The 45,576-nt window shown below is 57.6% G+C and carries 39 protein-coding genes and 1 pseudogene; 24 read left to right on the plus strand and 16 right to left on the minus strand.

What is annotated here, in order from left to right; all coding sequences use genetic code 11:
- The 3 genes from AC2FNU_RS09530 to AC2FNU_RS09540 all read left to right on the plus strand — a co-directional run.
- The coding region (locus tag AC2FNU_RS09530; RefSeq protein WP_496787616.1) for a hydantoinase B/oxoprolinase family protein at positions 1–1,008 on the plus strand (1,008 nt) is incomplete at its 5' end.
- On the plus strand, positions 1,005–2,072 hold the full coding sequence (locus tag AC2FNU_RS09535; protein ID WP_496787617.1) for a pyridoxal phosphate-dependent aminotransferase: 1,068 nt from the start codon (positions 1,005–1,007) through the stop codon (positions 2,070–2,072). The genes AC2FNU_RS09530 and AC2FNU_RS09535, both read left to right, overlap by 4 nt.
- Complete coding sequence (locus tag AC2FNU_RS09540; RefSeq protein ID WP_496787619.1) at positions 2,069–2,809, plus strand: maleate cis-trans isomerase family protein; 741 nt, start codon at positions 2,069–2,071, stop codon at positions 2,807–2,809. Before AC2FNU_RS09535 ends, AC2FNU_RS09540 begins: the two co-directional genes overlap by 4 nt.
- A 32-nt stretch (positions 2,810–2,841) precedes the next feature.
- Here the strand turns inward: AC2FNU_RS09540 and AC2FNU_RS09545 are convergent, their stop codons facing one another.
- Genes AC2FNU_RS09545 through AC2FNU_RS09555 form a run of 3 tightly spaced genes read right to left on the minus strand, consistent with a single transcriptional unit; the run spans position 2,842 to position 6,130 of the window.
- Positions 2,842–4,389 carry a trimethylamine methyltransferase family protein gene (locus AC2FNU_RS09545; protein ID WP_496787621.1) on the minus strand — a complete coding sequence of 516 codons (1,548 nt, stop codon included), beginning with the start codon at positions 4,387–4,389 and terminating at the stop codon, positions 2,842–2,844.
- Between the two features lies 1 nt (position 4,390).
- The gene (locus tag AC2FNU_RS09550) at positions 4,391–4,762 is read right to left on the minus strand and encodes an NAD(P)-dependent oxidoreductase (protein WP_496787624.1); all 372 of its coding nucleotides are present in this window, start codon (positions 4,760–4,762) and stop codon (positions 4,391–4,393) included.
- 15 nt (positions 4,763–4,777) lie between these two features.
- Positions 4,778–6,130, minus strand: a complete 1,353-nt coding sequence (locus AC2FNU_RS09555; protein WP_496787627.1) for an MmgE/PrpD family protein — start codon at positions 6,128–6,130, stop codon at positions 4,778–4,780.
- Positions 6,131–6,353: 223 nt separating this feature from the next.
- On the opposite strand from AC2FNU_RS09555, the gene AC2FNU_RS09560 reads away from it, so the two are divergent.
- The 3 genes and pseudogenes from AC2FNU_RS09560 to AC2FNU_RS09570 all read left to right on the plus strand — a co-directional run bounded on the left by AC2FNU_RS09560 (position 6,354) and on the right by AC2FNU_RS09570 (position 10,428).
- A complete protein-coding gene (locus tag AC2FNU_RS09560) occupies positions 6,354–7,250 on the plus strand; it encodes a LysR substrate-binding domain-containing protein (protein WP_496787630.1) in 897 nt (298 codons plus the stop codon).
- A gap of 180 nt (positions 7,251–7,430) precedes the next feature.
- Positions 7,431–7,979: pseudogene (locus tag AC2FNU_RS09565) on the plus strand (hypothetical protein); the annotation flags it as partial.
- Between the two features lie 31 nt (positions 7,980–8,010).
- Positions 8,011–10,428: a GcvT family protein gene (locus tag AC2FNU_RS09570; RefSeq protein ID WP_496787632.1), complete on the plus strand. Its 2,418-nt coding sequence runs from the start codon at positions 8,011–8,013 to the stop codon at positions 10,426–10,428.
- A 127-nt stretch (positions 10,429–10,555) separates the two neighbouring features.
- Here AC2FNU_RS09570 and AC2FNU_RS09575 read toward each other — a convergent pair whose 3' ends face one another.
- Positions 10,556–11,422, minus strand: coding sequence for a LysR family transcriptional regulator (locus AC2FNU_RS09575; protein ID WP_496787634.1), 867 nt, complete (start codon positions 11,420–11,422; stop codon positions 10,556–10,558).
- 108 nt (positions 11,423–11,530) lie between these two features.
- Between AC2FNU_RS09575 and AC2FNU_RS09580 the strand changes: the two genes are divergently transcribed.
- Genes AC2FNU_RS09580 through AC2FNU_RS09605 form a run of 6 tightly spaced genes read left to right on the plus strand, consistent with a single transcriptional unit; the run spans position 11,531 to position 22,218 of the window.
- Positions 11,531–13,075: a trimethylamine methyltransferase family protein gene (locus AC2FNU_RS09580; RefSeq protein WP_496787638.1), complete on the plus strand. Its 1,545-nt coding sequence runs from the start codon at positions 11,531–11,533 to the stop codon at positions 13,073–13,075.
- Entirely contained in the window at positions 13,072–14,364 is a 1,293-nt protein-coding gene (locus AC2FNU_RS09585; protein ID WP_496787639.1) for an aspartate aminotransferase family protein, read from the plus strand. Before AC2FNU_RS09580 ends, AC2FNU_RS09585 begins: the two co-directional genes overlap by 4 nt.
- Entirely contained in the window at positions 14,361–16,766 is a 2,406-nt protein-coding gene (locus AC2FNU_RS09590) for a GcvT family protein (protein ID WP_496787641.1), read from the plus strand. Before AC2FNU_RS09585 ends, AC2FNU_RS09590 begins: the two co-directional genes overlap by 4 nt.
- Complete coding sequence (locus AC2FNU_RS09595) at positions 16,763–19,174, plus strand: FAD-dependent oxidoreductase (RefSeq protein ID WP_496787642.1); 2,412 nt, start codon at positions 16,763–16,765, stop codon at positions 19,172–19,174. Before AC2FNU_RS09590 ends, AC2FNU_RS09595 begins: the two co-directional genes overlap by 4 nt.
- Before the next feature lie 3 nt (positions 19,175–19,177).
- Positions 19,178–20,545 (plus strand): amidase, encoded by a 1,368-nt coding sequence (locus AC2FNU_RS09600; protein ID WP_496787644.1) that lies wholly within the window; start codon positions 19,178–19,180, stop codon positions 20,543–20,545.
- 2 nt (positions 20,546–20,547) lie between these two features.
- Positions 20,548–22,218, plus strand: a complete 1,671-nt coding sequence (locus AC2FNU_RS09605; protein ID WP_496787645.1) for a thiamine pyrophosphate-binding protein — start codon at positions 20,548–20,550, stop codon at positions 22,216–22,218.
- Between the two features lie 189 nt (positions 22,219–22,407).
- Here the strand turns inward: AC2FNU_RS09605 and AC2FNU_RS09610 are convergent, their stop codons facing one another.
- From AC2FNU_RS09610 to AC2FNU_RS09635, 6 genes are all read right to left on the minus strand, one after another.
- Positions 22,408–23,349, minus strand: a complete 942-nt coding sequence (locus AC2FNU_RS09610) for a hypothetical protein (RefSeq protein ID WP_496787648.1) — start codon at positions 23,347–23,349, stop codon at positions 22,408–22,410.
- Positions 23,350–23,356: 7 nt separating this feature from the next.
- Positions 23,357–24,670, minus strand: coding sequence for a TRAP transporter large permease (locus tag AC2FNU_RS09615; protein WP_480799351.1), 1,314 nt, complete (start codon positions 24,668–24,670; stop codon positions 23,357–23,359).
- Positions 24,671–24,673: 3 nt separating this feature from the next.
- The gene (locus AC2FNU_RS09620) at positions 24,674–25,207 is read right to left on the minus strand and encodes a TRAP transporter small permease (protein ID WP_496787654.1); all 534 of its coding nucleotides are present in this window, start codon (positions 25,205–25,207) and stop codon (positions 24,674–24,676) included.
- Between the two features lie 69 nt (positions 25,208–25,276).
- Positions 25,277–26,254 carry a TRAP transporter substrate-binding protein gene (locus AC2FNU_RS09625; RefSeq protein ID WP_496787657.1) on the minus strand — a complete coding sequence of 326 codons (978 nt, stop codon included), beginning with the start codon at positions 26,252–26,254 and terminating at the stop codon, positions 25,277–25,279.
- A gap of 52 nt (positions 26,255–26,306) precedes the next feature.
- Positions 26,307–27,557 (minus strand): NAD(P)/FAD-dependent oxidoreductase, encoded by a 1,251-nt coding sequence (locus AC2FNU_RS09630; RefSeq protein ID WP_496787661.1) that lies wholly within the window; start codon positions 27,555–27,557, stop codon positions 26,307–26,309.
- Positions 27,554–28,687, minus strand: coding sequence for an enolase C-terminal domain-like protein (locus AC2FNU_RS09635; RefSeq protein ID WP_496787664.1), 1,134 nt, complete (start codon positions 28,685–28,687; stop codon positions 27,554–27,556). The genes AC2FNU_RS09630 and AC2FNU_RS09635 overlap by 4 nt, the downstream gene beginning before the upstream one ends.
- 97 nt (positions 28,688–28,784) lie before the next feature.
- On the opposite strand from AC2FNU_RS09635, the gene AC2FNU_RS09640 reads away from it, so the two are divergent.
- The gene (locus AC2FNU_RS09640) at positions 28,785–29,705 is read left to right on the plus strand and encodes a LysR family transcriptional regulator (RefSeq protein WP_496787668.1); all 921 of its coding nucleotides are present in this window, start codon (positions 28,785–28,787) and stop codon (positions 29,703–29,705) included.
- Here AC2FNU_RS09640 and AC2FNU_RS09645 read toward each other — a convergent pair.
- Complete coding sequence (locus tag AC2FNU_RS09645) at positions 29,666–31,360, minus strand: thiamine pyrophosphate-binding protein (protein WP_496787670.1); 1,695 nt, start codon at positions 31,358–31,360, stop codon at positions 29,666–29,668. The two genes, AC2FNU_RS09640 and AC2FNU_RS09645, sit on opposite strands and share 40 nt — an antisense overlap.
- A gap of 111 nt (positions 31,361–31,471) precedes the next feature.
- On the opposite strand from AC2FNU_RS09645, the gene AC2FNU_RS09650 reads away from it, so the two are divergent.
- Positions 31,472–32,176, plus strand: a complete 705-nt coding sequence (locus tag AC2FNU_RS09650) for a GntR family transcriptional regulator (protein WP_496787671.1) — start codon at positions 31,472–31,474, stop codon at positions 32,174–32,176.
- Positions 32,173–32,883 carry an aspartate/glutamate racemase family protein gene (locus AC2FNU_RS09655; protein WP_496787673.1) on the plus strand — a complete coding sequence of 237 codons (711 nt, stop codon included), beginning with the start codon at positions 32,173–32,175 and terminating at the stop codon, positions 32,881–32,883. The genes AC2FNU_RS09650 and AC2FNU_RS09655 overlap by 4 nt, the downstream gene beginning before the upstream one ends.
- Positions 32,884–32,983: 100 nt before the next feature.
- Here AC2FNU_RS09655 and AC2FNU_RS09660 read toward each other — a convergent pair whose 3' ends face one another.
- Positions 32,984–33,754, minus strand: coding sequence for a transporter substrate-binding domain-containing protein (locus tag AC2FNU_RS09660; protein ID WP_496787675.1), 771 nt, complete (start codon positions 33,752–33,754; stop codon positions 32,984–32,986).
- 121 nt (positions 33,755–33,875) lie between these two features.
- On the opposite strand from AC2FNU_RS09660, the gene AC2FNU_RS09665 reads away from it, so the two are divergent.
- From AC2FNU_RS09665 to AC2FNU_RS09675, 3 genes are read left to right on the plus strand one after another with little or no spacing between them, the layout of a single operon-like run.
- Positions 33,876–34,616, plus strand: coding sequence for an amino acid ABC transporter ATP-binding protein (locus AC2FNU_RS09665; protein ID WP_496787677.1), 741 nt, complete (start codon positions 33,876–33,878; stop codon positions 34,614–34,616).
- 9 nt (positions 34,617–34,625) lie between these two features.
- Complete coding sequence (locus tag AC2FNU_RS09670) at positions 34,626–35,384, plus strand: amino acid ABC transporter permease (RefSeq protein WP_496787681.1); 759 nt, start codon at positions 34,626–34,628, stop codon at positions 35,382–35,384.
- Between the two features lie 11 nt (positions 35,385–35,395).
- Positions 35,396–35,731: a carboxymuconolactone decarboxylase family protein gene (locus AC2FNU_RS09675; RefSeq protein ID WP_496787684.1), complete on the plus strand. Its 336-nt coding sequence runs from the start codon at positions 35,396–35,398 to the stop codon at positions 35,729–35,731.
- Positions 35,732–35,783: 52 nt separating this feature from the next.
- Here the strand turns inward: AC2FNU_RS09675 and AC2FNU_RS09680 are convergent, their stop codons facing one another.
- Positions 35,784–36,716 (minus strand): hydrogen peroxide-inducible genes activator, encoded by a 933-nt coding sequence (locus tag AC2FNU_RS09680; RefSeq protein WP_496787689.1) that lies wholly within the window; start codon positions 36,714–36,716, stop codon positions 35,784–35,786.
- Between the two features lie 107 nt (positions 36,717–36,823).
- Here AC2FNU_RS09680 and katG point away from each other — a divergent pair, with 107 nt between their 5' ends.
- Positions 36,824–39,004 (plus strand): catalase/peroxidase HPI, encoded by a 2,181-nt coding sequence (katG, locus tag AC2FNU_RS09685; RefSeq protein ID WP_496787693.1) that lies wholly within the window; start codon positions 36,824–36,826, stop codon positions 39,002–39,004.
- A 131-nt stretch (positions 39,005–39,135) separates the two neighbouring features.
- Here the strand turns inward: katG and AC2FNU_RS09690 are convergent, their stop codons facing one another.
- Complete coding sequence (locus AC2FNU_RS09690; protein WP_496787696.1) at positions 39,136–39,639, minus strand: FHA domain-containing protein; 504 nt, start codon at positions 39,637–39,639, stop codon at positions 39,136–39,138.
- Between the two features lie 3 nt (positions 39,640–39,642).
- On the opposite strand from AC2FNU_RS09690, the gene AC2FNU_RS09695 reads away from it, so the two are divergent.
- Positions 39,643–39,909: a hypothetical protein gene (locus AC2FNU_RS09695; protein WP_496787698.1), complete on the plus strand. Its 267-nt coding sequence runs from the start codon at positions 39,643–39,645 to the stop codon at positions 39,907–39,909.
- Positions 39,910–39,918: 9 nt separating this feature from the next.
- Complete coding sequence (locus AC2FNU_RS09700; protein ID WP_496787702.1) at positions 39,919–40,086, plus strand: hypothetical protein; 168 nt, start codon at positions 39,919–39,921, stop codon at positions 40,084–40,086.
- Between the two features lie 55 nt (positions 40,087–40,141).
- On the opposite strand, the gene AC2FNU_RS09705 is transcribed toward AC2FNU_RS09700, so the two are convergent.
- Both AC2FNU_RS09705 and AC2FNU_RS09710 read right to left on the minus strand, forming a co-directional pair.
- Positions 40,142–41,926: an ABC transporter ATP-binding protein gene (locus AC2FNU_RS09705; protein ID WP_496787704.1), complete on the minus strand. Its 1,785-nt coding sequence runs from the start codon at positions 41,924–41,926 to the stop codon at positions 40,142–40,144.
- A gap of 288 nt (positions 41,927–42,214) precedes the next feature.
- Positions 42,215–43,153 carry a c-type cytochrome gene (locus AC2FNU_RS09710; RefSeq protein WP_496787705.1) on the minus strand — a complete coding sequence of 313 codons (939 nt, stop codon included), beginning with the start codon at positions 43,151–43,153 and terminating at the stop codon, positions 42,215–42,217.
- Positions 43,154–43,171: 18 nt separating this feature from the next.
- Here AC2FNU_RS09710 and AC2FNU_RS09715 point away from each other — a divergent pair, with 18 nt between their 5' ends.
- From AC2FNU_RS09715 to AC2FNU_RS09725, 3 genes are all read left to right on the plus strand, one after another.
- Positions 43,172–43,774 carry an RNA polymerase sigma factor gene (locus tag AC2FNU_RS09715; RefSeq protein WP_496787706.1) on the plus strand — a complete coding sequence of 201 codons (603 nt, stop codon included), beginning with the start codon at positions 43,172–43,174 and terminating at the stop codon, positions 43,772–43,774.
- Positions 43,771–44,508, plus strand: a complete 738-nt coding sequence (locus AC2FNU_RS09720) for a hypothetical protein (protein WP_496787707.1) — start codon at positions 43,771–43,773, stop codon at positions 44,506–44,508. The genes AC2FNU_RS09715 and AC2FNU_RS09720 overlap by 4 nt, the downstream gene beginning before the upstream one ends.
- Positions 44,509–44,565: 57 nt before the next feature.
- Positions 44,566–45,576 (plus strand): helix-turn-helix domain-containing protein (locus AC2FNU_RS09725; protein WP_496787709.1); only part of this gene is annotated, 1,011 nt, incomplete at its 3' end.

Consider the following 45,576-nt stretch of genomic DNA (forward strand, 5'->3'; position numbering starts at 1 on the left):
ATTATCGACACGTCTCGCAAGGGTGCGCTGGAGGCCATCGCCGAGGTGCCGGAAGGCGTTTACAAGAACGTGCTGCGTATGGACGGATATGAGAATGAGCTGGAGCTGCACGCCACGCTGACCGTCACCAAGGACGGGATGCATGTGGATTTTACCGGCACATCGGGCTGTTCGAAGAAAGGTATCAACGTCCCGTTGAACTATGCAACGGCCTACACGGTGTTTGCGCTGCGCTGCATCGTCGGCCCGGACATTCCGAACAATGCAGGCTCGCTGGAGCCGTTCACGGTGGATGGCCCCAAGGGCTGTATCCTGAATGCGCAACGCCCTGTACCGGTCGCAATGCGCCACACGCTGGGGCAAGTGACCCCGGATCTGGTCTTGGGATGCCTGCATCAGGCACTGCCGGATCAGGTTCCGGCCGAGGGTGCGTCGTGCATGTTCGATCTTCCCATGCGCCATGCGCCGGAAGTTGCGGCCAATGGCGGGCGGGAATTTGCGATCGAACCTGTCCACAACGGTGGCACCGGCGCGCGACCCCACGCAGACGGGCTATCTGCCACGGCCTACCCTTCTGGTGTGTTCGGATCGCAAGTCGAGATCACTGAAAGCGTGGCCCCGGTCATCATGTGGCGGCGTGAGTTGTTACCGGATTCGGGCGGCCCCGGCCAGTATCGCGGTGGGTTGGGACAGCGGATCGAGATGACCTCATCCAATAACGCGCCTTTCATCGTTTTCCTCTCGGTCGAGCGCCTCAAGTTCCCAGCGTTGGGCCGAATGGGTGGGCAGCCCGGTGCCCCGGGTCGCATCCGGTTCCGCGATGGCAACGGCGACATTCCCGGCAAAGGAGAACTTCGGGTGGAGGGCGATGATTACCTGATCTTCGACACTCCGGGCGGTGGAGGCTTTGGTGATCCGTCAGAACGGGATCCAAAGGCCCTGGCACTGGACCTCAAACGTGGTCTAGTGACCGAAGCGGGCGCGAAAGCCTATGGAGGCACGTCATGATCCGCGCAGTCGAACATGTCCGCCAGATGGCCGCTTACGCTCTGGCGGATTTGGGTGGGCCCGAGGCAGTGTCCCTGGCCCAAAACGAAAGCGCCTTTCCGGCCAGTCCCGCGGCAGTTGCGGCAGGGCAGGCGGCGTTGGATCAAATGCCACTTTACCCCGACCCCGATTGGCCAGAGCTTCGCGCTGCAATTGCTGAAACCCATGGTGTCGCGGCCGGGAATATCCTGTGCGGTGCGGGCTCGATGGAGTTGATCGGATGCCTGATCCGGGCATTCGCCGGGCCGGGCGATAGGGTGCTGGGCACGGATTATGGCTATTCTTACGTGGCTTCTGCAACGGCGCAAGTTCAGGCTGACTACGTGAAAGCGCCTGAGGTGGATTTGACCGTTTCGGTCGATGACATATTGGCCGCTATCACGCCTCAAACGCGGATTGCTTTTGTCTGTAACCCGGGCAACCCCACCGGGACTCTGATCCCGAATGCCGAAATTATCCGCCTGCGCAACGCTTTACCGGCGGACCTGTTGTTGGTGGTGGATCAGGCCTATGCCGAGTTCGCCGATCAGGATCAAAACCCGGCCGAAGTTTTCGCACTGGTAGATCGCGGCGACACTGTGGTCATGCGAACCTTTTCCAAGGCCTACGGATTGGCGGGCGCGCGCGTGGGTTGGGGCCTGTTCCCTCACGCTATTGCTGGTGAGGTGCGGAAGCTGTTGAACCCGAACAACGTTTCGATCCCCTCGCAGGCCATGGCGACCGCAGCGATGCAGGATCAGGCCCATATGCGGGACACGGTGGACAAGACTGCTGCCATTCGGGATCGGTTCGCCACCGGGTGTCACGCTCTGGGGCTGACGGTCGCGCCGAGCCATACGAATTTCGTGTTGATCCGTTTTTCGGACGTGGAGATGGCGCAAAAGGCAGATGCCGCTCTGCGTGCCCAAGGGTTACTGATGCGCGGGATGGGGGGCTATGGATTGGGCGATTGTCTGCGCGCCACCATCTGTGAAGAACCAGTCATGGACCGGTGCCTGACCGTTCTGAAAGAGGTGACGTCATGACCCACGAAACCCGAACACGGGCCAAGATCGGTGTGCTGGTGCCGTTCACCAACACCAATCTTGAGGCAGATATGATGCTGATGCGCTGTCCGGATACGACGGTGCATTTCCAGCGCATGGGCGGGTACGATGTGGATGAGATCCCGGGCTCGGACCAGATGGCTGGACTCGGCGCCTCGGACATCAGCCATGATCTGAAGATGATTGCAGGTGTGCGGCCCGATGTAGTGCTCTATGGCTGCACGTCTGCCACCCTGACACACGGCCCGTCATTTGATGAGCAATTGACGCAGGACATTAAGGCAGGGTCGGGCGCACTATCCTTTACAGCAGCCGGATCATTGATCCATGCCATCAAGGCTTTGGGCGTAACCAAAGTGGGGTTCTCGTCACCCTATCTGGGCGAGATCAATACGCAGGCGGTTGATTTTCTGGCACAGAACCAGATCACAACAGTCAAATGCGCTGATATTGGTCGTGAGCTTGGGAATTACGGTCAGGGCGAACTGACCCCGGATGAGGTATTCGATCTGGCCTGTCAGGCTGATCATCCCGAAGCCGAAGCCATCGTGCTCAGCTGCACCGACATGCGCGCGGTCGAGGCCGTCGACCGGATCGAAGCCGCGCTGGGCAAACCCGTGGTGACGTCCAATCAGGCCATGATGTTTGCGCTGATGCAGGCTTTGGGCTTGCCCCGACAAGGAAACGTGCCAGGACGGTTGTTCGATCTGTTGTAAACAAAGGCCGGGCTGATAACCGGGCCTTTTCATTAGGGTTCGTCGGAACCGATGTCTTCTTTGCGCTTGGCTATATAAGCGTCCATCTCTTCGCGGATCGCTGGCTCCATTACCGGTTCTTCGTACTCGCGCAGCGCCTGCTGCCAGATTTCCGTCGCCCGGTTCAGCGCGGTCTTGGACCCGGCCGCTTCCCATGCGCCATGATTTTGCCAGTCGGACAGCATGGGTGCATAAAACGCAGTTTCATAGCGTTCCATCGTGTGCTCGGTGCCAAAAAAATGGCCACCGGTGGGCACGTCTTTGATCGCGTCCAGCGCCAGTTCGCTTTCGTCAAATTTCAGAGGTTTCAGGTACTCCATCATGTTTTGCAGGATTTCCACATCCATGACGAGCTTCTCATAAGACGCAGTAAGCCCACCTTCGAGCCAACCGGCTGCATGATAGACCAGATTGGCCCCACCCAGAACCGCACCCCAAGTGGCCATCATCGTCTCATAGGCTGCCTGCAAATCGACCACGTTCGAGGCGTTGGCGTTCGACGTACGATAGGGAATGCCATACCGGCGGGTCAGCTGGCCGCTTATCATGTTGGCCTTGGTGTTTTCTGGCGTTCCAAAGGCAGGCGCGCCCGAGCGCATGTCCACATTCGACGTGAACGCCCCGTACATCACCGGCGTGCCGGGATTGACCAATTGGGTCAGCGTCACTCCGAACAATGCCTCGGCATTCTGTTGGGCCAAAGCGGCGGGAAGGGTGACAGGGGTCATCGCGCCCATCAGCGTGAAGGGCGTTATCGTGACCGGCTGGCCATGTTCGGCCATGGCGATCAACCCGTCGCCCATCGCGTCATCGAACAGGCGCGGCGAGTTCACGGAAATGATGGTGATCAGCCCCGGATCCGCGCGCATCTGATCCAACGATATACCCCGCGCGATGGCCATCATGTTGATGCCATCCATCGCGCGGCCTCGCCCAATTGCTGTGGCGTGAAAACTGAGGTCGCTATAGGTCAGATTAGCGTTATAGGTGTCCAGATGCCGGTTATTGGCGGGCATTTCCTGCGGGGCGGTCACCTGATTGCCGATCAGATGGATGGCGTTAAATTGATGCGCCAGCTTGATGAAGTTGCAATAGTCTTCAAAATTGCCCGAACGTCGCCCGTTGATGCAATCATGCACATTCGGCGGACCGGCCACGAGACCGAAAGTGACGTGGTCGCCACCCAGCGTGATCCGTTTGTCCGGGTTGCGGCCTGTGAGCGTAAAGGTCTTCGGGACGGTTTTCAGAGCCTCATTGACGATACTTTCATCGATACGGATCGTCTTGGTGTCGCGATCCACCAGCGCTCCGGCCTGTTCAAACAGGTCCATCACGTTGTCGCCCATGACGCGAATACCTGCCTCGGACAGGATACGCATCGACGTCGTGTGCAGCTGATCCAGTTGATCTTCGCTCAGCAACTCCATCTTGGGGGACGTGTTGATCACATCCTGCCAGGGCAACTGCCGGATGACTGCGCTACCGCGATCGCTTTTGCCGCGCCGCCCGCCGCCCCGGGTGTTTCGTCTTTCTCGGACCATGTCAGTATCCTCGTTCGGCGTTGACGATTTTGGTGAGCGCTTCACCCTTGCGATAGCGCCAGAGATTGTCAGAAAACATCTCGACCGATTTGAGGTCCCAAACCTTATAAACCGATGAGCAATGCGGGGTTGTGATCACGTTGTCGAACCCCCATAGCAAATGGTCCGAGGGCAGCGGTTCGATGGTAAATACATCAAGCGCCGCGCCTTTCAGAGCACCAGCTTCCAGCGCGTGGACCAGAGAGGCTTCATCTATCACGCCGCCGCGTGAGACATCGACGATCACGGCGCCGGGCTTCATGTTGGCAAACGCTCGGGCGTTGGTCACGGGATAAGTCGAAGACAACCCGTACTTCAGGAACGTAAATGGCATTCCAGCAAGCCCTAACTACGCTTTTGGCGCGTCGTAGAGCAGCGCAGCAAGGTCCGAGAACCTGGACCCTGGTTGGCACAGCCCCCAAACGGCATCGCGGATCGCAGCGGCGCGGGTGTCTCCCAGCGAGGGGGCCGCGAACTCCATGAATTTTTCGTCCACTTCCGCGTCATCCATCGGGGCCTCTGGCCCACCCCGGGCGTGAACGTCGCCAGAGTCCAGAATCCGGCCGTCTTTCAGTGTTATGGAAACATCGGCAATGCGGCTTTTCGGGAAGCGGGCCGAATGGCGTTCGGTTTCAAAAACGGAAACGCGGTCTACAAGCGACGCAACCAGAGGGTTTGACAATCCGGCCCCGGTTATATGTTCGACCCCGATCCGCCCATACGCGGCCATGGTGGCGACTGCAAAAGGTAAAGAGTATTGCGCCTTTGACGTGTCGTCCGGCATTCCCTGAAACAAGCAAGCACTTTCACGGAATGTGTTGACGCGGATTGATGCAATGTCCTTGTACCTAATGTCATGATCCCGCATCAAAGCGCGCGTGGCGTCGATGGCAGCGTGCGCCCAGCGGCAGATCGGATAAGGCTTCACGTATTGATGCTCCATCTGCCAGAACTGGCCCAGATCCTGCCAATAGGGCGCGACCTCGTCGGCTTCGATGGTAATCGCGGGTGCGCCAGTAAATCCTTTTTCGGCCAGTAGGGTCGACGAGAGCCCCACCAACGCGCCCCAGCCCGAACCGTCATGTAACATGGTGGGATTGGCGATTTCGCGCATCATCTGGCTGCGGGGTCCGTGATACTCGGCGATCCCCATGGCCTGCCGCATCTGGTCTTGGTTCAGACCGCGCAATCGCGCCGCGACAGCCACCACACCCAACGCGTTCCAAGCGCCTGAGGTATGGTAATCGCTGACAGTGTTGTGCAGCGAAATACCTGCGCGTCCGGCGACTTCATAGCCGATCGTGACAGCGGTCAATGCCTCGGGGCCGGAAAAATCCTCTATCGTTTCCGCCACTGCCGCCAGCGCGGGAACGACCGCCACCCCGATATGGCCTTTGGTCGGGTTGTAGCCGTCATGCCCGTCCAGATTGTCGGTTTGTGTTGCAGCAGCAAAAGCCGCCCCAGCGGCGCTGACCCGGCGGCCATCAAACATCATACGTGCGCTGAACGTATCGTCACCCGCGCCATACAAGGCCAGCGCGCTTTCGCGTGCGATCACACCTGCTGTCATCGGTCCTGAGCCGATTGTGATGCCCAGCGTGTCCAGCGTCATTCGGGCCGCGGCCCTTAGTGTCGACTCCGGGATATCTCGGGCTGTCGTTTCAAGGGTAAAGCTTGCTATTTTGTGAAATCTGTCTGCCACGGGCTGCCTGCTTGCGTTTGAAGTCTGGATACCGGTCTCAACTCGCATGGTAGGCTTAATTGTTTCCGGCGGCACGAAAACAATCTTTGGGCAATGGTACCGGTATTTTTGTAGGTCCGTTGGCCGCCATGTCGCTTGCGTAACAGTGTTTATGTCGCAAAAGAACAAGAGGCCGGGCCGGTCACGCCATACTCGACATATATACCGCCCCGGATCACTGCACATGATGAACCTGCCGCACCTGTCTTTTCTGCGCTCTTTCGAGGCCGCCGCCCGCCACCTGAGCTTTACAAGTGCTGCGGAAGAGTTGAACTGCACGCAATCCGCCGTCAGCAATCACGTCCGGTCGCTTGAGGAATTTCTCAAACGACCGCTCTTTGTGCGCCACCCGCGGTCTCTGTCACTTACCGATGTGGGCAAAGCGTATCTGCCTTCGGTGCGCCACGCATTGCAGGAAATTGACGTCGCCACTCAGTCACTTGTACTTCGGCCGCATACCAGAACTGTGGTTGTCTCCTGTCCCGTAAGCCTTGCCGCAAACTGGCTGCCCGACGTCATTCGGGGATTTTCCGAAAATCACCCGGATATTTCTGTTACGGTCCACGGGACCATCTGGACGGATGTGGACCCCAACGTTTCGGACATTTCGATCACGATCAACCACAGGGATGACGCATCTGAAAGTCTGACGCGTTTGTGGGAGGAAAAGCTGACGATGGTCTGTGCGCCGGGCTATACCGTCGGTGATCAACCTTTGACCGACCCGCAGCAATTACACGATGCGCAACTGATCCATATTCTGGGCCGCTCGGCGTATTGGGAAAAAGTGGCTGCAAATTTTGGGTTAGAAGATCTGGACCAGAAAGAAGGTCCAAGAAGCAACAGTACGAACCTGGCGCTGGAATTGGCGGCAAAATCCTTGGGATGTGTGGCTTTGCCGAAATCGCTGGCGCGGCCTTATGTTGAACGGGGGCTTCTGATCGAGCCATTTGCCCTGAACCTCGACAGCCCATGGGCGTATTATGCCAATCTCCGAGAGGCAAACGCCACGCCAGCGGTTCGACTGTTCCAAAACTGGTTATTGAAAGTCGCCGCTGGAACGGAGGGTCAGATTGGTTAATCTGCCCTTTCCGTGCTGCGCGTTCGATAGGCTGACCGCGCGTATGCCAGCCAATCGGTGTTTGTGTTTGGTGCAGAAAATTCGACTGCTTTGCATCCGTTTTTTTTGCATGTCCTGCAGGTGGAACCGTCTTAGGGTCGGCGACATACCGTGCGCCATCAACACAATGCATCGCCTGTCATGAGCCAGATATCAGAAAACCTGCTAGAGCAAATCCGCTATCAGTTCGCACGGATTGACCATTGCCCCGAACGGGGTGAGCGCATTTTTTTCGAAAATGCGGGCGGCGCGCTGGCCTTGAATTCGGTTCTGGACAGCTCTTTTCGCTATGCGGCGATCCCAGACAATCAGGGGCGTGACAACCCGGGGTCACACGGGCTTGTTGATACCATCAATACAGGCAAAGCCGATATGCATGATTTCATGAATGCACCTGGCATCCAGCATGCAGCGCATGGTCGGATCGATCTGACCGCCTGTGACGTCGACGGGTACGTGATCTCAAACTACAGGGTGGTTTCGCGGCATGGAAATGGTGTGGCCTCTGTCGATGCGGTGAAACGGCTGAACGATCAGGGTATTCGCACCGATCTACGCAAAGCGGATCACTATTCAGGGGATATTCTTGCCCCGCTGGGCAACGACTCCTGCGTGCGGGTCTCGATGTGTCACTACAACTCAACTGGCGAGGTCGCTCAATTCCTTGCCGCTATGAACGAAATCGCCGCCAGAGCCGCGTCATATCTAGGGAAACAGATTCATGAAAACCCACGCACAAGCTGTCGTCATCGGTGGCGGTCTCGCCGGTACGTCGATTTTGTATCACCTTGCCAAACTCGGCTGGACGGACTCGATCCTGCTGGAGCGCGATGAACTGACCAGTGGCTCGACCTGGCACGCGGCAGCCAATATTCACGGGTTGCACGACAACAACAACATCACGCGAATCCAGCACTATACGATGAACCTGTATAAAGAGCTTGAGAAGGAAACTGGCCAAAGCTGCGGCGTGTTCCAGCCGGGCTCGCTGTACTTGGCCCAAACCGAAGAACGCGAGCAGCAGTTGCGCCTGCAAGAGGCCAAAGCGCGGTTCTACGGCCTGAACTTTCACGAGGTCAGCCGGGAAGAAGCGAAAGAGCTTCACCCGCTGGCGCAGTTCGATGACATTCGGTGCATCATGTACGAACCCGATGGCGGCAATGTGGACCCCTCGGGCGTGCCCCATGCCTATGCTGCCGGGGCGCGTGCCATGGGCGCAACAATCGAGCGTTTCTGCCCAGTAACTGGGACCGAGCAGCAACCGGATGGCAGCTGGATTGTGCGTACGCCGAAAGGCGACATCCACACACAATGGGTGGTCAATGCATCTGGTCTTTGGGGTCGCGAAGTGGCGGCTCTGGCAGGGCTGACGCTGCCGCTGCAACCGACCGAGCATCAGTATTTCGTGACTGAAACCATCGATGAAGTTGCCAATCTGGGCCGTCGCTTACCTTCGATCGCCGACCGGGATGGCGAGTATTATTTCCGGCAGGAAGGCAACGGGCTTCTGATCGGTGCCTATGAGAAGGATATGAAGTTCTGGGCCGAAGAGGGCACACCGCTGGACTTTGCCCACGATCTGTTCCCTGACGATCTGGATCGGATCATGGAAAACGTGATCCGTGCGACCGAACGCGTACCGGTTGCGGCGACAGCCGGCGTCAAGCGGGTGATCAACGGGCCTATGATCTGGTCGCCCGATGCCAATATGCTGTGGGGGCCTGTGCCAGAGTTGAAGAACTACTTCCTGTGTGGCGGTCTGATCCCCGGTTTCTCGCAATCGGGCGGGTTGGGCCTGCTGGCAGCGCAATGGATGATCGAGGGCGAGCCGCAATATGACATGTTCGCCTGGGATCTGGCACGGTTTGGCGACTGGGCCGACAAAAAATTCACCAAAGCGCGGGTGGAAGACGCCTATACACACCGTTTCAAGATCCACTTCCCCAATGAAGAACGCAGCGCGGGTCGTCCGGCTCGCGTGCGCCCGGCCTTTGAGATGCAAAAACAGATGGGCTGTGTCTTTGGTCTGAACTGCGGTTGGGAACACCCGCTGTGGTTCGCGGATGAACCCGGCACCGAAGAGACAACCGGCTTCACCCGCCAGAACTGGTTCGACCCGGTTGGGCGCGAGGTGCAGATGCTGCGCGACAGTGTGGGTGTCATCGACATCTCGAACTTTGCAAATTACGTGATCAAAGGACCGGGTGCCTATGACTGGCTGGACCGTCTGGTGGCCAACCGTGTGCCAACCCAAGTGGGGCGCAGTTGCCTGACGCCTCTGATCTCGGTTCGTGGTGGCGTGGCAGGGGACTTTACCATTACCAAGCTGGCCGAAGACGAATACATGATGATCGGATCGGGTATGGCCGAGCGCTATCATCAGCGCTTTTTCCAAATGGTCGAGATGCCCGAAGGCACCACGCTGGAGGTCGCGACAGACCGCATTGCCGGGTTCAACGTCGCAGGTCCGAAATCGCGCGAGGCATTGGCACGTCTGACCAATGCCGACCTGTCCAACGAAGCGTTCCGTTTCATGCGATCCCAGAAAATCACGGTGGCAGGCGTGGACTGCGTGGCTATCCGCGTCAGCTTTACAGGTGATCTGGGTTGGGAGCTGCACTGCGCCGAGGCCGATCAGGTCGCGCTTTACACTGCGCTGCTTGAGGCAGCCAAAGATTGCGGTGGCGGCCCGGTTGGCGGGCGTGCGCTGGGGTCGTTGCGCATCGAAAAGGGCTATGGGTCCTGGGGTCGCGAATACAGCCAGGAATACTGGCCGCAAGAGGTTGGGCTGACCGGACTGATCAAGCTCGACAAGGATTTCCTTCACAAGGACGCCTACCTGTCCGTCAAGGACAACGCACCGCGTGAAGTTCTGACGGTTTTCGAACTGGACGTGACCGAGGACGCAGATGCCACGGGCAGTGAGCCGATCTTTACACCCGACGGCACGCCTGTTGGCCGGGTCACATCTGGTGCCTATGGCTATTCGGTCGGGAAATCACTGGCCATTGGCTTCCGCAACCCCGAAGTGGCGCAACCCGGAGATGAGGTGGTGATCCAGGTGATTGGCAAGCCGCATAAAGGGCGTGTTCTGGCTGAAGCGCCCTTTGATCCCAAGGGCAGCAGACTGCGAACCTAAATCTTACATGAACGTCGTAAGCTGGCCCCGGTCAAAACCGGTTTCTGCATGAAGTGACTCAACAAAGCGCGCTGCGTTCAGCGGCGTGTTTTTACATTCAATATCCGATGTGTTTTTGGTCAGCCTCTCAGCTCTGGGACATCAACCATTCTATCACGTCCCGGACTTCACGCCTGTCCCGGCTTCCGTCCTGTGCTTCGACAAAATAGCCATGCGTAGGTTTGATATCTTCGTCGAACAGGCGCAAAACGCGTCCCTCCCTGAGGTCCTGATCAATCAGTGGCAGCCAGCCCACCACTGCGCCTTGTCCTTCAGCAGCCCCGCGTAACAAAATATTGGCATCTTCAAAAACGACGCCCATCAGGGGGGACGCGGGCTGCACGTTCATTGCGGCAAACCAGTCCAGCCAACCCCAATGATTGCGTTGGTGCAGGATGGGTTTGTTCAACAGATCCTCAGGCGCATCGATGGGTCCATATTGGTCAATGTACTGCGCGCTTGCTATGGCAACGGGCCGAAGTTCCAGCAGTTTGAGTGAACCGCGCGGCATGTCGGCCAGACGATGCCAGCTCAGAACAATATCTGCGTGGGGCTGGTCCGCCACGCGCGGACGATATGACGGCACGACCTCAAGCTCGACCTCTGGGAAACTCTGCCAAAGGTCGCTGATGCGTGGCATCAGCCACCTGGCCGTTAAGATGGGACCAGCGGCCAGACGCACAACCTTGCGTGATGTCCTGCGCAATGCTCCGACCGTGTCTTCCAACATCCCAAACGCCCGTCCAGTCGTTTCGGCCAGCCGTGTTCCATCTTCTGTCAGCCTGACCTCGCGCCCCACGCGTTCAAACAACAGGGTGCCCAGTTGATCTTCCAGTCCACGAATGTGGTGGCTGATGGCTGTCGGTGTCACCGCCAGATGCTCGGCGGCGGCGCGAAAACTACCGGTTTTGGCGGCTGCATCGAAGGCGCGCAGTGCGGAAAGGGATGGAAGCATGACCGTCCTAATGATGAGTAAAACTTACTAGTTGCTGAGGAAAGACCATTTGTAAACCGTAGTTTGGACTGCAATCATAGAAGGTAGATAATCTGGACTCATGTCAAAATGCCCACTACAGCGCGCAGGCGTGGCCGCAAACAGCGCCTGACCCAAACAACGGAACCCGTGTCAAACCCGCCTGTATGGCCGGGTATCAGTGGCGGGCGTTTTAAGCCGCTCGCCCCCGACGAGGTCGCGCTGGTTGAGGAAACGGCGCTGACCCTTCTGGAAACGCTTGGCCTGAGTCAGGCTATACCTTCAATGATCGAAAAGGTGGTCGCGGCGGGCGGGTCTTTGTCGGACAACAATCGTTTGCTGTTCCCCCGCGCTTTGGTGCGTCAGGCGATCAGCGCCGCAAACCGCGATTTTAGCCTTTGTGGCCAAGTTCCTGAACATGATCTGGATATCAGTCAGACCCGTGTGCACATGTCCAGTGGCGGCGCGGCCCCCGGTGTTTTTGATCTGGACACGGGCGTCTATCGGGACTCGACGCTGGCTGACCTGTATGACGCAGCACGCATTGTCGATCTGATGGACAATATCCATCATTTTAGCCGTTCAGTGGTTGCTCGGGACATTGAAGACAACGCGGTGATGGACCTCAACACTGCATATGCTTGCCTTGCAGGGACGTCCAAGCATGTGTCGATCTCGATCACCGAGCCCGACAATGTCCCCGCTATCGCCCAATTGTGTTATGCGATTGCCGGCAGCGAGGAAGCCTTTCGCGCTCGTCCTTTCGTGACTGTGATGGTGTGCCACGTCGTGCCACCCATGCGCTTTGCCGAAGAAGGATGTGAGGTTCTCGAAGCCGTAATTCGGGCCGGGTTCCCGGTTCAGTTGATCAGCGCAGGACAGGCCGGGGCAACCAGCCCGGCAACCATCGCCGGGTCATTGGTTCAGGCTGTGGCGGAAACGCTGGCGGGGCTGGTGTATGCCCGTCTTATCGACCCGGAGGTAAAGGCGATCTTTGCGCCGAAACCGTTGGTTGCTGATTTGCGCACCGGCTCTATGTGCGGCGGCGGCGGAGAGCAGGCAATCCTCATGGCTGGCGCTGCTCAGATGGGCCGGCATTTCAATCTGCCAACCTCCTCAATTGCGGGTATCACCGACGCCAAGTGTTTGGACGCGCAATACGGGGCCGAGAAATCGCTGGCCGTGACCATGGCCGCGCACGCGGGTTCGAACATTGTCACCCAAGCGGCCGGGATGCAGGCCAGCTTGTTGGGTGTTAGCCATGCGGCTTATGTCAGTGACAATGACATGCTTGGGAATATCCTGCGCACATTGCGCGGGATCGAGGCCACGCCCGAAAACGTCGCAGCTGACGTGATCGCCGACGTTTGCCGGGGTGAGGGGCACTATTTGGGCGAACAGCATACATTCAACAGGATGAAATCGGATTATTTCTATCCCGAAGTCGGTGACCGCAGGACGCCGCGGGAATGGCAGGAAGACGGCAGTCAGCCCGTTGGTGACATCGCTAAGGAAAAAGCGCGCGAGATTTTGTCCAACCACTTCCCACAACACATTCCCGATGACGTCGACCGCATGCTGCGCGAACGTTTCGATATCCGCCTGACACGACAGCAAACCGGCAGATCCTCATGAAAAGTCAAAGCCTTAGCGCCCGCGCCCGTGCGGTTATGCCCGGTGGCGTCAGTCACGAGTTGCGTTACAAAACCCCATATCCGATCTATTTCGACCGCGCCAAAGGGGCCGAGAAATGGGATGTGGATGGCAAGCGCTACATTGATTTCAAGCTGGGGGCGGCCAGTCAAATTCTGGGTCATGCCCACCCCGAGATTGCTGAAGCATTAGCTCATCAGATGGAGAGGATGCCCTACACCGCAGACTGCCATCCGCTTGAGGTTGAATGGGCCGAATGGCTGACCCGCCTGTTTCCCTCTGCCGAACGGGTGCGGTTCACTGGGTCGGGTACGGAATCGACAATGCTGGCCCTGCGGCTGGGTCGGGCGTACACGGGCCGTGACAAAGTGCTTCGTATCGACGGCCATTTCCATGGCTGGCATGACATGTTGATGAAAGGTGCCAAACCCGGCACCAACACAGCGCCGAGTTTGGGTATACCGCAAGCCGTGACTGACCTGACGGTGGTATCCCCGCCGAATCTGGACGCTGTCGCCGACTTGCTAGACAGAGATCCACAAATTGGAACGGTTTTTGTCGAAGCCTCCGGCGCAAATTACGGCTCGGTTCCTCTGCCCGACGGGTTTTTGCAAGGTGTGCGGGCTCTGACTGATCAAACCGGCCATGTGCTTGTTTTTGATGAAGTGATCACGGGGCTGCGCTGGTCGCCCGGTGGGCGGCAGGCGCGTGACGGGGTGACGCCGGATCTGACAACTCTGGCCAAGATCGTCACTGGTGGTCTGCCGGGCGGGGCCGTTGTCGGTCGGGCTCACGTTATGGATCTGCTCAGCCCCGGTGAGACCCGCGATGGGCTGTCGCCTCCGGTCGGGCACAAAGGCACTTTCAACGCGGCCCCTTTAGTGGCTGCGGGGGCGGTCAAGGCGATGGAAATCCTCTCGACCGGGGACGTTCAGGCCCATGCCGATGCAATGGCCGCGCGTCTTCGGGATGGCTTCAACACAGCCTTCCGGGAACTGGACGTGCAGGCTCTGGCCTATGGCGACAGCTCGACCTGCCACCTCTACTTTGGCGGAAGATCCATTGAAGGTCTGGATGCCGCAGCGATCCGAAAAACCCCGCCTGCCGTCGTCAAAGGCTTGCGTGACGGCTTGTTGGAAAGAGGCGTGGATTTCATGTCCTTCACCTCCTGCGTGACTGGCCTGCCGCATACACCCGACCTGATTGACGAGGCGGTCGCACTTTTCCGCGACACTGTTTCGGATCTGGTTCGAGACGGAGTGCTGTCATGACATTGCCCACCCATGCCCGTACCGTCATCATTGGTGGCGGCGTCATCGGCTGTTCGATTGCTTATCATTTGGCACGCGAAGGCCGGAAAGATATCGTCGTTCTGGAACGTTCGAAACTGACCAGCGGCACTACATGGCATGCGGCTGGTCTGGTGCGGCGTTTGCGCCCGTCGGCCACACTGACCAAGCTGATCAACTATTCCATCGACCTTTATGGCGAACTGGAACGTGAAACCGGGCAAGCCACGGGGTGGACTCAAACCGGCTCACTGACGCTAGCCACCAACCAGGATCGGCTGACGAATATCAAACGTCAGGTCTCGCTTGGCCGCGCCTTTGGGCTTGAGGCCGAGGTTGTGGATGCCGCCCGTGCCAAAGAGCTTTGGCCGCTGCTTGACGTCGATGACGTGATCGGCGCGGTCTGGTCGCCGTCGGACGGACGGGTCAACCCCTCCGACGTGGCATTGGCGCTGTCCAAAGGCGCGCGGGCGCGTGGGGTTCAGATCTTTGAAGACACGCGCGTGACCGGACTGCAAAAGAAAGGTGGGCGGATATCGGGTGTTGAGGTCGGTGACCATGTGATCGAGGCCGACGAGGTTGTGATTGCCTGCGGGCTGTGGTCGCGTGACGTGGCGGCAATGGCTGGGGCGCATATGCCGCTTTATGCCTGCGAACATTTCTACATCCTGACCAAACCGCTGCCCGAAGTGCAGGCCCTTGGCAAAGGTGCGCACCTGCCAACGCTAAATGATCAGGATGCGTTTCTCTATGCCCGTGACGACGTCGAAGGGCTGTTGGTGGGCTGCTTCGAACCCCATGCCAAAGGCCTGCCGCTGGACCGCCTGCCCGCCGATTTCTCGTTCGATCTGCTGGACGAGGATTGGGACCATTTCATGCCGATGATGGAAAACGCCCTTCACCGCATTCCGGCACTGGAAAAGGCCGAGGTTCGGATGTTGCTGAACGGCCCGGAAAGCTTCACGCTCGACAGCCAATTCATGCTGGGCGAAAGCCCTGAAGTGCCGGGGCTGTTCCTGATGGGAGGGATGAATTCGACCGGAATTGCTCTGGCAGGTGGGGCAGGTAAGGCCATGGCCGAATGGATCATCGCCGGAGAGCCGACGATGGAGTTGAACGAGGCTGACATTCGGCGCTTCAGCCCCGAGATGAACGTTCTGGGCGCACTGGAAGCCCGTATTCCTGAAGTTCTTGGACGCCACTATGACAATCCGTTTCCCGGTCGCTCGATGGAGACCGCAAGGGGTCAGCGACGCTCGCCAATCCATGCCGGCCTCGTCGCCGCCGGGGCGCGGTTCGAAGCGCGCGGTGGCTGGGAACGTGCCGTGCATTTCGGGGGCGAGGCGGCCCATCTGCCGCTGACCTTTGGCGCGCCTGCATGGCGCGAACAGGTCGGGCAAGAGGTCGAAGCCTGCCGATCGGGCGCGGCCATTCTGGATCAAAGCGCTTTTGGTAAAATCATGGTGCAGGGGTCCGATGCCTGCGCCTTTCTGAACCGGCTTTGCGCTACGCAGATGGATGTGCCTGCGGGGCGCATTGCGTACACCCAGATCCTGAATGCAAAGGGCGGCGTGGAAAGCGATCTGACCGTTCAGCGGCATGGGCCCGAAACCTATCTGCTGATCGTCGGGGCCAATGAAACGGTTCGTGTGATGCAGCGGATGCGGGACACACGAGGCGATTACCGTGCGGAGTTCACGGATGTTACCAGCGGATATGCCATTCTGGGCCTTGCTGGTACGCGGGCACGAGAGGTGCTTCAGGCCACGACCAATGCAATTGTCCCAGATCTCAAGCGATTTTGTTTTGCACCGGTCGAGATTGGTCTGGCGCGTGGTTGGACGGGTCGGCTGAGCTTTACCGGGGAAGAAGGCTTTGAGCTTTACATCCCAGCCGACATGGCCATGGCCGCCTATGAGGCGCTGGTCGCCGCAGGTGCAACCCATGCAGGTCTTTACGCAAGTGGATCTTTGCGCATCGAAAGCGGTTTTCGGGCATTCGGTCACGAACTCACACCGGGCACCACGCCGCTTGAAGCCGGGCTAGGTGCGTTTTGCGCCATGGGCACGGGTTTTGTGGGTGAAGATGCCTTACGCGATCACAGTCCCGAACGGCAAATCGTGTCGATCCTGTTCGACGATCCCAACGCAATCCCACTGCATGATGAGCCGGTCTATATCGATGGCATTGTTGTCGGCCAAATCACCTCAGCGGCATGGAGCTATCGCTTTGGCCGTTCGGTGGCTCTGGCAATGGTCACGTCGAAATTTTTCGACGAAAAGTCATTCACGGCAGAAGGGATATGGCCGGTTGAGGTGGAAATAGCCTGCGTCCGGTACACAGCCAAAGCCTCTCTCAAACCCGCAAAGGCAGGTTTCGCATGAGCGACACGATCCAGTCCACCCAAGTGGCGATCATTGGCGGCGGCATCATGGGCGTGGCCGCGCAGTTTCAACTGGCCGAGAACGGCTGGGCCGACACGATCCTTTTTGAAAAGGCGGAATTGACCAGCGGTTCCACTTGGCACGCGGCAGGACAGATCGCTCATGCGGTGGGCAGTCGCCTGATGGGGTGGATCAACAAAACCTCCATCGAAACCTATCAACGGGTCGAGGTCGAAACCGGACAGAGCATAGGCTGGCACGAAGTCGGCGGCATCCGGATTGCCACCACCGACGATGAAGTCGATTGGATGAAGTCGATCATGGGCGTGGGCAAGCTGTTGGACCTGCCAATGGATCTGATCGGCCCGGAGGAGGTGGCGAAGGTTAATCCCTTCTACAAAGTCGATGATGTTAAAGCTGCGGTGCGCACGTACAAGGATGGTCATATCGATCCCTCGGGCGTGACCATGGCGCTGGCCGCTGCAACGCGGTCGCGCGGTGCCCGCATCGAACGGCACAACCGGGTGCTAGGAGCGTCCCGCAAAAGCGATATGTGGCTCTTGCGCACCGAAAAAGGCGATGTGTTGGCCGAACATGTGGTGATCGCCGCCGGGTCCTACGCCAATCAGGTGGGAGAGTGGTTCGGGCTGAAAATCCCCTCGGTGTCCTGCCTTCACCACTACCTTGTGACGGACACCGTGCCTCAGTTCGCTGACCGCCCGGAACTGCCAGTGATGCGGGATAACGCTTTTGGCGGGTACATCCGGCAGGAACAGAAATCCGGCTTGATCGGTATTTACGAAGGCCATGTCTGCCCGACGGTCTGGGAAATGCCCGAAGGCGCGCCTTGGGCGGCGGAGAATGAGCTGTTCCAGGCCGATTACGACTCGATTGGCGATTTCCTGATGGTGGCTTTCGGCAAAATGCCAATTCTGGCTGATCTTGGTATCAAACGCGTCGTGCGTGGCGCAATCACGCACACCCCTGATGGTGGAATGCTGGTTGGACCATCGGGCGCGCCGAATGTCTGGTTGTCATGCGGCTCGTCCATCGGGCTGGCCTGGGGCGGTGGCGCGGGCAAAGTGCTGGCCGATTGGATGGTGCACGGTGAGACCGAAATCAACAGCCGCGGTTTCGATCCGCGCCGCTACGGAGATTTCGCCTCGGACAACTTCATTGTCGAGCGTACCAAGGACGAGTTCATGCGCCGCCATGATACGCCTTGTCCGGGTAAGCAGTTCCACAGCCTTCGGCCGCTGAAAAAGCACCCGCTGTATGACCGCCTTGCCGCCAAGGGTGCAGTTTTCGGAGAAGTCGCCGGTTGGGAGCGCCCGCGCTATTTTGGTGAAGTGGGTGAGGTCGAAAAGATCGGCTGGGGGCATCAGCCGTGGCATGCAAACGCGACGGCCGAGGCAAAAGCGACGCGCAATGCCGCCGGTGTCATCGATCTCTGCGCTTTTGCCCAGTTCGAGATCTCGGGCAAGGATGCGGGCGCTTTGCTGGACCGGCTGTCGGCCAACCGAATACCTTCGAAAGACGGGCGGATGAGCCTAAACCATTTGCTGACGGCGCAGGGCAGGTTCGAGACGGAAATCACGATCTGGCGGATGGCCGAAGATCGGTTCTTCACAGGTTCCCCCATCGCGCGGGCCATGCCGGATTTCGATTGGATCAAATCCCATATCCGCCCCGGCGAGGATGTGACGATGATCAACCGCTCGGTCGATTTGGGGATGCTGGCGCTGTCCGGTCCGGCATCACGCCGTATCCTGTCGGAACTGACTGAGGTTGATCTGTCCAATCGCGCTTTCCCCTGGTTGTCGGGGCAGGAAATCCGCGTCGCAGGAATTCCTTGCTATGCCCTGCGCGTTTCGTTTGTTGGTGAATTGGGCTGGGAATTGCACGCGCCGCTGGATCAGATTGGCGCAATCTACGACGCGCTTTTTGAAATTGGGTCCAAACATGGTCTGACCGATCTGGGTTCTTACGCGTTCAACGGGATGCGTATGGAAAAAGCCTATCGCGCCAGCGGCGAACTGACCACGGATGTCGGTCCGCTTGACGTCGGCCTCGACCGCTTTGTCGTGAGCGAAGGACGTGATTTTCTGGGCCGCGATGCGCTGCTCAGCCGAGATCCAGCGTGGCAGCTATTCTATGCGGAGCTGCATTCAGAAGATATCGACATTCATGGTGGCGAGCCGGTGTTGCTGAACGGTCAGCCTGTGGGTCTAACCACATCGGGTGGGTATGGCTATACGATAGGCAAGTCCCTGGGGTGGTTGTTCGTTCGCAAAGGTACCCCGCAAACGGGCCTCAGCGTCCGAATTCTTAATCATGACATCCCGGTTACGGTACATCAAGATGCGCTCTTCGATCCGCAGAATTTGCGACCCCGATCCGAGGAATAACTCTTGCTGCAACCGATAGATATCACTCAGAAATCGGCCATCGAACTTGCGGGAGACCTGCGTAAACGAACCCTGAGCAGTTCAGAGGTTTTGGCAGCCTACCGCGCCCGTATCGAAGGCGATACAGCCGGTGTAAACGCCTTTGTCACGCTGGATTGGGACGCTGCCAGCGTCCGTGCTGATGAGCTGGACAGGATGGCGACACGCGGGCAGTTCGCGGGACCACTGCACGGGCTGCCAATTGCGGTCAAAGATTGCTTTGATACCGCCGGTCTGCGCACCACACACGGATCAAAAAGCTTTTCTGATCATGTCCCGTCCAGTGACGCGCTCCACGTTGCGCGTCTGAGGGCGGCAGGTGCCGTGATCGTTGGAAAGACAAACACGCCCGAGTTCACATTTTCTGGCCAGACCACGAACTTTGTATCGGGCACGACGCGCAATCCAGTGAACCCCGAAAAGACGGTTGCGGGCAGTTCTGGGGGCGCCGCAGCCGCGTTGGCGGCCAACATGGTTGCCCTTGCTGATGGCTCGGATCTTGGCGGCAGCGCCCGCACACCTGCTGCATGGTGCGGTGTTGTCGGTATGCGGCCAACATCGGGTTTGGTGCCCATGGATCCAAACCCGGCCCCGTTCGACGGTTTGTCCGTGCCATGCCCGATGGCGCGTACGGTTTCGGACCTCGCTTTGATGCTGAGTGTGATGCAAGGACCGACGCCCAATCAGCCCTTGGGATTCACCGGCGTTTACCCCGACCCGGCCGAGATTGATACCCCGTTGACTGCCGGACGCGCGGCGTTGAGCCTTTCGCCCTTCGGGGCAAGTGTTGACCCATCGGTTCAGGCGGCCTTGGCGCCAATCGCTGATATTTGCCGCGTATTGGGCTGGCATGTCGATGAAGATACGGCCCCGGACCTTGCCCCGCTGCTTGCATATGGCGACATCATTCGGGGCCAATGTGCCCTGCAAATTCGCGCAGCGCTCAATCCCGACATGACGCTGGCCACGGAAAGCTACCGCACGGCCTGCGCACAGGGCGAAGGGCAAAGCCTTGCCGAACTGATCGCCTATCAGACGACACGCCGTCATGTCTGGGACTCTGTTGCTACATTCTTCGCCCACTACGATTTTGCCCTTTGGCCCACCGCCACTGGACTACCGTTCAGCGCTGACTTGCGAGACGGGGAAATCACCGAAGACTGGCGTACAGTGACTCTGACACCGGCAATGGAGCTTCCATCGATTTCCATCCCCATGGGGCAGTCCTCGGACGGTATGCCCGTGGGTCTTCACATCACCGGCCCGAAAGGGTCGGACGCGCGTTTGCTGCGCTTTGCCCGCCAGATTGAACGCCAAATTTCCGGAGACTGAACATGACCACCATCAACGGCGGAGAAGCCGTCTATCGCGTTCTGAAAGCCAACGGCATCGATACCGTTTTCGGCCTGCTGGGCGGCTCGATGCTGGAACTTTACGATGCCATGTATAAAGGCGGTCAGATCGCCTATGTCGGAGCGCGGGACGAACGTGCTGCGGGCCACATGGCTGATGCCTGGGCGCGAATGACGGGCAAACCCGGTGTGGTTCTGGGGGCACAGGCAGGGCCCGGCGTGGTCAACATCGTGACGGCGGTGGCCGAGGCGCAGCTGGCTTATTCTCCGCTTGTGGTTATTGCCGGAGCGATCACCCGTTCCGACCAATACAAGGATACGTTTCAGGAAATCGACCAGGTGGCACTGTTTGCCCCCATTTCCAAACGTTCGGTCATGGTGACAGATCCGGCGCGGCTGGCACCGATGCTGGAAGACGCCATCCGGTTGGCCAACACTGGCCGGCGCGGGCCAGTGGTGCTGCACGTCCCGCGTGACTTGTTTGCGGCTGACATTCCGGCTTTTGAGCCGACCCCGGTGAACATCGCGCGCGCCGGACCGGCCGCACCGTCTGACGTTGCCGCCATTGCCAAGCTGCTATCCGGGGCTGAAAGGCCGGTGATCTTTGCCGGTGGGGGCTTCAAATGGGGAGACGGGCGCGTCGCTTTGACGGAATTGGCCGAAAAGCTTGAGGTTCCGGTCGTCGCATCAACCGGCCATGCCGACGTCATGCCCCACGGGCACCCGTGGTTTGCAGGGCAGGCCGGTCCACGTGGCAATGTCCTCGCCAGCAGGCTGACGCGCGAGGCGGATGTCATGGTGGTTCTCGGAGCCCGGCTGGGGTTCAACTCGACCTTTCATTCCAACGACTATGTCGGGGCAGATACCCGGATTGCCCATGTCGATATCGAAGGCGCAGCGGTTGGCCGTTATTTCCCTGCCGAGATCGCAGCACAGGGCGACGCTCGTCTGACTGCCGAAGCTTTGATTGATGCTGCAAAGCGCCCGGATTGCGATTCCTGGCGCGAAGCGTTTCGGTCTGGCATGTCCGACCTCGCAGCCGAGCGCGCGGCTGAGGCAGAGCTGGACAGCCTGCCCATGCACCCGCGCCGTGCCCTTGCTGAAATCCGCGCGACCTTGCCCGAAGACGCCATCGTAACGCTGGACACGGGCAACACTTGCCTGCAAGCCGCTGACCGGCTGTCCCATTATGCACCGATGTCCCTGATCACTCCTTTGGATTTTGGCCTTGTCGGCTTTGGTCTTGCCGCCGCAATCGGAGCCAAGGCCGCTGCGCCGGATCGCCCCGTCGTGGCTTTGATGGGTGATGGGGCCGTCGGCTATACGATGATTGAGATTCAGACCGCCATTCAGCACAATCTGCCAATCACCATCGTTGTTTTGGATAACGAGGCTTGGGGAGCGGAAAAGGCGTACCAGCAAGAGTTTTACGGAGGCCGTTTGCTGGGAGCCGAAATCCAATCGCCCCGCTTCGACCAATTTGCTGAGTTGTGCGGTGGGACAGGTATATGGGTGGATGGGCCCGGTGGCATCGGCCCGGCATTGCAACAGGCCATCGCGTCAAATGAAACAACGGTTATCCAGGCTAAAATCGACCCGGGCGCGTTGATGACCTTGCGCAAAGACCTGTTCAAAGCACCGCAAAAAGACTGAGCTCAACTAGGTCGATCTATTCAGATCAGTCTTGGCTGACACCCCGGCGAGGAAGGTTGACGCAGGTTCTGGCAATGCGCCGAAAGCGACGGGCGTGTCCGTGTTGACCTTCTACAATATCGTTCTTTTTTGCGTCAGATCAGGGTGTTCGCAGGGCCGATTTCAAGCTTTTTCGCGTTTGGTCAACTTTTACATCGAATTGCCATCAGGGGTTCCACGACCGTAAAAGCGCCGCATGATCATGGGCGTGAGGTACATGGGAATCTGATAGGCACCGATGAAGGCCATAATTGGTGCGGTCACTTCGGGCGGCAGGGCTACAAAAAAGATCGCGATGTTTCGGTTTCCGGCGATCAACGAAACTGCCGTTGCCCTTGCCGGGGGAAGCCTGCTTTGAGCCAAATAAAACATGACAATCTGTGCGCCAAAGTTGGCCAGACAGGCAAAGGCGATCCAGAATGCAGCCAAAGCCGGATCCTCCAACGCTGTTGCGCTGACCGACGGCATCAGGCCAATGACAAATACAGCCAGTGTAAGCGTTCCCAATCCTTCAAGGTTCAGCAGCGTGGATTGCGAAGGCGCGCGCAGAACCGTTCTTCTTACAAACATGGCGGCACCGGTTGCGCCTAAAATTGTCAGTAACAGACGCAAGCCTGCCCCTAAAACCGCCTGAATATCACCAAGCTCGGGCATGAGCAGAAAAATGGGCAGTGCGGTCAAAGGCAACAAAGCCGTGCCGACAACCATCAGTCGCATCGCGTGTTCCGGTGCGTGACCCATCATCATGCACATATTCGGGCTGCCTGAAATGGACGGGGCCGCCGTCATGATCAGCAGGCACAGCAGCACCGGCGCTCCGATCCACCCACAAGCGTATCCAACTGTTATGAGGATTATCGGCGTCACCAGCTGAAACGCGACAACTGTAAGGGCGACTTTAGGCAGCTCACTCAATGACCCAACGATGGCTTTGGGGTCCATCCTCAGCACTGTCACGAAAAGCAGCAGAACGACCAAAGGGGCCAGCAGGTCTCGCATTGGGTCAGCCAGAGATGGCAACAGAAGACCTGCTGCCAACCCGCCGATCAGAACATAAGGGCCATGGCGCGCGGCCAGATGAAGCGGGTTCAAAACCGCTTTATCCGCCCGGGCTTTGTCGCAGGTTTTCAGGCAACCAGGTCGCGAGGTCAGGGAACCAGATCAGGATAAAGACCATCAGAACCATGATCAGGAACATTGGAATGGCCGCCCGCGCGATATAGCTCATCTCGTGGTTGGTCATGCCCTGCATCACGAACAGGTTGAACCCGATCGGGGGCGTGATCTGTGCCATCTCGACGACGACCACAATGAAGATACCGAACCAGATCAGGTCGATCCCGGCGTCACGGATCATGGGCTCGACCACCGCCATTGTCAGCACGACCGAAGAAATACCGTCCAGAAAACAGCCCAGAATGATGTAGAAGACCAGCAGCACCATAAGCAGTTCGAACCGTGTCAGCTCCCAACCCGCAATCAGATCAGCCAAACCGCGTGGCAGGCCGGTAAAGCCCATCGACAGCGACAGGAACGCCGCGCCCGCCAGGATAAGGGCGATCATCGCGCTGGTGCGTGTGGCCCCCATCAGACTTTCGGTAAAGGTTTTCCAATTCAAAGATCCCTGACCCGCCGCCAACAGCAGCCCGCCGATGACCCCGAAAGCAGCGGCCTCTGTCGCGGTGGCATATCCCAGATACATCGACCCGATCACCACCATGATCAAAAGGATTACAGGCAGCAGGAAACGAGAGTTCTTGATCTTTTCTGAGAAACTCAGTTTGGCTTCGGTATTGGGGCTCCAGTCTTTGCCGAGTTTGGAATAGATCGCCACGTAGCCCATGAACATCGCCGCCAGTACCAGGCCGGGAAGGATCCCTGCAAAGAAAAGCTTGGTGATGGATTCATTGATCGTCACACCGTAGACGATCAGGGTCAGCGAGGGCGGTATCATCAGCCCGAGTGTTGCCGCCCCGGTCAATGTTCCGATGATCATGCGTTCGGGATAGTTGCGCTTGCGCAGTTCGGGGATCGACATTTTGCCAACCGTTGTCAGCGTGGCCGCTGACGAGCCCGAGACAGCCGCAAAAACCGTACATCCGACAATGTTGGTGTGTACCAGTCCACCCGGCAAAGGGGCCATCCAAGGGGACAGGCCCTTGAACATGTCTTCGGATAATCGCGTTCGGTACAGGATTTCACCCATCCAGATGAACATGGGCAGGGCGGTCAGGGTCCAGGACGACGACGCCGACCAGATGGTGGTGATCATCACGTCCCCGACGGGGCGGGTGGTGAACAGCTCCATTCCGACCCAGGCAACGCCCATCAGGGCCAACCCGACCCATACGCCGGTGCCCAGCAAAGTGAAAAGGACAAAGAGGAAGAGGATGATGACAGAGAGGTTTTCCATGATTTACTCTCCGTGGCTTTGATCGGCCAGATCGCGGACGATGCGGTGTTTGCCCTTGAAAAGCACGTGGATCAAATGATCAGTCAGAGCAATGGCCAGAATGACTGCGCCAAACAGCATCGCGGATTGCGGGATCCAAAGGGCGGTTCGGTCCTGGCCTTGGCTGATGTCGTTGAACTTCCAGCTCCAATAGACAAAGCGGTATGCGTACCAGCAAAAATACCACATGACAGCAGTGCCGATGGCGAAGCACCAGACCTCCAGAATACGCCTGACCCCATCCGGTACGGCGTTCAGTAGGATTGAAACCCGGATATGGCTGCCCCGGTTCAGCGCATTGGCAAAAGCCAGAAAGGATGCAGCGGCCATCGCGTAACCCGCATAGTCGGGTGCTCCGGGAAACACTTCACCGGTCCAGCGGGCCAGCATCTGCACGACGATCAGCAACAGGATGGCGATCAGGCTGAGTGCCGCCAAAACCCCTGCCGCCAGATAGATGAAGTCGAGTACGGACCGAAGCCCTCGCAAAACCGCCATGCTGTCCCCGCTGTGTTTTGATTGGATGCGAAAAGGGCGGCCGGATGAACCGCCGCCCAAATCGAAAGGTTACTGAGACGCGTTGAATGCGTCGACGATGGCTTTGCCTTCGTCACCGGCAGCTTCCAGCCATTCATTGGTCATGGTCACGCCGATCTCTTTCAGCTCGTTGGTCATCTGTTCAGAGGCCGGACCAACAGTCATGCCGCCATCCCGCAAACCCTGCAGTGTGAACCCGGTGTATTCCTTGGCGCGCCAGTTGCCTGCGTATTCTGCCAGCTCTGCACAGCCCTTGATGACGTTCTTGTTGGCATCAGACACACCAGACCAGACATCAGAATTGACCATCACGTAGTTGCGCGGCAACCAGGCATCGACTTCGTAGAAATAGTTCAGGCTTTCCCAGACTTTGCGGTCATAACCGGTCGATCCAGACGACACCATCGAATCCGCCACACCCGTTGCAAAGGCCTGACTGATTTCCGCCGCTTCGATCGTCACCGGCAGCATCCCGGTCAGTTCGGCCAACCGCGAGGTCGCATTGTTGTATGAGCGAAACTTGATGCCCTTCATGTCAGCGACCGAGTTGACCTCGTTCTTGAAGTACAGGCCCTGAGGCGGCCACGGTACAGCATAAAGCAGCGTCAGGTTCTGCTCGGCCAGTACTTTTTCGATAGATGGCTTGGCGGCGTCCCAAAGCTTGGCGCTGTCGTCGAACGAGGTTGCGAGGAAGGGGATTGAGTCAAAGCCAAACAGCGCGTTTTCGTTCTGGTGACCGGATAGAAGACGTTCACCAATCGGGGCCTGACCGGTCTGGATCGCGCGTTTGATATCGGCACCCTTGAACAGCGAACCGGAAGGGTGTGTGACGATTTCGATCTCACCACCTGTGCCGGTGGTCACGCATTTGGCGAACTCCGCGCCTGTGGCCGAGTGGAAGTTCGACGCCGAATAAGCCATCGGCATGTCCCATTTTTCGGCCATGGCTGGTGCCGCCGCAGCTGCGGTCAATGCAGTTGCTGCCAGAAGATTTGTCAGTTTTTTCATCGTTTTCTCCCTATTGAGTATTGAAGCACCGATGTTTTTCATCGGCTTGTTCTTATGTTGCGTAGCGTGACGGCGCGTAGACGCTCACATCCGCGTTTGGAGTTCTGCCCGCGATCATCTGCGCCAAAAGGCGTCCGGTTTTTGGCCCGCCTGTCAGGCCAATGTGATGGTGCCCAAAGCCCATATAGGCACCCTTGATACCGGGCACGTCGCCGATGATCGGGATCGAGTCAGCCGGGGCGGGCCTGTGCCCCATCCATTCCACTTCCTCCTTCCATGTTATGCCCGGAAAAGCCGCCCGGGCATTTTTTCGCATTAATTCAAACGGCGCGCGCGAGGGCGGGGCATCCAACCCTCCGAACTCTACAATACCTGCCAAGCGTATGCGCCCTTCCATGGGTGTGGCAACAAACTTACCCGATGCGACCATGACAGGGCTGCGCGGCATGGCAGAAGGTTCCACCAATTCAAGATGATACCCGCGTTCGCTTTCCAGCGGGACCGAAATACCCAAGCGCTTGGCCAATGGTCCCGACCAGACGCCTGCCGTCACGATGGCTGTGTCGCACGCAATGGTTTCGCCACCTGCGCGAACACCGCTCACGGTTCCGCCTTCACGCGTGACGTCTTCGACATTGGCTCGGATGATCCGACCTCCGTTGGCCTCAACATGTGCAGCTAGGTCTTTGACATATCGGCCCGGATCGGTGATGTGGCCATGATCTGACAGCTTGGCCGCAAACCCAATCTCCTGGCTGAATACGGGATCGTAATCGTGGAATGCATTGCCTTCCAGTTCTTCCCACGCAAAGCCATGTTTGCGCCGAATGCCCCAACCAAAGGCATCACCTTCGAAGTGAGCGCGGTTTTCATAAAGGAACAGATAATCGCTGGGGACGATCCATTTCTCTGCGCCAGTGCCGGCTGCCAGCGCCTTGTGGTCGTTCAGACTGTCGCCCACGATGGGCGTCAAGGCTGCAGCGATCCGTTCCACGTCTGCGGCGTTTGCGTGGCTCAAATACTGCCTGAGCCATGGCAATAACTTCGGTAAGTACCCCCATTTCAGGAACAGCGGCTGAGAGGGGCTTAACAGCATCTTTGGCGCTTTGCCGAGCAGCCCCGGAACCGTCACAGGCACGATAGAGCATGACGCCAGAACGCCGCCATTGCCATGCGAGGTTCCTTCGCCCGGTCCGGCCTTGTCGATCAAAATCACGTCGTGACCGTCGCGCTGCAACCAGACAGCCGCGGACACTCCGACAATTCCGGCCCCGATGATGGCTATGGTCTTCTTCTCGTTCACTTTGCCACCACCTTTGACACTGCGTAGTGGTCCAGCTTGCCCAAGTCGGGTTTGCCGCCAAGCCCGGGGCCGTCGGTCACGCAGACTTGCCCGTTCCTGATCTGGAAAGGTTCTTCCAATATGTCCTCTTTCAGGAAATACGACGCCTGATAGAATTCACAGCCCAGAGTGATTTCCGGGGTCGCGGCAATCATGTGTGTGCCTGCCAAATGGGCCAGACCAGCCTCGAACATGTCTCCACCATAGGCTGTCAGGCCGTGTGCAGCCGCAATACGCGCGACGGTCTGACCGCGTGTCAGGCTGCCGGATTTCATAATCTTGACGGAAACACCGTCGCAGATCCCTTCGCGCGCTGCGCGCTCCATGTCCTCAGGGCCAAACACACTCTCGTCTGCCAGCAACGGCACATCTGTCATTCGGCGCAACTTGGCCATCATGTCGAAGTGATGGGCGCGCACGGGCTGTTCGATAAAGTCGGGATCGAAGCGGGCGACGTCGCGCACCTGTGCCGGGGCATCCTCGATACTTAGCCCTTGGTTATAATCCACGCGCACCGAAAACTCGGGGCAGTTCTGGGCCAGGTATTCCAGCCGCATGATGTCAAAGGCGTGATCCTTGAATCCGGTCTTGAGTTTGACAATCCGGACACCATCGTCGTGCAACCGTGCCAACAGGTCGATGTCTTGGGCGAAGTCCGGGTTGGCGATGGAACAACTGAGAGGTATCGCATCCCGACATTTCCCGCCCAACAAGGACCAGACCGGAACGTTGCTGATCCGGCCTGCAAGATCCAGCAGCGCGGTTTCAAGTGCCGCTTTGGCCTCGGTGCAATGCGCGACGGCATAAGCAGCGCGCGCCATGATCGCGGATCTGCCGCTGACTTTTGCACCCAAAACAAGCGGACGCAGATACCGATCGAGCGCAGCAAAGGTTGCCTCTGGCGTGCCGGTGAATACTGACCAGGGCGATGCTTCGCCAAACCCTTGCGAGCCGTCCTCGGATGTCAGCCGCAGGATAACAATTTCGCAAACGCCTTCGACGGACCCAATGCCGTGATCCCGCCGCGAGGTCACTGGCAGCTTGAGGTGCCATAGGTCATAGCCTGTGATTTTTTGTGACAGATCGCTCATTCGGCCCCCTATAGATGTGCAGAAGCCTGCCTTGACCGGCATATCATTTCAAATACTATATCTTCGACAGTTCATCAGAAAAAATGATACTATACCGATGTCTTTGCGCTTTCGTCAGCTTCAAGCCTTTCACGCGATCATGGAAACCGGAACCGTGACCGGCGCGGCATCGGTTCTTGGCATCTCGCAACCCGGCATCAGCAACCTTTTGGCGCAATTGGAGCGCGAGGCGCGATTACCTTTGTTCGAACGCAACAAGGGGCGTCTGTTGCCCACGCCTGAAGCCGAGCTGTTGTACCGCGAAGTCGACACTGTTGTGCGTGGGTTGGACCATGTTGCGCAGGCGGTAACGGATTTGCAAAACAAGCATCCCGGTCAGTTACAGGTTGCCGCGCCACACCTGTTGTCATTTGGTTTCATGCCGCGTGAGATCGCGCGTTTTGCCGAAAGCCGCCCGAACTTGTCCGTCAGCTTTCAGTCGCAATACTCTTCGAAGATTCAGGAATGGGTGACGTCTGGCCTGTTCGAGATCGGCATTGTTGAGATGCCCATTCTGCATGACACGCTGAACTATCAGGTGTTTCAGTTCGAAACGCTGGCAACTTTCCCGGTTGACAGCCCGTTGGTGGCGTATGACGTTCTGACGCCAGAAATTCTGGAAAACGAGCCTTTTATTGTCATGGGGCCGGAACACCAGACGCATCGTAAAACCCGCGATATTTTTCAACGTGCCGGGCGCACATGGCGCACGCAGATTCACACACATTTGTCCGAAAATCTGCTGAGCTTTGTGAAGCAAGGCATGGGGGTCGCCATGATCGACCCCTTCACTGTTACATTCGATGAAGAGAGCGGGTATCAGACCCGCCCATTCAAACCAGCGGTCATGCTGGAGCTTGCAATCATCACCGCCAAAGGTCGCCCCCTATCCAGGATCGCTCAGGAGTTTCTGGATCAGCTGATCCCGTCAATCGCCTCTTACGCAACCCATTCGGATACTGGCGCAGCAGCTTCGTGAAGTTGTTGGGAATGGATGTCGACCAGTGTGGGACCGTCATGTGCGATGGCCTGTTTCAGGATTTTTGGCAGGTCTTCGGGGTCTTTGACCGTCCATGATTTCACACCAAAGGCTGACGCCACTGCGGCGTGGTCCGTGCGGTTGAAGTCAACATTGTAGAATCGTTGACCAAAGCCTGCATCCTGTCCCGCCTTGATCCAGCCGAAGACCGCATTTGAGAAGACAATCGATGTGATAGGCATTTTGTGACGTACCATCGTTTCGAACTCACCACACGTGAACCCAAACGAGCCATCACCCATGACGGCCAGGGTCTTGACCGACGGACGCCCGACATGTGCCCCCATCGCTGCACCTAATGAATAGCCCAGAGCGCCATGCGCCCGGTTGGTGATGAACTGCCGCCCCGACGTCCGCCAACGGTAATGCGCACTGAAGTAAGGGCAGGGGGTGCCGGGATCCGCCACAACGATTGCGTCATCATCCAGAATATCCGTCAACGCCGCCATGACCGCTTCGGGCCGGATCGGCATTTCACGACTTGCCGCCAGCGGTGCGAAAGCGGCCAGCTTGGCATCCCACGCGGCGCGGGCTTTATCCGCCCCGCCTTGTGCGTTTAGATCCTGCCGATCTTCTAGTGCGCGGGCCAGAGCCTCGAGCGCCAGTCGGGCATCCGCGCAGATCGCCACTTCGGTTTGGTAGTTTGCGCCAATCACCATGGGATCGCTGTCGATGTGGATGATTGTGGCATCGCGCCCTGGGCTTCTCCACCGTTCGGTCGTGACCGAACCGGCGCGGCAGCCAATGAACAGGACGACATCCGCCTGATCCACGACAGCACGTGTCGCGGGCACACCTCCGTTAGACCCGACAACGCCCAAAGCCAGAGGGTCGGTTTCGGCGATGGATCCCTGTCCGGATACGGTTGTGGCAACGGGCATATCCAACAGACCGGCGACCTGTCGCAAGGCTTCGGTTGCACCTGACAGAACCGGACCTCCACCGCAGACAGCAACAGCGGATTTGGCCCGTGCCAGAACATCCGCCGCCGCTTCGATTGCATCCATGTCCGGGGCAGCGCGTTCGGCAGGATAGCTGCGATGCCTGTAATCCGCCCAGATTTCGGCCTCATCCACCTGTGCTTTCTGCGTGTCGAAGGGCAGGGCCAGATGCGTGGCGCCCGGTCTGCCTGTCGTCATTGCCCGAAAAGCCGCCCGCACCATGGCAGGAAGCCGCGCGGCGTCGTCCAGAGAGGTATTCCACTTGGCCAACGGCTTGAACAGGGCGGGCTGATCCAGCTCGGTCAACGGGTACTTGCCCCGGCTGGTTGTCGCGACGTCCGAGGTGATCGCCAGTATCGGAACCGAGCTTTCGTTGGCTTCGACAACGCCGGGCAGAATGTAAGTTGCACCACCGCCCGAGGGACCTTCGCAGACACCGGGCTTTCCTGTCACGCGCGCGTAACCATCCGCCATATAGGCTGCGTGCCGTTCATCCCGCGTCAGAATGTGCTGAATACCGTGATCCATGCGCGCCAGAGCGTCATAGAACGGCAATGTTGTATCGCCGCACAGGCCGAACATGTGCTTCACGCCATGTGCCTCGAGCATACGCACCATGGCCTCTGCTCCGGTCAGATAATTCGTTCCAGTCATGATCCACGAGCCTCTCGATTCCGTGCTGTACGCAGAACTGTATACAGTTTTGTATATTGATTTCAAGCTCTGCCTATGGCACCTGTGGCAAACAAGAGGAAGGGCAGGTTAATGGCGGGTCCACGGGTCGACGACATCTATGATCAGGTAAAGGCGATGGCGGTTTCGTTCCGTCTGCGCCCCGGGGATCGTCTGAACGAAGTTGCCCTATCCAAGGATCTGGGCGTCAGCCGCACTCCGCTGCGCGAGGCGTTGAACAGGCTGGTTGCTGAACGGCTTTTTGACTTTCGGCCCGGACAGGGTTTTTTCTGCCGTCCGTTGGATGCGCAAAGCGTATTTGACCTGTTCGAACTGCGCGAGATTATCGAAACCGCCGCCGCGCGTGCGGCGTGTTCCAAAGCGTCGAACAAAGACCTGCAGAATCTGCGCGATGAGCTTTACACAACGGGCATCGACATCACCGGCCTGACCGTCGAAGAAGCAGTCAGCCGGGATGAGGCTTTTCACCTCGGGATAGCGAAACTGTCGGGCAATATGGAACTGTTGCATACCCTGACACGGATCAACGAGCGCATACGCTACATCCGCTGGATCTCCATGAGTTTGGACCGGGTTCACCGTTCAAAAGACGAACATAAGCGAGTTATGCAAGCGTTGATGGAACGGGATGCGGAAGAGGCCGCGCGTGTTCTTGGTGCTCATATCACCAAGCGCATGGATCAGGTACAGGACGCTGTGCGTCACGGAATTAGCAGCATTTACTTGGAAGGGTCCGAAGAAATCTCGACCCGCATAATCGAGGAGGTCGAGGGATGATCGCGCAGGGCGGAAAATCCATATACGGTGCATCCGTTGGTATTCTGATGCTGGATGCCCATTTCCCGAGAATCCCGGGCGATATGGGTAATGCGCTGACATGGCCGTTTCCGGTTCTCTACCGCATTGTCCGCGACGCTTCGCCTGATCGCGTGGTTCGGCACCGGGCCGAGGGGATGCTGGACGTTTTCATCGACGCCGCGCAGGATCTGGTGCGGGATGGTGTAGATGGCATAACCACCAATTGCGGTTTCCTGTCCCTGTTCCAGAAAGAACTGGCCGAAGCCGTCTCGGTTCCGGTGGCCACATCGTCATTGATGCAGGTGGAAATGGTGAATCGCATTCTACCTGCAGGCAAGCGCACCGGGGTATTAACTATTTCAGCCTCGACCCTGACCAAAGATCATCTGCAGGCGGCCAAAGTGCCGTTGGATACCCCGATTGGCACAACCGAAGGCGGGCAGGAGTTCACCCGTGCGATCCTTGAAAATGAGCTAAGGCTGGATGTTCAGAAAGCGCGCGAAGACAATATACAGGCGGCGCGTAACTTGGTTGCGGACAATCCTGACTTAGGTGCAATCGTTCTGGAGTGCACGAATATGTGTCCTTACGCATCCGATATCCAACAGGCCACCGGGTTGCCCGTGTTTTCTATCGTCTCGTTCATTCAGTGGTTTCAGGCCGGTCTGGTTCCGCGGACATTTTGAGTTAAAAATTGGTGCGCGAAGCACCATGCTCGGTCATGACAAAATAGAAAACGCCCGATCCTGAAGACCGGGCGTAAAAACAGGTTCTGTCTGAAATGGATCAGAGACCCCACTTCTCGCGGTTGGCCTCAAAGAAGCCTTGCGCTTTTTTCACTTCGATCCAGTTGTTCACGTAGTTGATCCAGACCTGATCACCCTGCGGTAGGATCATCGCGATGGGCGACGGCGACCGGGGGCCTGCATTCTTGACGCGTTCGACCGGGAACTTCGCCTCAAGGGTAGATCCTTCGATGTTCGACGTGATGAATACATCCGCCCGCCCGGCGATCACCTCCTGAAAACCGCGCGCCGGTGCTTCGACAACTTTGATTTCGGCATTCGGGAACCATTCACGCACGCGCTTTTCAAACGTCGTGCCCAGCGTTGTAGCAACCGTCACACCCGGCTGGTTGATGGAGTCGTATCCGTCGAATTTGTCCGCCTTGTCCTTAGTTGTGTATGGGAACAACTCCACTGCAATGTAGCTGTCCGAAAAACCGGCAACCTTCATGCGCGGCGGAGAGATAGAGGCCGAACCGGTCAGGTGGTACTTGCCAGCCACCACGCCATTGACCAGTGTTTTCCAGTCGGTCGGTACATATTCGACCTCAACCCCCAGATCGGCAGCCAGTTCGTTCATAATGTCGATGTCATAGCCTTTGTAGCTGTTGGTTGCCGGATCGCGCAGCGACATCGGGTTCCAGTCGCCTGTGGTGCCGACTTTAAGCACACCGGAATCCAACACTTCATTCAGTGCAGATTGCGCATGTGCAGCGCCCGACAATACCAGTCCAAGCGCGGCAGCCGCCGCGGTTTTCCAAAAAGTGTTCATTGAATTCTCCTGTTGGTGGCGTTTCGGCCTTGCTGCCGTTTTCATCATTGATTTAAGCCGAAAGAGAAAGATAACCTCAAGAAAATAAAACAACGCGATCAGCACAGGGACAGACCAGCTTATGCAAGACGCCGCAATCGAACTTGTCGGCGTGAACAAGTGGTTCGACACGTTTCACGTTCTCAAAGACATTAACCTGACGGTCAAAAGCGGTGAAAAGGTGGTGATTTGCGGGCCCTCGGGTTCAGGTAAATCTACCGTCGTGCGGTGTATTAACCAGTTGGAAAAGCATCAGAAAGGCACCATTCGCGTGGATGGGGTCGAGTTGACGGATGACGCCAAATCCGCAGCAACCATCCGGTCCGAGGTCGGCATGGTCTTCCAGCAATTCAATCTGTTCCCGCATCTGACTGTGCTGGAAAACCTGACACTAGGTCCGATCAAGGCACGCGGACTGAGTCGAAAAGAGGCCGAGGAAAAAGCGCGTCTTTATCTTGAGCGTGTGCATATTCCTGATCAGGCCGACAAAAAACCCATTCAACTGTCAGGCGGTCAGCAACAACGGGTCGCCATTGCGCGATCCCTGTGTATGGAGCCGCGTGTGCTTTTGTTTGACGAGCCGACCTCGGCGCTGGACCCCGAGATGATCTCGGAAGTGCTGGATGTCATGGTCGAATTGGCGAATGAAGGCATGACGATGGTGGTTGTAACGCACGAGATGGGGTTCGCGCGCAAGGTGGCCGACAATATGATCTTCATGGACGCGGGCGAGATCGTTGAAGAAGGCAATCCCGAACACTTCTTCACCAACCCGCAATCCGAGCGGTGTCGTAAATTCCTGTCGCAAATTCTGCAGCACTGAGAGGGGCCGATGAAAAAACTTCTTCTTATGGCGCCCTTGCTTTTGCTGGCGGGTTGCTCCTCGTCCCAGACCTGGGGCTGGTATGTGATCGACCCGACTACGGCATCGGGCTGGACCAATGTAAAATTCCTGATCTCGGGAATGTGGGCAACGATCCAGATCTCTCTGATTGCCGCTGTTCTGTCGATTGTCATCGGATTGATGGTGGCGTTGCCGGGGCTGTCCGAGAAACGCGGCTGGCGTTTGGTCAATCGGGTCTATGTGGAATTCATCCGCGCCATTCCACTGCTGCCTATGCTGTTCTGGGTCTTTTACGGATTGCCCATCGTGTTCCAGTCGATGGGAATGAACGTCCCGATTGATCCTTTCTGGGGCGCGATCATCACACTTGCAATTTCGGACAGCGCCTTCACCGCCGAGATCTATCGGGCAGGCATTCAATCCATTGCGCGCGGTCAGCGTGAAGCGGCGCAGACCATCGGTCTGAATTACGTGCAGACCATGCGCTATGTGATCCTGCCTCAGGCGATCCGGCGCATTCTGCCGCCGCTTGCCAACCAGTTCATCTACATCGTCAAGATGAGTGCTTTTGCCAGCGTCATCGGGATGCAGGAACTGACCCGCCGTGCAAACGAATTGGTGGTGACGGAATACCGACCGCTGGAAATATACACCCTGCTGATTTTCGAATATCTGATCCTGGTTTTGATCATCAGTGCCGGAGTGCGCTGGCTGGAACGCCGCATGGGCGCAGATGAGCGCGGATAAGGAGCTTACTTATGGACTGGAAAGATTTCATGGCCGAGACCGAGGCCAACATCGGCACGTTCTCGAAAGAAGTTCCCGAAACGGTGCGTGGTTTTGGCATCATGGGCAAGGCCGCCAAGTCCGACGGAGCATTGAGCGAGAAGACCAAGGAATTCATCGCATTAGGCATCGCTGTCGCGACCCGTTGTGACAGCTGCATCGGGTTTCATGTGAAGTCGCTTGTTCGTCTGGGGGCCACGCGCGAAGAGATGTGCGAGGCGTTGGCCATGGCGACCTATATGGGCGGCGGGCCGTCCTATGCGTACAGTGCAAAGGCCCTTAAAGCTTATGACGTTTTTTCTGACTGAGGTTCAGACAGCCAAATAAGCGCCGAGAGGTCAGGCTAACTGTGCCTCCCACTCAATCAGCGATCGCTTGACCGTTTTGTCCCGCATGCAGAATGTTCTCTTCTGCGGTCTTGCGTACAATTGCACCGATCTTGAGAAGGTTTTCACTCAGCGGGTTTGTTTTGCGCCAGACCAAGCCAATCGTCCGGGCAGGCGGTGTGTCCTGGAACCGGGCGATTGAAACGTCGGCGGATCGGGTCTCTAAGCCCACCGCCATTTCCGGTATCAGCGTTACTCCAATCCCGGCCCCAACCATCTGTACGAGGGTAGACAGCGAACTTCCCTCCATAATCTGTTGTGGTTCGATGTTGCGGATCGAGCAAAAAGACAGGGCCTGATCGCGAAAACAATGGCCTTCCTCCAGTAACAACAACCGCATTGTTCTCAGCTGCGATGAACTGGGCATCGGAAGGCTGGCGTCCTGTGCCGGGCGGACCAGTAAGAAGTCTTCGTTGAACAGCGAAAACTCTCGAAGACTGGGCTCGGAAACAGGTAGGGCGACAACGCCGACATCCAGCCGTGAGTCGAGAATTTCCCGGATCACGGACTCTGTGATGGTCTCTTTGGGTTCGATTGTCAGTTGTGGGAATCGCCGGGACAAAGCCTTGATGATCGAGGGCAGCAGATAAGGTGCCACTGTCGGGATAACGCCAATCCGCAATCGCCCTGACAATGGGCCGGACGGTGATTGTACCAGATTGCCCAAATCTTCGACCCGCATCAGGATTTCACGGCCGTGGCTCAGAACGTCTTCGCCAAGGGCCGTCAGCCGGGTTTCACGCGCGGCGCGTTCCACCAGCGGGCCGCCCATTATGGCCTCCAGCTCTTTGATCTGAATGGATAGTGCAGGCTGCGAGATTGCGCTGGCCGCTGCGGCTTTGCCGAAGTGACCATGAGTGGCAAGGGCCTCAAAGTAACGCAGGTGTTTGAGTGTCAGTGCTTTCATTAGAAAAACTAATCACAATGATAGAAATTACAAATTTCCATTTATCGCTTGGGTCGGGTACGAGTCAACCTATCTGAACCCCTAGGTAAATACTCAGGAGATTTACAATGGATGGTAACCCTCACAATCATCAATCCGGCGGCTGCCCCGTCATGCATGGCGGGAACACGGGCACTGGCAACTCTGTCACCAAATGGTGGCCGGATGCGCTGAACCTGGACATTCTGAGCCAGCACGACACCCGTACCAACCCGATGGATGCGGATTACAACCACCGTGAAGCGGTCAAAGGGCTGGATTTCAAAGCTGTTCGGGCCGATGTCGAAGCGTTGCTGACTGACAGTCAGGACTGGTGGCCGGCTGACTGGGGTCATTATGGGGGCCTGATGATCCGTTTGGCCTGGCACTCGGCCGGGTCGTACCGCATGGGTGACGGTCGCGGTGGTGCAGGGTCGGGCAACATTCGCTTCGCGCCACTGAACTCGTGGCCAGACAACGCCAGCCTGGATAAAGCCCGCCGTCTGTTGTGGCCTGTAAAAAAGAAATACGGCAACGCGCTGTCCTGGGCCGACCTGATCGTTCTTTCGGGCACGGTCGCCTATGAAACCATGGGTCTGAAAACCTTTGGCTTTGGCTTTGGGCGCGAAGACATCTGGGGCCCGGAAAAAGACGTGTACTGGGGTTCGGAAAACGAGTGGCTTGCTCCGTCCGAGAACCGCTATGGAGATTTGGAAACACCCGGCACGCTGGAAAACCCGTTGGGCGCTGTGCATATGGGCCTGATCTATGTGAATCCCGAAGGTGTGAACGGCAACCCGGACCCGGCGAAAACCGCGCTTCATATCCGTGAAACCTTTGCCCGTATGGCGATGGATGACGAAGAGACCGCAGCGCTGACATGCGGTGGTCACACGGTTGGTAAGGCGCACGGCGCAATGGCGGGCGACAACATCGGTGCCGAGCCCGAAGCCTGCCCGGTTTCCGGCCAGGGTCTGGGCTGGGACAACCCGGATCAGAACGGCAAGGCAACCAACGCTTTCACTTCAGGCATTGAGGGTGCCTGGACGAAAGAGCCGCTGAAGTTCGATATGGGCTATTTCGATTATCTGTTCGGTTACGAATGGGAACTGGGCAAATCACCCGCTGGCGCGCATCAGTGGCAGCCCATCGACATGCCGGAAGATGAAAAGCCGGTCGACCCAACGGACCCTTCTGTCCGCCGGATGCCGATGATGACCGATGCGGATATGGCGATGAAAGTTGATCCGGCCTACAACGCGATCTGTCAGAAATTCATGGCTGATCCGGACTATTTCGCTGACACTTTCGCGCGTGCCTGGTTCAAGCTGACCCACCGCGACATGGGGCCGCGCGTTAATTACTACGGCCCGGACGTACCCGCAGAAGATCTGATCTGGCAGGATCCGATCCCTGTAGGTTCAACCGGATATGATGTTGATGCGGTCAAGGCAAAGATCGCGGATAGCGGCCTGACTGCCGTCGAGATGATCACCACCGCCTGGGACAGTGCCCGCACCTTCCGTGGCTCGGACAAACGCGGTGGCGCAAATGGTGCGCGCATCCGTCTTGCGCCGCAGAAAGACTGGGCGGGCAACGAGCCTGAGCGTCTGGCAAAAGTTCTGGGTGTGCTCGAACCGATTGCCGCCGAAAGCGGAGCTTCGATCGCTGACGTGATCGTTCTGGCGGGTAATGTCGGTCTGGAACAGTCGATCAAGGCTGCGGGCTTTGACGTGGCGGTACCATTCTCGGCCGGTCGCGGGGACGCGACGGACGATCAGACAGATGCCGACAGCTTCTCGGTGCTCGAGCCGCTGGCTGACGGGTTCCGCAACTGGCAGCTTAAAGAATACGCGGTGTCGCCCGAGGCGATGATGCTGGACCGCGCGCAATTGCTGGGCCTGACGGCATCCGAGATGACAGTTCTGGTTGGCGGCCTGCGTGTTCTGGGCGCCAATCATGGCGGATCGGCGCACGGTGTCTTCACTGACCGTGTCGGACAGCTGACCACTGACTTCTTCGTCAACCTGACGGATATGTCGCTCAGCTGGCATCCGGTCGAGGGTGGCACCTACGAGTTGCGTGATCGCGCGTCTGGTGAGGTCAAGTTTACGGCCACCAGTGCTGATCTGGTCTTTGGCTCGAACTCGATCCTGCGTGGCTATGCCGAGGTCTATGCTCAGGATGATAACGCCGAGAAGTTTGTACGCGACTTCGTGGCAGCCTGGACCAAGGTCATGAACAACGACCGGTTTGATCTGGTCGCCTAAAGTATGAAAAAACCAGGCGAGGATCTCCTCGCCTGGTCTTTTGCCAAAGGTCCTTCGACTGGTTCAAGGTGGTTCCAGCCTGCGGAATAAAGTGGAACGTTTGGACTTTGAAGCAGCGGTTCTAGTTCACATCACCGCAGCACAGTGACCGTAATATTTCCAACTCGGAACCGCCCGTCTGGTGCCAAAGGCATCCATTTCTCGGGCCCAACCTGGCGACCCCCTGTCCAGGTGCCGTTGGAAGAGTTCATGTCCCGAATGTACAGATCACCCTTCTTTTCAACCCGTAACACACAGTGTTGGCCCGAGGCTTTTTCGCTGCGCGTCAGTGCCAGGTCAGCCCAGTTCGGATCGCGCCCAATCTTGATTTGATGGGATTTCTGCAAGCCCGCCACCTTCCGAAACTCGATAACCTTGCCGCGATCCGGGCCATCCATTGCGGCAAGCTGCCAATATGCCAAGGGGCGCGGTGCCATCGGGCTGTACCATGTCACGTCAGCCGCCCGATCATATCCTGAAGCGGCATTCGGGTTCATTCCCGTCAGACCCAGAGACATGATCTTTTTGACGGCGCGCGCGGACCGCCGCACAGGTGAAATGGGTTTGCCTTGTTTGTCCCGCATGTTCAGGCGCATGGCTTGAAACCTTTGTCGATCCGGTTGCTTATTTCCAAAGTAGATCTAAGCAACCTGGAAGAAGCACTGCGGATCATCGTGGATCAGGCGGAACGCAACGTGGTCAACCCAGATCAGTTCTTTGAGCAGGTTCTGGGTGTGGCTGCGGATATGAGCCGCAGACCTGATCAGGTGTTGCGGCAGTCGGTCCCCAGCCTTGCGGAAGCTGTGGCATTGGATGAATACTTGGCGGACATAACTTATAAATCTCAGATCATGGCCATAACTTAGGATGATGGGGTGCGCCTTCCGATTTCCGAACAACAGACCATCGTCAACGGGCTTTATAACAAGATTGAGCGGTATCGCCGGTACAATGAATCCACCGATCAATGGGTTGATTATCTTGGCGCGGGCCCGCAGGCAGGCAACCTGCTTTACCCAATGCTGTTGGACGATCTTCCATAGTCCCGGGCGCTTAATTCACGGGACATGAACCCTTTATAAGCAGTTGAAGCCGCGGTTATTCCGCGACTTCAGGAGCGGGAGTGTGTTTTCTGAACTGCTGATCAAACAAGGTACGGAAACTACCGCTTTTCTTCATCAACTCGTCCAGATTACCCTGTTCTACGATTGCACCGTCCTGGAGCACGATGATCTTGTCGGCCTCAAGCACCGTCGACAGTCGGTGCGCGATGACGATGACGGTTACATTCTGCGTCAAGGCATCCAGAGCTTTCTTAACAAGCGATTCCGATTCAGCATCCAGCGCACTGGTGGCCTCGTCCAAAAGCAGGATCTCGGCGTTACGCAGAATGGCCCGCGCGATCGCGATCCTTTGTTTTTGACCACCTGACAGGAATGTGCCGTTTTCGCCGACCTGAGTGTCATATCCTTGAGGCAACTCCATGATGAAATCATGCGCATGGGCTGCTTTGGCCGCTTCCATAACCTCTTCCTCGGTCGCTTCGGGGGCCGAGCAGCGCAGGTTATCAAGGATGGATGCGGAAAACAGGAAGGTGTCCTGACCTACATACGAGATCTTTCGGCGTAAGGAGGCAAAGCTCACCTCTCTCAGATCTTGCCCGTCGATCTCAACAACGCCCTCATCGGGATCATAAAACCGCATGATCAATCCGAACAATGTGGATTTACCGCCGCCGGACTGGCCCACAAGTGCCGTTGTCTTACCTGCTTCGAACGAGACGTTCATGTCTTCGATCACAGGTACAGCACCTTGATACCCAAAGGTCACATTGCGCAGGGCAATATGACCCGGCCCCTCGGTCAGATCGTGGGCGTCGGGGCTTTCGGTCATCGTGTCTTCCTGGTCCAGCAAGCCAAACAACATGCTGACACCGACCATATTGGCTTCGATCTGGACACGCATGCGCGACAGGCGTTTCGCGGGTTCGTAAGCCATCAGCAAAGCGGTGATGAAGGACATCAATTGCCCGGCTGTGGGCTGTTCAGTCCCCGCGATGCCCATCGTGCTGACAATAAGCACGCCGGCAACTGCAAGGCCTGCCAGAAACTCCATCAGCGGACTGGCGATTGCTTGCAGTCTGGCAATGTCGTTTGAGCGTTGTTCGACCTTGCGAATAGCGGTCTCCATCCGGTCGATCATGCGATCTTCCAGTGAAAAGACCTTGATGACCTTGATGCCGGCCGACGTTTCCTGAAGGACGCGAATGATCTCGGCCAGCGATTTGAACTCGGCCTGCATGATTTTGCGCACGCTTTTCAGCAGATACCGTACCCCGAGCAATGCAACCGGACCCACAATAAAGAACATTACTGACAGAACGGGCTGCTGATACACCATGACCGCAACCAGCCCGACCAAAGTCAGGGCGTCGCGGACGAAGCCTGTAACAAGCACATCGATCAAACTGCGGGCAGATTGAGCACCATTGGTTGTGCGCATCAGAAGATCCGACGACTCGTTGGCAGTAAAGAAAGAAACGCCGTGACGAAGCAGTTTTCGGTAAACCTTTTCCTGCTGTTGTGCGACGATTCGATTGCCCGCGCGCGCCAGATAGTTCGCTTGAATATACGAGGCAATCGCCTTGGTCAGGAACAGAAGAACCACGGCAAGCGCGATGACCTGCGCCCATCCCCGCAGTTCGGGGCTGGTCATGGCATCAACGATGTATTCCATCATATAAGCCGATCCGGCGGTGGTGATGGCCACAACGATCATTGCCAAAATCGCAATACCATACAGTGGGCCTTGCTCGTAAAAGCTTTCGCCCACAAGGCGGCCCATGTAGCCCGATCGCCATTTTTTCCAGGCGCGCGTTATCATTGCGTTCTCCAAATCGTGAAACGGTGCGCACGTTCAGATACCCTAATTTTTCCCGGGCCTAAAGGGCAGATACCGGGCTGCGTCAGTGCGGCCCATGGAAACTGTCTTTCGTGCGCAGCCGTAGATAGGGATTGCAATGGGATCTAACAAGGCCAATGCGCCTTTTTACGCCGATTGCCCGTTTTGGGACAGAACGACTTGGACTCGTTGAAATATTTATAATGAGAACAGAGCCATTGGCGCGCGGCGGGGCCGCGCGGTTGTGACAAAGTTGGCGCTTGGTAAGACTCAGCCCTGTTCCTGCAGATATGCCATCAGGTTCACTATATCTTCATCTTTTTTCAAACCGGGAAACTGCATCCGGTTGCCGGGCAGAAATTCCTTGGGATCGGCCAGAAACGCGGTCAGAGTCGCCGGCGTCCATACAATGTCGGTGTTCTGAAGGGCTTTGGAGTATTTGAATCCTTCCACCTGACCTGCGGATTTACCAATAATAGCATGCAGGGACGGACCGGCACCATTGCGGCCTTCGTCTAGCTTGTGACAAGCGCTGCATTTGCGAAAAACCTTTTTTCCCGCTTTGGCGTCCCCTGATGCTGCGGTTGCAACGACCGCAGTTGTTGGCGCGGCAGGTGCTGCGGCCTGTTCGCCGTCTGCGCGAAAGACCAGCCGCGCCGTGATGGGCACTGTTCGGGTGATGCCAGGAAGGTTGGCCAGTTCCATCAGTTTGTCGACACCCGCATTAACACCGGCATCCTCAGCGTTGAGGAACACCATATCATTGGTCGCGACCAAGACGGTTGTTTCTGACAAGCGGGCGACAAACATCTCGGTGTCAAAGGCAACCTCTGTTCCCGCCAGCGTCAGGACAGATGCGGCATCCACTGTCGTGGTTTCTCCGACGGTCAGCCCGGACAATTCGGCCATGTCAAAACCTGCTTTCAGGATTGCGGTACTTGCTTTGCGAAAGACAAATTCGATCATCCGCTCGTTTCGAATGTCGATGTTTGTCTCAACCGATGACAGGTCGATTGCGATTTCTGCCTGGCCATTCTGGGTTACATGGCCGCTGAGTTTGGTGAAGCTGTTAACCTCTCCGACAGAGTTTTTCTTGATGGTTCCGTAAGCCAGATGAGAGTTGTCGCTGTCCAGCGTCCAATTGTCGGCCAGAACCGGCGCTGCAACAATCGCCGACGCAATCGTGACTGCTTTCAACAGAAGTTTCATTTCAATCCTCCAAGGTTTATGACACTTTTGCCCCTGCGGGCTTGGTCCGTGAGAGACAAACACACACAGGTCGCGATTTATTCGATGAGTGCCGAAATGACTTCTGAACAGGCCGTCCGCGATGCGGTGCAGACGCATTCGAAACGCGTCTGGCGGTTTGCGCTGGCATTGTCAGGGGCATCAGATGTGGCGGACGATCTTTTGCAGGCCACATGCCTGCGCGCGTTGGAGCGCCACCATCAGGTCACGTCGCACAACCGCCTGGACAGTTGGTTGATGACGATTTGCCGGTCGATCTGGTTGAATGAGCTTCGGTCGCGCTCGGTTCGGCGGGCCCAAGCCTTGTCGGTGACGCCAGAAGCTGACCTTATGGCCACCGGACCGGATTCAGAAACGAATATTTTCGCGACTGAAGTGTTTACACAAGTGATGCTGCTGCCAGAAGCGCAGCGGGAAACGGTTATGCTTGTATTCGTCGAAGGGTACAGCTACCGCGAAGCCGCTGCTTTGCTGGAAGTTCCCATCGGTACGATTATGAGCCGGCTATCGAATGCCCGGCAGAAACTGAAAACCGTGATGCAGCTTGATGCGGCTGGCACCGCGCGACGGAGTGGCAAATGACGTTTTCCGACGAGACGCTGTTGGCGTATCTGGAAGGCACACTGGACGAGGCTCAGAGCCGCGCCATCGAGGCGGCGGTTGAGGATGATGCTGAACTTGAAAGCCGTTTAATGACGCTGGATCCGTTCGCACCTGTCATTCAGGACGTTTTTGAGAAATTACCTGCCGAAATCCCGAAGATTGAATTGCCGGAACCCGTGGAGCAAAACACAGGCGGTGGGCTATTGCGCCTTTTCGCCGTGGCTGCGGGTGTCGGGGTCGCAGCAGTTGCCCTGACGTTTTGGGCCACACGCCCTGCTGATTTGGGCTGGGCGCAGCAAGCGGCGATCTATCAGTCGCTTTATGTGCCCGAGACGATTGTATCTCTGGACAGTTCAGAAGCTTCACTGGACAAGCAGTTTGAAATGGCCGAGGCCGAGCTTGGACGGTCTTTGAACCGTGAAACACTTGAGTCCTTGCCGGGTCTCGAGCTTAAGAGGGCGCAGGTTCTGTCATTCAAAGGCAAACCTCTGATCCAGGTTGTCTTTGCAGATGAACAGGGTCAGCCATTTGCGTTCTGCGTAATACGTCAGGGACCCAACGCCCCTCCCGCAGAGATCAAGCAAGCGGTGCTGAGCGGATTGGCGACGGCCACTTGGGCTCAAGACGGCTATGGGTACATGCTGTTGGGCAGTTCTCCGCAAACAGATTTACAGAGTGAGCTGGACGTTCTGACCCGCACTTTTGCAGGCTGATCAGAAACTCTTGCAATGCCTCTTGTGAACAGTGGCAAATGCCCGAAGAATACCGGCATGAAATCGAAGAAACCTTTACCCCTTCCTGAGGAAGAGGCCGATGATCTCGGCCCGGCCAGTATTTTTGATGGTGATCCGTCTGAGGAAGAAGATCTTTGGTTTCTGCCTCCCGATGAGGTCGAGGAAGAGGATTATCTCCTTCCCGGCCCACGATCCGATCAACGTTTGCTGTTTGACCCACGAGATTGGCGAGCGGCGCAGTCTGAATTGTCGGCAGAGCTTGCAGATCTTGCTCTGACCTTCGGTGCTTTGGACGAACGTTTGCGCGCAGGTCCAAAAGGGTGGACGCATCGTTTGGCCTTGATGGAGACGTCTGATCTGGGCTGGTGGACGGGTGATCGCATCAGTGTTGACCGATTGGCCTTGTGGACCGGCCTGCGCATCGGAGCGACCCATGATGACGTGCAAGCATTGTTCCGCGCCGGATGGGCCGTGCGCCGCCTGAGCTCGGGTGCTGCTCCCGCGCAAGGGGGATGGGAAACCGGATTGACGGCATTTCTCGACCGTTTGGCACAAGGGTCCGATGCAGCCCCGGATGCAATTGTGGATCTGGCAGAAGTGATGCAAGGCGTTGAAGGTTTGCATCCGGTCACGCAATCAGCAATCGCGTTTCATGCATGGCGCGCAATTGCCCAGGGCATTGGCCAAGATACAGAGGCCGCCGTGATAGCAGCGCGGCATGCGGCGTCCATGGGTCGGGGTGGTGCGGTGTTTATGCCGCTTGCGTTGTCCGGTCCGGGCGCGTTGCGCGGGGCAGGAGAGCCGACGGAAAAACTCGGGGCCTGGATCCGAGGGGCCGGGCAGGCGGCCCTTGCGGGGTTGTTGCACCTCGACCGGATCAGTGCCTGGGAGGCTAAAGCCCGGGACGTCACGCAAGATCTGAGCGGGCGCACCCCACCGCGCCTGATTGAGGCATTGGCCTCGTGGCCTATGGTGTCAGCTCCTTTGGCCGAAGATCTGACCGAAGCGTCGCGCGCAGCGGTTCAGCGCAATTTCGATCTGTTTAAC

The sequence above is a fragment of the Ruegeria sp. BHSB064 genome (assembly GCF_059613205.1).

Excerpts from the sequence above, each read along its gene's own strand:
- AC2FNU_RS09665 (WP_496787677.1), top strand. The coding sequence starts at position 33,876 with ATGCAAGACGCCGCAATCGAACTTGTCGGCGTGAACAAGTGGTTCGAC.
- AC2FNU_RS09540 (WP_496787619.1), top strand. The coding sequence starts at position 2,069 with ATGACCCACGAAACCCGAACACGGGCCAAGATCGGTGTGCTGGTGCCG.
- AC2FNU_RS09705 (WP_496787704.1), bottom strand. The coding sequence starts at position 41,926 with ATGATAACGCGCGCCTGGAAAAAATGGCGATCGGGCTACATGGGCCGC.
- AC2FNU_RS09660 (WP_496787675.1), bottom strand. The coding sequence starts at position 33,754 with ATGAACACTTTTTGGAAAACCGCGGCGGCTGCCGCGCTTGGACTGGTA.
- AC2FNU_RS09625 (WP_496787657.1), bottom strand. The coding sequence starts at position 26,254 with ATGAAAAAACTGACAAATCTTCTGGCAGCAACTGCATTGACCGCAGCT.
- AC2FNU_RS09595 (WP_496787642.1), top strand. The coding sequence starts at position 16,763 with ATGAGCGACACGATCCAGTCCACCCAAGTGGCGATCATTGGCGGCGGC.
- AC2FNU_RS09655 (WP_496787673.1), top strand. The coding sequence starts at position 32,173 with ATGATCGCGCAGGGCGGAAAATCCATATACGGTGCATCCGTTGGTATT.
- AC2FNU_RS09635 (WP_496787664.1), bottom strand. The coding sequence starts at position 28,687 with ATGAGCGATCTGTCACAAAAAATCACAGGCTATGACCTATGGCACCTC.
- AC2FNU_RS09620 (WP_496787654.1), bottom strand. The coding sequence starts at position 25,207 with ATGGCGGTTTTGCGAGGGCTTCGGTCCGTACTCGACTTCATCTATCTG.
- AC2FNU_RS09545 (WP_496787621.1), bottom strand. The coding sequence starts at position 4,389 with ATGGTCCGAGAAAGACGAAACACCCGGGGCGGCGGGCGGCGCGGCAAA.
- AC2FNU_RS09605 (WP_496787645.1), top strand. The coding sequence starts at position 20,548 with ATGACCACCATCAACGGCGGAGAAGCCGTCTATCGCGTTCTGAAAGCC.
- AC2FNU_RS09575 (WP_496787634.1), bottom strand. The coding sequence starts at position 11,422 with ATGCTTCCATCCCTTTCCGCACTGCGCGCCTTCGATGCAGCCGCCAAA.
- AC2FNU_RS09585 (WP_496787639.1), top strand. The coding sequence starts at position 13,072 with ATGAAAAGTCAAAGCCTTAGCGCCCGCGCCCGTGCGGTTATGCCCGGT.
- AC2FNU_RS09720 (WP_496787707.1), top strand. The coding sequence starts at position 43,771 with ATGACGTTTTCCGACGAGACGCTGTTGGCGTATCTGGAAGGCACACTG.
- AC2FNU_RS09715 (WP_496787706.1), top strand. The coding sequence starts at position 43,172 with ATGACACTTTTGCCCCTGCGGGCTTGGTCCGTGAGAGACAAACACACA.
- AC2FNU_RS09560 (WP_496787630.1), top strand. The coding sequence starts at position 6,354 with ATGATGAACCTGCCGCACCTGTCTTTTCTGCGCTCTTTCGAGGCCGCC.
- AC2FNU_RS09570 (WP_496787632.1), top strand. The coding sequence starts at position 8,011 with ATGAAAACCCACGCACAAGCTGTCGTCATCGGTGGCGGTCTCGCCGGT.
- AC2FNU_RS09590 (WP_496787641.1), top strand. The coding sequence starts at position 14,361 with ATGACATTGCCCACCCATGCCCGTACCGTCATCATTGGTGGCGGCGTC.
- AC2FNU_RS09550 (WP_496787624.1), bottom strand. The coding sequence starts at position 4,762 with ATGCCATTTACGTTCCTGAAGTACGGGTTGTCTTCGACTTATCCCGTG.
- katG (WP_496787693.1), top strand. The coding sequence starts at position 36,824 with ATGGATGGTAACCCTCACAATCATCAATCCGGCGGCTGCCCCGTCATG.
- AC2FNU_RS09670 (WP_496787681.1), top strand. The coding sequence starts at position 34,626 with ATGAAAAAACTTCTTCTTATGGCGCCCTTGCTTTTGCTGGCGGGTTGC.
- AC2FNU_RS09675 (WP_496787684.1), top strand. The coding sequence starts at position 35,396 with ATGGACTGGAAAGATTTCATGGCCGAGACCGAGGCCAACATCGGCACG.
- AC2FNU_RS09535 (WP_496787617.1), top strand. The coding sequence starts at position 1,005 with ATGATCCGCGCAGTCGAACATGTCCGCCAGATGGCCGCTTACGCTCTG.
- AC2FNU_RS09680 (WP_496787689.1), bottom strand. The coding sequence starts at position 36,716 with ATGAAAGCACTGACACTCAAACACCTGCGTTACTTTGAGGCCCTTGCC.
- AC2FNU_RS09580 (WP_496787638.1), top strand. The coding sequence starts at position 11,531 with ATGCCCACTACAGCGCGCAGGCGTGGCCGCAAACAGCGCCTGACCCAA.
- AC2FNU_RS09645 (WP_496787670.1), bottom strand. The coding sequence starts at position 31,360 with ATGACTGGAACGAATTATCTGACCGGAGCAGAGGCCATGGTGCGTATG.
- AC2FNU_RS09650 (WP_496787671.1), top strand. The coding sequence starts at position 31,472 with ATGGCGGGTCCACGGGTCGACGACATCTATGATCAGGTAAAGGCGATG.
- AC2FNU_RS09640 (WP_496787668.1), top strand. The coding sequence starts at position 28,785 with ATGTCTTTGCGCTTTCGTCAGCTTCAAGCCTTTCACGCGATCATGGAA.
- AC2FNU_RS09615 (WP_480799351.1), bottom strand. The coding sequence starts at position 24,670 with ATGGAAAACCTCTCTGTCATCATCCTCTTCCTCTTTGTCCTTTTCACT.
- AC2FNU_RS09690 (WP_496787696.1), bottom strand. The coding sequence starts at position 39,639 with ATGCGCCTGAACATGCGGGACAAACAAGGCAAACCCATTTCACCTGTG.
- AC2FNU_RS09710 (WP_496787705.1), bottom strand. The coding sequence starts at position 43,153 with ATGAAACTTCTGTTGAAAGCAGTCACGATTGCGTCGGCGATTGTTGCA.